Genomic DNA, 53,659 nt, shown 5'->3' with positions numbered 1-53,659 from the left:
GCAAGCAGACGCAGATGCGCGAGATCCTGGTCGAGGGACTGGTCTCGATCGCCGAAGGCGACAACCCGCGGCAGATCGAGGCGAAGCTGCAGGGCTACCTGTCGTGAAGCGCAAGCACCACGAGGACCACGTCAACCACGAGGCCTGGGCGATCCCCTACGCCGACCTGATGACGCTGCTGCTCGCCTTCTTCGTGGTGATGTACGCGGTGTCGGTGGTCAACGAGGGCAAGTACCGCGTGATGTCCGAGTCGATCATCGAGGCGTTCAACGGCTCCAGCCATGTGATCGCGCCGATGCCGGCGCAGAAAGCCAGGCCGCACAACGTCGACCCGGCGATCGCCGCGCCGCAGGGCCAGCCCGGGGCGGCCGTCGCGCCGGTGGCGGTGCCGCTCCCGCTGCGCCCGGCGCCGCGGCGGATGGTCGCCCGGCGCGCCCCGCACGAGACCCTGCGCGACGTGCAGGCCGCCGAGGAGGCGCAGCGCCAGGCCAACCTCACGCGCATCCAGGGCGAGGTGGAAAAGGCGCTGCAGCCGCTGATCGACAAGCAGCAGGTCGTCGTGCGCCGCACCCGCAACTGGCTGGAGATCGAGATCCGCACCGACATCCTGTTTCCCAGCGGCGTGGCGCAGCTCTCGCACCAGGCCGATGCGGTGCTGAGCAGCCTGGGCGGCATCCTGGCGCCCTTCGGCAACCCCCTGCGCATCGAGGGCTACACCGACGACAAGCCGATCAACACGGCCGTCTTTCCGTCCAACTGGGAGCTGTCCGCGGCCCGCGCCGCCAGCGTGGCGCGGCTGTTCACCGAACACGGGGTCAGTCCCACGCGGCTGGGCATCATCGGCTGGGGCCAGTTCCGCCCGGCCGCTGACAACGCCACGTCCGAGGGCCGCAACCGCAACCGCCGCGTGCTGGTGGTCGTGCTGAGCGACCACGCCACGCCCACGCGCTATTCGGATGACGCCGACCGCATCGGCCAGCTCGCCGGCCACGCACCGCCGTCGCCACCGGCCGGGTCCATGTCGCCCCTGGCGGGCCTGGCCGGCGACGCCGCGCCGGGCAACCCGGGCAGGGCCGCGGCGCCCCCGGTCGAATCGCTCCTGGTCGAGCCGCCCCTGGTCGTCAAGCCCGCGCACGGCAAATGAGCCGCGCCACCACCAAGAAGCCGAAGCCATGAACGCCTCGCCCGTCCTTGTAAACCCGAACACCCAGCACTGGCTCACCTTCCAGCTGGACGGCCAGGCCTATGCCGCGCCGCTGGCGCAGGTGAGCGAGGTGATCCGCGTGGGCGAGCTGACGCCGGTGCCCGGCGCCGCCGCCGACCTGCTCGGCATCCGCCACCTGCGCGGGCGCGTGGTGCCGGTGCTCGACGGGCGCCGCCGGCTCGGCCTGCCGCCGCGCGATGGCGATGCGGACAGCGTGCGCGTGGTGATGCTCAGCCACGCCAGCCACGCGGTCGGCCTGCGCGTGGACGCGGTGGGCGAGCTGCTGCTGCCGGGGGCCGACGCCATGGCGCCGCCGCCGCCCGGGCGGGCCGTGCGCGAGGACGATCCGGTCATCGGCGTGCTGCCCTGGAAAGGGGGCTTCGCCGCGCTGCTGGACGTGCGCCGGCTGTGCCGGCTGCCGGAGAACGAGGCGGCCTGAGCGCCTTGCCGGCAAGCTGCCGCGCTACTCCGGTTCCTTCGGCACCTCGCCGTATCCGGCCGCCTGCAGCTCCTCGCGGGCGGTCAGCGCCGACAAGGCCAGGGTCATGCCGGGGCGGATGTTGGCCGCCATGAAGTTCTGGTGTCCCAGCGCCTGCCCACAGACCACCATGTCCACATGTGCCCGGTGCAGCTGGCTGATCAGGTTGGCGTTGGGATTGGGATGGCCGAACTTCCTGCGATACGCGGCGTCGGACAGCGCCAGGTCCACGCCGCGTCCGTAGAACAGCACCACCAGGTGCACCTTGTCCTCGGGCACGCCGGCCAGCGCATACAGGTTGAGCAGCTTCGCCGCGGTGTGCAGGCGCCGGTTGACCCCGCCGTGCGTGGGTCGGTCGCTGTCCACGTCGATGTACAGGCGATGCTCGGCGGTGGTCGAGGGCATCAGCGCATTCGGGCCCACCGGCAGCACGCCGCCGGCGCCATGGATGCGCGGGTAGGCGAGCCGAGGGTCGGGGTGCGGGCGCGAGACGGTGAAGGCGAGGGTGGCCGCGCAGGCGACCAGCAGCAGGGCGAGTCCGCTCCAGGCCAGCATGCGGCGGATCGGCGAGGGGGCGAGGTCGTCGTCGGACATGGTGGTTGCTTTGCTGTAGGACATCCCTGGATGGTCTCCTCCGGCCGGGTCGCCCCGGCGCATCGAATGCGCCGGCCAGTGTTGGCAACGGCGCGTGAAATGGCGGGCAAAGAGCCGGGCCCGCCACCTTGGGTTGTGACGCCGCGCACAGTGCGCGGCCGGTGCTCAGTGCGCCGGTTGCGCGCCGAGCAGGTGCCCGTTCACACGCCGGCCGTACAGCGACATCGGCGTGTCGTGGAAGGCCTTGCGGGTGGCTGCCAGGTCGCCGTTGAAGCGCGGGTCCTGCGGACGCTCGTGAGCGTCCATGAACATCGCCACGTCCCAGGCTTCCTGGTCGCTCAGCAGGCCACCGCGGCCGAGCGGCATGTTCGCCTTGATGAAGGCCGCCGCCTTGTCCAGCTCGTGCATGCCGGCGCCCCAGTTGAACGAGTCCGATCCCCACAGCGGCGGGAACACGTAAGCGCCGGCGACCTTCTGCCCCTGGCCGTCCGCGCCGTGGCAGAGCGCGCAGTCGCGCTGGAACACCGCCTGCCCGCGGGCATAGTCGGCCGGCCGCGCCGGTGCGGGAACGTCCGGGTAGCCGGCCCCTTGGAGCTTTCTGCCCAGGGGCGCGCCTTGCGCCATCCAGAAGGAATAGGTTTCCAGGGCCACGATCACCTTGTCGTCCAGCGGCGGCGCCTTGCCGTTCATGCTGTACCTGAAGCAGCCCTGCAGGCGCTCGCCGTAGCTGTTCACGTGGCGGTTCTTCTTGCGGTACTGCGGGTACATCCCATACGCGCCCCACAGCGGCGCCGAGTCGGCCAGGCGCCCCGCATCGAGGTGGCAGTTGACGCAGGCGAGCCCGTTGCCGACGTAGCCCGGCGCGTTCGCGCGCGTGTGCAGGAAGATCTCGCGGCCCAGTCGCACCATGTCGCCGTAGGGACCTTGCGGAATGGCCGATTCGGGCGGCGGCGCGAAGGCGGGCGACGCGGACGTGGGCGCCGTGGTGTCGGCCGCGTGCGCGTCGAGCGGACCGTCGCCCGTGCAGGCGCCGAGCGCCAGCGTGGCCACCAGCAGGAGGGGCAGGCGCAGGGTCATCGTCCGCCGCTCCGGGCGGGCAGGGGTTGCGCCGCGAACCATTGCGCCACGGCGGCCATGTCGCCGTCGCTCAGGGCGCGGCTCACGTGCTGCATCAGCTGGAGCGGATCGTTGCGACGCGTGCCCCGTCGCCACGCCTTCAGTTGCGCTTGGATGTAGGCCGCCGGCTGCCCGGCCAGCGGCGGGAAGTGCGGGCCCACGCCGACGCCGCCGGGACCGTGGCACTGCTCGCAGGCAGGCAGCCGCCGCGACCAGCGGCCGCGCGTGGCGAGCGTTGCGCCCGGGCCGTTCGCCGCCGGTCGTGGCGCCTGCCGGATGGTCGGCATCGGCAGGCGGCCGTAGTAAGCCGCCACGGCCTGCCGCTCGTCCCCGGACAACGCCCGCGCGATGGGCTGCATCACGGCATCGGCGCGGGTCCCGCCGGCGTAGTCGGCCAGTTGCCGGGCGAGATAGGCCGCATCCAGCCCGGCCAGGCGCGGAAAGCCCGCCGCTGCCTGGCCGGCGCCGTCGGCGCCATGGCAGGACTGGCAGGGTGGCGCGCCCCGGCCGTTGCCCTGGCTCACCAGCGCCTGGGCCGACGTGGCATGCGCCAGCAACGGCCATGCTCCCGCGAACAGCGCGCCCCCCAGTACGCGCCCGATCAACCCCAAGCCCACACTCACACCCCCGATATCCGGTCCGTCCCCGCAGGCAGGCGGTATTCCCTGCGGCCCCCGAGCCGAAGAAATAGCGAACGGAGCGTGCAGGAAACGTCAGCGGCCCGGACGGTAAGCGCGGTTCGCCGGTTCGTCAAAGGCGCCTGGGCGCTGCGTTCGTCGAGCCGCTGACGCCGTTGCAGCGGCCGGCCGGGGCGGGCCCGAAGGATGTGAGCCGGATGCGAACGGCGTGCCGGGACCGTTGGCCTGGTGGCGTCATCCGGCGGCGTCGTCGCCGGCCTCGTACACGCTGGCCAGGACCGCGGCGGCAGCGGCGTAGAGCAGCACCGGCACGTCCTCGCGCAGGCGCAGGGCGGCCAGCACCGCGGCAATCTGCGGGTCGTGGTGCAGCGGCAGGCCCAGCGCGCGCGCGCGGGCCAGCAGCAGGTCCAGCGCCTCCGGCGGCACTGGCGCGGCCTTGGTCTCCGGACCGGCCAGGCGCAGCGTGACGCGACGCTGCGGGGGCGGCAGTGCGGCGCTCATGCGGTGGCCTTCAGGAGCAGCGCGCTGGCGTGGCCGTGGCCCTGCGGCAAGCCGGTCTGGCAAGTCAGCTGCTCCAGTTGCAGGCCGCTGGCGGCCAGGCGCTGGCGCAGCGGCGTGAACTGGCGTTCCAGCCGCTCGGTGGTGGCGCTGCGCTCGGCCCACAGGCGCACGTTCAGGCGCAGGTCGCGTAGTTGCAGCTCGCCTTGCAGTGGGCCCAGCGCGGGCAGGTCGAGGGCAAAGCCCAGGGTCCAGCTGCCGGCGCCGGTCTCGGCGTCCTGGCCGTGTTCGAGGTGGATCTGCAGCACGTCGCGCCCGTGGGGGCCCTGCAGCGGAATCTCGATCATCCAGGCCTGCGCCGCGGCGGCGTCCAGTTGCGCGATCTCCAGTCGCGCCAGGGCGGCATGCACGTCACCGCGCAGCCGGCCGAGCAACTGGTTGACGTCCTCGCCGGCCGGCGCTTCGGCGAACGGCAGGGCCGGGGGCATGCGCGGCTGCGGCTGCAGGCCGCGCTGGCGCAGGGGGGGCGGCGTGTCGGCGCCGCTGGCCGGGGCATGCGCGGGCAGGCGCGGTTGCCGGTCGAGCAGCGCGGCCAGGCGCAGCAGCACGCCCTTGAAATCCTCGTCCGCCAGCGGCAGCGGGTTGGCGCGCGGCTGCGCCAGCTGCGATTCCAGGAACAGGCCGCTGCGGGCGATCGCCTCGCGCAGGCCCTCCGGGCGGCTGATGTCCTGCGGCGTGCGCACGCCCTGGTCGAGCAGCGCCAGCGCGGCGCGCACTTCCGGTGGCAGCTGCCGCACGACCGGCCGCTGCGCCAGCGCGTCGAGCGTGGCCAGCAGCGGCGCGTAGCCGTTCTGCTGGGGCAGGCGCTCGCGCAGCGCCTGCTGCACGCGCGGATCGGTGGCGGTGCCGGCGAGGATCTCCAGCAGCGGCGGGTTGCCCATCGCCAGCACGCGCACCTGGAACTGCGAGGGGAGCGGGATGCCCAGCGGATCGGTCTCCACCGTGAGCGCGCCGATCTGCAGCACCATCCGGCCCTGCTCGCCCATGCCCAGCGGACGCGCGGGCAGCACCGCGCCCACGCGCCAGCTTTCCGACGCGGCACCGGAAGCGGCACCCGCCCAGGTCATCGCGGCGAGGCTGGTGGGTTGGATGATCAAGCGGCTCTCCTGCCTGCCGGCCGGGCGTCAGGGCCGGTTCCGTGCAAGTCGGTACAGGAATCGGCCGGCCGGACGATAACTTGAGTGTGTCGCCGGGTGGCCCCGGCGCACCTGAGCCGGCACGGCGTGCAACCCCACCGTTCGCCCTGAGCGTAGCGCAGCGGAGTCGAAGGGCCTCGCGTGCCGGGGGGTGTCCTTCGACGTCGGCCCTGCGGCCCCGCGCTCAGGACGAACGGTGTGGGGCGAAACCGCTAAAGCCCGACCCGCTCGCGCCGATAAGCCTCGGGCAGGGGCCCGGTACGACGCGGAGGTAAGCATGGGCAGCAAACGTGAGCTGAAACAGCCCAAGGCGGTGGAAATCGGCTTGCCGGCCGACTGCCGCATGGCGGCGCAGACGGCGTTGCTGGCCGATCTGCTGGGCGCGCTGGACGCGCCGGCGACGCAGATCGACGGCAGTGCGGTCGAGCGCGTGGACACGGCCGCGCTGCAGCTGCTGACGCTGTTCCGTCGCGAGGCCCTCTCTCGCGGCTGCGAGGTGAGCTGGCGGGGCGCGAGCAACATCTTGTGCGAGGCGGCGGACACGCTCGGCCTCGTCAAGGCACTGGATCTGCCGGCAGCGGTGTCGGCGTAAAACAAGAGGTTGATTGAAATGGCGAAGATTCTTGCGGTGGACGATTCGGCGTCGATGCGCGGCATGGTGGCCTACACCCTGCGCGGCGCGGGCCACGAGGTGACCGAGGCGGAGAACGGGCAGCTGGCGCTGGACGCGGCGGCCGCCGGTGGCTTCGACCTGGTGCTGGCCGACGTCAACATGCCGGTGATGGACGGCATCAGCATGGTGCGCGAGCTGCGCACGCGCCCGGCCTACAAGGGCGTGCCGATCCTGATGCTGACCACCGAGTCGCACACGGACAAGAAGATGGAAGGCAAGGCCGCCGGCGCCACCGGCTGGCTGGTCAAGCCGTTCGACCCGGACCAGCTGCTGGCCACGGTCAAGCGCGTGCTCGGCTGAGCACGGAGAACACCGATGAGCAACGCCGGCCTGGCCCAGTTTCAACAGGTGTTCATCGAGGAGAGCCTGGAAGGGCTCGACACGATGGAGTCTTCGCTGCTTGCGCTGGACGAGGGCGGCGACGGCGAACTGGTGCATACGATCTTCCGCGCGGCGCACTCGATCAAGGGCGGCGCGGCCACCTTCGGTTTTCCGGAGATGGCCTCCTTCACCCATGAGGCGGAGTCGCTGCTGGACGAGGTGCGCGGTGGCAAGCGGGCGATCGACAAGCCGATCATCGAGGTGCTGCTGCGCTCGGTCGACTGCCTGCGGGCGATGTTCGACCGCGCGCGGGCCGGCGCGCCCCTGAACGACGCCACCTCCGATGGCGTGCGCGGCGAGCTGGCGGCGATGATGGGGCGCGAGGCCCCGGCGCCGGCGGGCCCCGCCCGCCGCGCCGGCGACCAGGCCGGGGCCTGGATGATCCAGTTCAGGCCGCATGTGGGCATGCTCGCCGGCGGCAACGATCCGCTGCGCCTGATCCGCGAACTGGCCGGACTGGGCGAGCTGGCGGTCGAGGCCGATCTGTCGCGCCTGCCCGAGCTGGGCAAGCTGGACCCGTCCGAGTGTCACCTTGGCTGGACCATCGAGCTCAAGGCGCCGGTCAAGCGCGAGGACATCGCTGCGGTGTTCGACTGGGTCGAGGACGAGTGCGATCTGGTCATCGAGCCCAGGCCCAGTGCCGTGGTGGCGCCCGCCGCGGCCCCGGCCCCGGCGCCGGCGAACATCGCCGAGGCGGCCGCCGCGCGCGGCACGCGCGAAGCGAGCGCCGAGTCCAGCTCGGTCCGCGTGGCGATCGACAAGATCGACAGCATGATCAACCTGGTCGGCGAGCTGGTGATCACCCAGGCCATGCTCGACACCTTCCGCGAGGACTTCGACCCGTCGCGGCTGCCGTTGCTGCAGCAGGGGCTGACCCAGCTCGCCCGCCACGCGCGCGAGCTGCAGGAAAGCGTGATGGGCATCCGCATGCTGCCCATCGCCTCGGTGTTCAACCGCTTCCCCCGGTTGGTGCGCGACCTGGCGCCCAAGCTCGGCAAGCAGGTGAAGCTGGAGCTCCACGGCGAGCAGACCGAACTGGACAAGACGGTGCTGGAAAAGATCGGCGATCCGATGGTGCACCTGGTGCGCAACGCGATCGACCACGGCCTGGAAACGCCGGACAAGCGCCGCGCCGCCGGCAAGGGCGAGACCGGCACGCTCAAGCTCGACGCCTTCCACCGCGGCGGCAACATCGTCGTGCAGGTATCCGACGACGGCGCCGGCCTCAATCGCGATGCGATCGTGCGCAAGGCGGTCGAGCGCGGGCTGATCAAGAGCGGCGACGGGCTGAGCGACGAGGCCGTCGCCGACCTGATCTTCCAGCCGGGGTTCTCGACGGCCGCGGTCACCACCGACCTCTCCGGCCGCGGCGTCGGCATGGACGTGGTCCGCCGCAACGTCGAGGACCTGGGCGGCACGGTCACCATCCGCAGCAAGGCGGGGCAGGGCAGCACCTTCACCATCACCCTGCCGCTCACGCTCGCGATCATCGACGGCCTCACCGCCGCGGTGGGCGAGGAGCGCTACATCGTGCCGCTGGTATCGATCATCGAATCGGTGCAGCTCAAGCCCGAGGCGCTCAAGACCGTGGCCGGCGGCGGCGAACTGTTCCGATTCCGGGGCGAATACCTGCCCGTATTGCGTCTGCACGAACTGTTCGGCTGCCACGGCGCCACGCGTGCGATCGAGGACGGCCTGGTCATCGTGGTCGAGGGCGACGGCTCCCGCGTGGGCCTGTTCGTCGACGGCCTGGTGGGCCAGCAGCAGGCGGTGGTGAAGTCGCTCGAAGCCAACTACCGCCGCGTGCAGGGCGTCTCCGGCGCGACCATCCTGGCCGACGGCTCGGTGGCGCTGATCGCCGACATCGCCGGCCTGGTCCGGCTGCACGGCCGCCGCAAGGCCGCCTGATCTCATCCAACGCGCAACCGTGCGCGACCGCCACGGCTCGTCAGGGCCATGCGGTCTCGCACGGGTGCGCATCTGCAGGCATGCATGCAGACGCGCGCATCGGCGACACAGACTCAAGAACCGCCCCTGGCGGCCGATACGCCTCATGTCACGGCATCCCACCCGCGGAAACGAAATGAACCACCCAGCGAACCCCGTCGACTCCGCCGCGGACACGGCCACGGCGGCGCAGTACCTCACCGTGAACCTGGCGCACGAGGAGTACGCCATCGACATCCTGGCCGTGCGCGAGATCCGCGGCTGGACGCCGGTCACGCGCATTCCGCAGGCGCCGCACTACGTGCTCGGCGTACTCAACCTGCGCGGCGCCATCGTGCCGGTGCTCGACCTGCGGCTGCGCTTCGGGCTGGAACGGGAGGAGTACACGGCGACCACGGTCACCGTGATCGTGACCGTCGCCGGCCGGCTGTTCGGCGTGGTCGTCGATGCCGTGTCGGACGTGCTGGACGTGCAGCCGGACCAGCTGCGCCCGGTGCCGGACATGGGCACCACCGTCGATACCGAATACCTGAAGGGACTGACCGCCGTCGAGGAGCGCATGGTGCTGCTCCTGGACGTCGACAAGCTGCTGCAGCCGCAGGACGCCCAGATGCTGGAAGCCGCCTTGCCCGCGGCCAATGACGTTAAAGCCGTGGCCTGACAGGAACCACCGATGAAACTGCCGAAATTCAAGTTCAAGATTCCCGCCCTCACCGTGCGCGGCCGCCTGCGCATGGTCATGGGCATGCTGATGCTGATGCTCGTCTCCGGAGCCGTGATCGGCATCGGTGGCATGCAGCTGCAGAACGAGGGCATGCGCTCGATGTACGAGGAGGAACTCGTGCCGGCGCAGACCGCCGCCCGCATGCGCGCCGATTCGCTGATGCAGTACATCGTGCTGGGCGAGGCGGCCAAGCTGGTCAAGCAGGCGCCGCAGCTGAAGCAGAAGATCGAGGAGTACAAGACGCTCGAGAAGAGCTTCCTCGACCTGAAGAAGCAGTTCGACGCCGCGCCCAAGAGCGAGGCGGTGGCTGCCCAGTACAAGAAGTACATGGCCGACGAAGGCGACTACGTCAGCGGCCTGAAGGACATGACCGATGCGCTTGCCCAACAGGACGAGGCGGCCGGTGATGTGCTCGACATGGAAGTGCGGCCGCTGATGATGATCCGCCTGCAGGTGCTGGACAAGCTCGTGACCATGCAGCAGGAGGAAGCGCTCGCCGCGTACACGGCCCAGGTCACCCGCTTCAAGGTGATCCGCGCCGTCAGCATCGGCGCCCTTGCCGCCGGCCTGTTGCTGGCCATCTGGATGGCGCTCTCGCTCAGCCGCTCGATCATTGGGACGCTCGCCTACGCCGGCCGGATCGCCCGCGAGATCGCCCAGGGCAAGCTTGGCCATGCAGTGGAGGTCAAGCGACACGACGAGCTGGGCCAGCTGCTGGAGGCGTTCCGCAGCATGGACGAGCGCCTCTCGGCGATCGTCGGCGAGGTCCGCCATGGCTCCGGAGCGGTGAGTACCGCCGCGCAGCAGATCGCCCGCGGCAACGACGACCTTTCCCAGCGCACGCAGGAACAGGCTTCCAGCCTGGAGGAAACCGCCTCCTCGATGGAGGAGATGACCTCCACCGTCAAGCAGAACGCGGAGAACGCCAGCCACGCCAACCAGCTGGCCCGCGGCGCCCGCGAGCAGGCCGAGCGCGGCGGCGAAGTCGCCTCGCAGGCGGTGGTGGCGATGAAGGAAATCAACGCCTCCAGCCGCAAGATTTCCGACATCGTCAGCCTGATCGACGAGATCGCCTTCCAGACCAACCTGCTCTCGCTCAACGCGGCCGTGGAAGCGGCGCGGGCCGGCGAGCAGGGCCGCGGCTTCGCGGTGGTCGCCACCGAGGTGCGCAACCTGGCGCAGCGCTCGGCCGGCGCGGCCAAGGAGATCAAGGCGCTGATCAACGACAGCGCGGAGAAGGTCAAGGCCGGATCCGAGCTGGTCGACCAGTCCGGCAAGGCGCTTGCCGAGATCGTCGACAGCGTCAAGAAAGTCACCGACATCGTGGCCGAGATCGCCGCCGCGAGCCAGGAGCAGTCCGCCGGCATCGACCAGGTCAACCACGCGGTGCTGCAGATGGACGAGATGACCCAGCAGAACGCCGCCCTGGTCGAGGAGGCCGCCGCGGCCGCCCGCGCCATGCAGGAGCAGGCCAACGAGCTGGCCCGCCAGGTAGCGTTCTTCCGCCTGGATGGCGATGCCGCGCCGGCTCCCGCGCCGATGAAGCCGCAGGCGTCGTCCGCGGTGGTCGAGGCCGAGGCGGTGTTCGCCGCTGTCCGCAACACGCCGCCGGCGCGCGGTACGCGCACCACCGAGCGGGCTGCCGCGACCGCCGATGCGGGCGTGTGGAAGGAGTTCTGAGGCGATGAACGCGGTCGTCAGCCACGACAATGCGGTGGCCGGCGTCGCCGGCCCCGCGCTTGGCGACGGCGAGTTCCAGTTCCTGCGCGCCTTCGTCTACCGGCACTGCGGCATCGCGCTGAGCGAGCAGAAGCGCCAACTGGTGCAGGGACGCCTGGTGCGCCGCCTGCGCGCGTTGAGAATGAAAGGCTTCGACGCCTACTGCGAGCTGCTACGCACCGATCCGGACAGCGAGCTGGGTGAACTGGCGAGCGCGATCAGCACCAACGTGACGGCCTTCTTCCGCGAAGTGCACCACTTCGAGGCGCTGGCCAACGACATGCTGCTACGCTGGCTCGAGCACAAGCGACGCGAGGGCGACCGCCTGCGCATCTGGTCAGCCGGCTGCTCCACCGGCGAGGAGCCGTATTCGCTGGCGATGGTTCTGGCCGAGGCGCTGGAGCGCTGCGGCCGCCACGTCGACGCAAAGATCCTGGCCACCGACCTTTCCCCTGCCGCGCTGGCCGCGGCGCAGAAGGGCGTGTATCCGGTCGAACGGCTGGAAGGCGTCAGCGACGAGCGTCGCCGGCGCTGGTTCCTGCGCGGCGAAGGCGACTACGAAGGGCTGGCCTGCGTGCATCCGAGGCTGCGCGAGCTGGTCACCATCGCACCGCTCAACCTGCTGCACGAATGGCCGATGCAGGGACCGTTCGACGCGATCTTCTGCCGCAACGTGGTGATCTATTTCGACCAGCCGACCAAACAGAAGCTGTTCACCCGCTTCGCCCGGCTGCTGCCCGCCGGTGGCCCGCTGTTCCTCGGCCATTCCGAATCCATGCATGGTCTTTCCGACGAGTTCGAACTGATCGGCCGCACCCTCTACCGGAAGAAGACCGCATGACCCAGGTCGTCGCGAGGCTGCCGCCCGGCCAGCCCATCGCACCCGCCTTACCCGGCTTCGAGCACCTGCGGCGGTTCTGGGATCCGACCCATCAGTGCGTGACCGCCAAGGTCCTGCCGGGCGAGTTCTACGTGAGTACGCAGGCGGAGATGATCTCCACCGTGCTCGGTTCCTGCATCGCCGCCTGCATCCGCGACAAGCGCCGGGGCGTCGGCGGCATGAACCACTTCATGCTGCCCGAGCCGATCGGCGAGCGCGACGCATGGTCGGCGGCCATCGGGCGCGCCGCGCGCTACGGCTCCGATGCGATGGAACAGCTGATCAACGCCATCCTCAAGGCCGGCGGGCACCGCGAGGACCTGGAAGTGAAAGTGTTCGGCGGCGGCCGCGTGCTGGCGCAGATGACCGACGTGGGCCGGCGCAACATCGAGTTCATCCAGCGCTACCTCGCAACGGAAAAGTTCGAGGTGGCCGCCTCGGACCTGGGGGACGTGTACCCGCGCCAAGTGCAGTACTTCCCGGTCAGCGGCCGGGTGCGCGTGCGCCAGTTGCTGGGCACGCGCGACGCGCAGCTGGTCGACGGCGAGCGGCATTACCTCAAGCGTTTGGCAAACGATCCGATAAAGGGAGAGGTGGAGCTGTTCTAGGAGCGGGGATTGGGGATGGCAGCGGGCGCGTGACGACCGACGACCTTCCCGGACTTGCGAGCTTGCGCCCCCATGACCCGACCCTGTCCCGGCCACCCATCCAGAAGAATAGAGAAAGCAGGCAATGACTAGCGTGCGTGTCCTGGTAGTCGACGATTCCGCCCTGGTGCGCAAGCTCCTGTCGACCATGCTTGCCTCCGATCCACAGATCGAGGTGGTCGGCACCGCTGCCGATCCGCTGATCGCGCGCGACAAGATCAAGCAGCTGAATCCCGACGTGCTCACGCTCGACGTCGAGATGCCGCGCATGGACGGGCTGACCTTCCTGGAAAACCTGATGCGCCTGCGGCCGATGCCGGTGGTGATGGTGTCCTCGCTGACCGAGCAGGGCGCCGACGTCACCCTGCGTGCGCTGGAGCTGGGCGCGGTCGACTTCTTCACCAAACCATCCAGCGACCTGGCCAGCACCTTCGCCGACAGCGCGCAGCACATCTGCGCCAAGGTCAAGGCGGCCGCCCGCTCCAAGCCCCGCGCGCGCACCGCGGTGCGCAAGCTCGACGTCGCGCCGCGGCTGTCGGCGGACGCGGTGCTGCCGCTGTCGCAGTCGGCCGGCACGCGCGGCGGCAACCCGATCATCGCGATCGGCGCCTCGACCGGCGGCACCGAGGCGATCCGCGTGGTGCTGGAGGCGATGCCGCCCGACGCTCCGCCGATCGTCATCACCCAGCACATCCCGGCGGCCTTCAGCGGTCCGTTCGCCGCGCGCATGGACAACTGCTCGGCGATGCGCGTGTGCGAGGCCCGCGACGGCCAGCCGATCCAGCAGGGCCATGCCTACATCGCGCCCGGCGCACAACACCTGCTGGTGATGTGGGACGGCGCCCGCTACGTCTGCCGGCTGCACGACGGGCCGCCGGTGAACCGCCACAAGCCGAGCGTGGACGTACTGTTCCGCTCGATGGCGGCGAGCGTGGGCAAGGCGGCCGTCGCCGCGCTGCTCACCGGCATGGGCGACGACGGCGCGCGTGGCCTGCTGGAACTGTCCCAGGCCGGCGCCGCCACGCTGGTGCAGGACGAGGACAGCTCGGTGGTGTGGGGCATGCCCGGTGCCGCCTGGAAGCTTGGCGCCGCCCGCGAAGCGCTGCCCCTCGACCAGATTGCCGCGCGCCTGCTCAGGCTGGCGCGCCTTCCCCTCGACAGCGCCTCGCGCGTCGCTGCCCTCTGATCACGGAAGAAATTCCATGCATGCCATCCTCTCCTTCTTCCACACCCGCCACCTGGTCGGCTTCTCGGCCAGCGCGGTGGCACTCCTGGTCAGCCTGCTCTGGCATCCGGCCTGGCTGGCGCCGGTGCTGGTGATCGCGCTCGCCGCCGCCTGGATCGTCGAGGCCCGCCGCAGCGCGGCGGCCGCCGACGCGGTCGAGCCGGAAGCGGTCGACGCCACGCCGGTACGCGAGGCTCTCGAGGACGTACGCAGTGCGCTGGTCGACGAGCTCGGTCACGCCACCCGCGAGCTGCACCAGGCGCTGGACCTGCTGCGCGACGCGGTGCTGGAACTGGGCGGCGGCTTCGACGGCCTTTCGCACAAGACCGGCCTGCAGCAGTCGCTGCTCAAGCAGATCATCGACGCGCAGAACGGCGGCGTCTCGGTACAGGATTTCGCCGCGCGCACCGGCGACCTGCTCGAGCACTTCGTCGGCATGGTCGTGCAGATGTCGCGCGAGAGCCTGCGCATCGTCTACCGCATCGACGGCATGGCCAAGGAGATGGACGCGGTGTTCGGCCTGCTGAAGAACGTCAACACCATCGCCGAGGAGACCAACCTGCTGGCGCTCAACGCCTCGATCGAGGCGGCGCGCGCGGGCGAGTCCGGCCGCGGTTTCGCGGTGGTGGCCGGCGAGATCCGCAACCTGGCGAGCAACTCCAACCAGTTCAACGAGCAGATCGGCAGCCACGTCGAGCGCGCCCGCGCCGCGATGGAGCAGCTGCGCGGGCTGGTCGGCACGATGGCCTCGCAGGACCTCAACGTGGCGCTGTCGGCCAAGGGCGGCATCGACGCCATGATGGCGCACGTCACCGAGTCCGACGCGCGCACCAACGCGGTCGCCGACCAAGTGGTCGAAATCAACCGCGGCCTGGGCTCGGACGTGTCGACCACGATCCGCTCGCTGCAGTTCGAGGACATCCTGAGCCAGTTGCTGCAGCAGACCCGCTCGCGCCTGGTCGAGCTGCAGGAGATCACCGCCGACTGCACCCGCGACATCGAAGAGCTGGCCTGCAGCCGGATCGACGCCGAGGCACTGGAGGCCCGCGCCCAGCGCGTGCGCGCCCGGCTCGCCATCCAGCGCGAAAAGGCGCGCCTGCGCTCGCGCGGCCCCGCGCTGCAGAGCTCGATGGATGCCGGCGAGATCGAACTCTTCTAAGGAACCCGCGCGATGAGCATCAACGTCCACCACGACAGCGACACCGACTGCCTGACCCTGCACCTGGGCGAGCACTTCGACTTCAGCATGCACCGCGACTTCCACGACGCCTGCCTCGGTGCCGGGGTCAAGGCACGCAGCTACGTGATCGACCTGGGCGAGGTCACCAGCATGGACAGCTCCGCGCTGGGCATGCTGCTGCTGCTGCGCGAACACGCCGGCGCCGACCGCGCCGAGATCCGCATCGTCAACGCCCGCGACGAACTGCGCGGCACGCTGCGCGTGGCCGGCTTCGACAAGCTGTTCGTGCTGCACTGACCGCACCTGCTCCCTCTCCCCGCCGGGGAGAGGGAGCAAAGTGGGCTCAGGTCAGCTTCCGCGCGATCGCGTAGAACACCAGGTTGCCGAGCCCGGTCGCGACGGCCAGCACCGCCACCAGCCCGGGGGTCAGGTCCTGCCAGCCGAACGCCTGGATCAGCGCGAAGCCGATCCCCAGCGCCACCAGCACGACGCCCCAGTGCAGCGAGGAATGCCGCCGGCGCAACTCCTCGCTTTGCAGTACCGAGCGCACCAGCTCTTCCGATCCGCCCACCGTGACCATCTGCCGGCGCACCCGCGCGTCGACGACGACCTTGATGGCGTAGGTGATGCAGATGAACAGCGTGATGGGGATGAGATCGCCGAGATTCATGGGTCCTGCTCCTATGGTGAGGGTGTCGGGCCAAGAGAGACACCGGTCGCGCGGACGGTTGCAACCGCGGCACTTGCAACCGTTCGGCCACCGCGCGTATCCCAGCAGTGATGGATGAGCGCCCCACCAACCCGGACCGCGAGCTGGTCGAAGCCGTACTGCGCGGCGTGCCCGGCGCGTTCGAGCGCCTGGTGCGCACCTACCAGGGCCTGTGCTGGCACATCGTCTACCGCATGGTCCGCCACCCGGAGGACGCGCGGGAGCTGTGCCAGGAGACCTTCCTGCGCGTGCACCAGTGCCTGCACCAGTACCGCTACGAGAGCGCACTGAAGTCCTGGATCGGGCAGGTCGCCTACTCGATCGCGCTGCGTCATCTGCAGCGCAAGCGGATCCCGCTGGTCGAACCCGATGCCGGGGACGACGCCCCCTCGCCGCTGGAAAACCTGGGCGACGGGTTCGACCTCGAGCGGGCCTTCGGCGATGCGCAGGCTGCGCACCGCCTGCATGCCGCGGTGGATGCCCTGCCGCCGGTGCAGCGTACGGTGCTCACGCTCTACCATCTGGAGGAGGCCAGCATCCCGGAGATCGCGGCGATCACCGGCCTGGCTTCCGGCACCATCAAGAGCCATCTGTTCCGCGCACGCCTGCGCCTTCGCGCCGTACTCGAAGGCCGGCTGGGAGTTGCCGTATGAACCATGATCCCCGTTTTCCCCTGCCCGACGACGACGCCGGCGAATGGGCCGCCCAGGAACGCGCGCTTGCCGAGGAGCGTGCCGGGCTCGCCCCGGCGGATGATGCGCCCCTGCGAAGCTACCGGCTGATCGCCCACGTGCTGGCGCAGCCGCTCGACGCACAGTTGCCGCCTGACTTCGCTCGCGGCGTGGCGAGGCAGGTGCAGCCGGTGGCGCGCGGGTCCGACACCGGCCTGGAACGCGGCCTGCTCGCGTTGCTCGCCGCGGCGATGGCCGTGGCTGCGCTCGGCGCCCTCGTCGTCTACGGGGCAGGGTGGTTGCCGGCGCTCGACCAGGGCCCGGTGGGCGAGTTGCTGACGCAGCCCTGGGCCTGGACCCTGGCGGTCTGCCTGGGGCTCACCCGCGTGTCCCGGGGCTGGTGGCTGGAGCACGGCCAGCCAGCCTGAGCCGGAGCTGCGCCCTCTCGCCTCCAGGGAGGGGGCCGGGGTCGCGACGATCTCCGCGCCCGCCTCGTCGCTCTCCGGGCGCACCCGTTGCGGGCCGTTGCGGCCGAGGCTTCGGCCGTCCCGCCCGCGCCACCGAGGCGACTAGCCCACAGGTCATGCACGCCTCCTTGCCCCGTCGGGGCTATCGTGGGCGTCTGTTTCCGGTGGAGAGCAAGGCAAATGCAAGCGAAGCGATGGATGGTGGCGACCGCGCTGCTGTGCGGTTCGGCGGTGAGCGCGGGCGCGTTCGCGGCGGCGGCCCGGCCGGGCAAGGCGCCGGCGGGGATCCCGGTCGGGCACTCGGCCGGCGTGGACCTGGCGGGCATGGACCGCTCGGTGAAGCCGGGCGACGACTTCGACAACTACGCCAACGGCACTTGGCGCAAGAACGCGGTGATCCCGGCCGACCGTGCCAGCACCGGCATCTTCCTGCAGGTCTTCCAGAAGGCCGAGAAGCGCAACGCGCAGATCATCCGCGACGCCGGCGCCAGCCATCCGGCCGCGGGCAGCGACCAGCGCCGGATCGCCGACTACTACGCGGCCTTCATGGACGAGGCGGCGATCGAGAAGGCCGGCCTGTCGCCGATCAGGCCGGAGCTCGACAGGATCGACGCGATCCGCACGCGCACCGATCTCTCGCGCGTGCTGGGCGGCCAGCTGCGCGCCGACGTCGACCCGATCAATGCCACCAACTACCACACGGAACACCTGTTCGGCCTGTTCGTGGCGCAGGGCCTGGAAGATCCCTCGCACAACATCGCCTACCTGCTGCAGGGCGGCCTGGGCATGCCCAACCGCGACTATTACCTCAAGGACGACGCGGAGATGGCCGGCTTCCGCGACAAGTACAAGGCCTACGTCGCGGCCACGCTCGAGCGCGCCGGCGTGGCCGACGCCAAGGCCAAGGCCGACGCCATCTTCGGCCTGGAAATGAAGATCGCCAGGGCGCAGGCGAGCCTGGTCCAGACCGAGGACGTGCACAAGGCCAACAACCCCTGGCCGGTCAGCGCCTATGCGCAGAAGGCCCCGGGCATGGACTGGAACGCCTATTTCGGCGCAGCCGGGCTGGCCGGCCAGCCGGTGATCGATCCGTGGCAGCCGGAGGCGATCCGCGGGCTGTCCGCGCTGGTGGCGAGCGAACCGCTGCAGACCTGGAAGGACTACCTGACCTTCCACACCATCAACGAAAGCGCCAGCCTGCTGCCCAAGGCCTATGCCGACGCCAGCTTCGAGTTCTATGGCCACACCCTGACCGGTACGCCGCAGCAGCGCGACCGCTGGAAGCGGGCGATCAGCGCGGTGAACACCGACCTGGGCGACGCGGTCGGGCAGATTTATGTGAAGAAGTACTTCCCGCCGGCGTCCAAGCGCCAGGTGCAGGACATGGTCAGGAATATCCTGGCCGCGTTCGACGAGCGCGTGGACCAGCTGGACTGGATGACCGGCGCCACCAAGCAGAAGGCCAAGGCGAAGATCGAGTCGCTCAAGGTGGGCGTGGGCTATCCGGAGACCTGGCGCGACTACAGCGCGCTGGTGATCAAGCCGGACGATGCGCTGGGCAACCACCTGCGTGCGGTCGAGCAGGAGTACCGCCACCAGAAGGCCAAGCTGGGCAAGAGCGTGGACCGCGGCGAGTGGTGGATGACCCCGCAGACGGTCAACGCGGTCAACCTGCCGCTGCAGAACGCGCTGAACTTCCCGGCGGCGATCCTCGAGGCCCCGTTCTTCGATCCGAAGGCCGACGCGGCCGCGAACTACGGCTCGATCGGCGCGGTGATCGGCCACGAGATCAGCCACAGCTTCGACAACATGGGTGCCGAATTCGATGCCCAGGGCCGCCTGGCCAACTGGTGGACCCCTGAGGACCTGGCCCACTTCAAGGCCGCCGGCCAGAAGCTGGTCGCGCAGTACAACGCCTACGAGCCGCTGCCCGGGCTGCACATCGACGGCCAGCAGACGCTGGGCGAGAACATCGCCGACGTGTCCGGCCTGACCGCCGCGTGGATCGCCTACCAGAAGTCGCTGGGAGGCAAGCCGGCGCCGGTGTTGCATGGCATGACCGGCGCACAGCGTTTCTTCCTGGCCTATGCGCAGTCCTGGCGCAGCAAGACCCGCGAGGCGGCGCTGCGCCAGCAGATCGTCACCGACGGCCACGCCCCGGGCCGTTACCGCGCGCAGACCGTGCGCAACATCGATGCCTGGTACCAGGCGTTCGACCCGAAGCCGGGCCAGAAGCTCTACCTGGACCCGAAGGACCGCGTGCACATCTGGTAAGCGACGCCCCGCGCCCTCTCCCCGCCGGGAGAGGGCTGGGGTGAGGCCGAGGCCCGCCAGGATGCCTGGGCGGAAAGAAACAAAAAGGCCCCTGCCGGGGCCTTTTTGCTGGTGCATCCAGTCAGGTGCTTACCAGGTGCGGACGTTGGCCACGCCGGCGGTGAAGCTCTGCATTTCCGAGCTGTAGCGGAACAGGCGGCCCAGATCGAAATCGACCGCCTGGCCCGGCGCGATGTTGGCCGTGCCCGCCGGCCAGCCCTTCTTGCTGACCAGCACCCTGCCGCTGGAGTCCTTGGCCTGGATGGAAATCTGCGCGGCCGCAGCCTCGGCGCAGTGGTTGACCAGCTGGCCCTTCAGGCTCAGGCGGCCGGAGCTGGCGCTGATCTGGAAGTCCTGCACGGCGAAGTCGCTCGGTGAACAGGCGGCGTGCGCCGCCAGCGGCGCGAACAGGAACAGGGCGGAGGCAAGCAGGGTCTTCATAAGGCGGATTCCGTGGCGGTAGGGATGTCGATAGGAGGCGACACCGACGGAATCGGCCATGGCGGGGAAATCTTTAGCGAGGCTCCGCCGCCCGGCCTCCGTGTTCCAGGAACCACAGCCCGGCAAACAGCTTCGGGTCGACCGAATAGCCCTCGGCCGCGCGGGCGAACAGCCAGGCCCCAGCGTCGCGCCGCGGCACCTCGTGGACCACGATGTTCTCGCTCTCGTCGCCGCCGCCGGCACCGACCCTGACCAGCTCGCGGGCCCGCACGAAGGCGATCATTTCGGTGCTCATCCCGGAAGAGGAGGGGCCCTCGTGGAGAAAGTCCACCTGCCCGCAGCGGTAGCCGGTTTCCTCCTCCAGTTCGCGCGCGGCCGCCAGCAGCACGCTTTCGTCGGGCTGGTCGGCGAGATCCCCGACCAGTCCCGCCGGCATCTCGATGGTGTGCCGGAGGATCGACACGCGGTATTGCTCGACGAACAGCACGCAGTCGTCCGGGGTGACCGCCACGATGATCACCGCTCCGCCGGGATTGTTGCGCTCGGCGTATTCCCAGCGTCCGCGCTTGCGCAGGCTGAGCCAGCGGCCTTCGCAGAGGGTTTCGACGTGGGCGTGGGCGTCGGCGGGGATGCGGTCGTCGTTCATGGCGGGCGTCGGGGCGGAATACCGCATGGTGCCGCGCCGGGCATGGGCCAGGCAATCACGTCGGCGCGCGGCTCGCCCTGTACCGGCGCCGGTTCCCCCGGGGGCGATCGGCGGTTGCTTAAGTTGCGGCATTAAATGAGAACGATTATCATCCGCCGCGCCGACCGCAACGAACGTGCTGAAACCTCGCCATGCGTATCCCTGTCATCGTCTTCCTCGCCCTTTCCGCGCTTGCCTCCCGACCCTCCGTAGCCGGGGCGTCGGAGTATTCGCTGGTGCTGAAGGACCACGCCTACAGCCCCAGCGAGTTGAGGATCCCGGCCGACACCAAGGTCCGTATCTTGATCACCAACCGGGATGCCACGCCGGAAGAGTTCGAAAGTACCGAGTTGAACCGCGAATCGATCGTGCTGCCGGGCCAGACCGTCGAGGTCTTCGTCGGTCCGCTCAAGGCAGGCCATTACAGCTTCTTCGGCGACTTCCACCAGGACACGGCCCAGGGCCGGCTGATCGTGGAGTAACCGCATGCCCGCCGTCGCTCTGCTGGTGTTCCGGGAGGTGCTCGAAGCGGCACTGATCATCTCGATCGTGGGCGCAGCGACCCGCGGCGTTCCCCGCCGTGGCCGATTCATCGCCGGCGGTGTGGGGCTGGGCGTGCTGGGAGCGATGCTCGTCGCCGCCGGTGCCGGCCTGATCGCCGGGTTCGCGCGCGGCGCGGGCCTGAATCTTTTCAATGCGGCCGTCCTGCTGGCGGCAGTAGGCATGATCGGCTGGCACGTGCTGTGGATGTCGCGGCATGGCCGCCAGATGGCACGCGACATGAAAGCACTCGGCGGTGCGGTGCAAACGGGCGACAGTTCGTTGCGCGTGCTGCTGGTGTTGGTCGCGCTCGCGGTGCTCCGTGAAGGGAGCGAGGTCGTGCTGTTCCTTTACGGCATGGGCGCGGGGGGCATCGGCACCGCCTCGCTGCTGGCCGGTACCTGCCTTGGAGTGGCTGGTGGCGCGGCCATGGGCTGGGCCCTCTACGCGGGCTTGTTGCACATACCGATGCGGGCCTTCTTCCGCATCACCAATGCACTGCTGATGCTGCTGGCGGCGGGCCTGGCATCGACCGCAGCCGGCCTCCTGCTGCAGTCCGACCTGCTGCCGGCCTGGGGCACGCAGTTGTGGAATACGTCCGGATGGATCTCCAACGGATCGCTGCCCGGGAAAATGCTGGGGGTCCTGGTTGGCTACAACGCATCCCCGTCAGGCATCCAGATCGCTTTCTACCTTGGGACGCTGTTGCTGCTCGGGGTGGGCGCGCGACTGCTTCGCGAGCCTCCGCGGCCGGCCCACGCCGGGTAACTCGCTTTCCATTGTCACCTGTTCCGCTCGTCGAGACGGGCGTATGTCCCCTTTTGCCTTTCAGGAGCTCTCCATGTCGTCGCTTTCCACCACCCTGCGCGCGTTTGCGCTGGTTCTTGCCTCGGCTCTGCCGGCGGCCTTCCAGAGCGCGCGGGCCAACGACTTCGTCGTGTACACCCCCTACGTGTACCAGTCGCAGACCGAGCTGGAAGTGCGCGGGTACCGCTTCAGCGACAGCCGCCCGGACATCCACGGCGAGCAGGGCGCCGAGCTTTCCGTGGCACATGCCTTTACCTCCTGGTGGAAGCCGGAGCTGTACCTGGTGAACTACGAGCGTGAGCCCGGCGCCGGCGGCCAGACCACCGGCTACGAGTTCGAGAACACCTTCCAGATCACCACGCCCGGCGAACATTGGGCCGACGTGGGCTTTCTAGCCGCCTACGAGCACAGCACCCTGAGCGACGAGCATGACGAAGTGGAGTTCGGCCCGCTGATCACCAAAACCATCGGCCGCTTCACCCACACGTTCAACGCGATTTTCGAAAAGGAGGTCGGTACCGGTTTTGGCGGCAGGTACGAGCACCGTTACGCGTACTCGGGCACCTACGCCGTGTCCAAGGCCTTCCAGCCGGGCATCGAGGTCTTTGCCCGGCCTTCGGACGACGCCTATCACGCCGGGCCGGTGGTCAACGGCGAGTGGCATGTACCGGGAACGACCGGCAACCTCGAATACCGCTTTGGCGTGGCCTTCGGCCTCAACCGCAATGCCGCCGACCGCACCTGGATGGCGCAGCTCGAATACGAGTTCTTCTAGTCGATCCGCCCGCAAGGCGACGGTACGGCGCCCCTGGCGCCAAGCCTCGCGCCTGCGGTTTTCAGGCGACTGTCGACCCCAGCAACGATCGCAATCGCGAGCGGGTAAGCGGGCCGAAGCGCAGTTGCTCGCACAGGGCCTCGAGTTGCCCGTTGCCCGCCTGGCGACGCAATGCGTCGGCGGTGGGTGCGACCGGTGCGTCCAGCGCGATGCGGGTCAGGCGCCGGCACAGCAGCGCCAGTTCGGCGTGCTCGCGCAGGCGCGCGGCGCAGGCGGCGGCGCCGCGGATGCGCAGGAAGGCCACTTCGTCCACCCGCTCCAGCAGCACGTCGAGGCTGCCAAAATGGGCCAGCAGGGCGGCGGCGGTCTTGGCCCCGATGCCCGGCACGCCGGGAATGTTGTCCACCGCGTCGCCGCACAGCGCCAGGTAGTCGGCCACCTGGTGCGGGTGCACGCCCAGCTTTTCGTGCACGCCCGCCGGCCCCCAGCGCAGGTTGCGGGCGAAGTCCCACTGCTCGTCGCGCTCGCCCAGCAGTTGGCCGAAATCCTTGTCGGCCGAGACGATCACGCTGTCCAGCCCGTGCCCGCGCAGGCTCCACAAGGCGCTGCCGATCAGGTCGTCGGCCTCGTAGCTGTGGTCGATCAGCACGCTGACGCCGAGCGCCTCGGTGATCGCCCGGCAAAGCACGAACTGGCGTTCCAGTTCCGGCGGCGGCAGCTCGCGGTTGGCCTTGTAGGCGGGGTAGATGGCGTTGCGGAAGGAGCTGGTCAGCGAGGCGTCGAAGGCCACCGCGACATGCTCGGCGCGGCTCTTTTCCAGCAGCTCGCAAAGGAAGCGGGTGAAGCCATGCACGGCGTTGACCGGATGGCCGTCGGCGTCGTGGAACTGGTCGGGCATCGAATGCCAGGCGCGGAACACGTACAGGCTGCCGTCGACCAGGTGGACGGCGCGGGCGGGCGCGGTCACGGCGTCCATGTCGAGAAGACCTCCTCGAGCGCGGGGCGCTCGCGGTCGGGTACTTCGATCTGCGGCGTGCCGATGTGCACGAAGCCGATCACCCGCTCGTTGCCCGCCAGCCGCAGGAGCGCGGCCACGTCCTCGTCGTACGCGGCCCAGCCGGTCAGCCACTGCGCGCCATAGCCCAGCGCGTGCGCACCCAGCAGCAGGTTGTAGGCCACGCAGCCGGCGGCGATCTCCTGCTCGATCGGCGGCACCTTGCTGCCGGCGGTCACCCGCGCGACCACCACCAGCACCAGGGGTGCGAAGTCGTAGCGGGTGCGCTCCTTCTCGCGCTTGGCTTCGGAAATCGCGGGGTTGCGCCCGGCGATGTCGGCCAGCTGTTCGCCGAAGGCCCGCTTGGCTGCGCCGCGCAGCGCGATCAGCCGGAACGGCACCAGCTTGCCGTGGTCGGGCACGCGCACCGCGGCGGTGACCAGCGCGCGCAGCTCGTCGCCGTCCGGCGCCGGTTCGGCGAGCTGACGCGAAGGGACGGACACGCGTCCGGTCAGGAAGGAAAGCGGGTGGGACATGGGGGGCAACCGCAAAAACCGCATCGTACCAAGCCAGGCAGCCCACGGCCCGTTGCCACCCGTTCGGACTTACCAGGCGCGTGACCAGCTCAGCACCCATGCCTGGCGATCCCGTTCATCGCCCTCCCGGTAGCCGAACGGATATGGCCCCTCACTGCCGCGCGCCACCGTCCAGGCCAGCTGCAGCTGCGCATGGTGCCAGTCCAGGCCGAGCCCGATGCGACCATCGAAGCGGTAGTGCGTGCTGTCATGCCGCAGCTCCCCGTTATACCGCAGCACGCCCAGGTGACCGAGCAGGTGTAGCTGCCCGGACAGCGGCCAGCGGTGGTCCAGCGCGAGGTACAGCGCCGGCGAGGGCTGGCCGAAATAGCGTCGGGCGTAGGCCAGGCGCACGCTGCCGCGCTCGGCATTCAGGCCCAGGTAGGCTTCCGGGTAGCGGTAGCGGGCATCGCCGGCCACCGTCGTGTATTGGACACCGACGTCCCAGTCCACGCCGGGACGCAGCGGCCTGGCGACGCCGGCATACCCCAGCAGCTGCAGGCGGAGCCCGCCGTCCGGGCGCACCGTGGCCAGCATCGCGCCCGCATACCAGCCTGCGGCCGCATCGTAGGCAACGCCGAGTTCTGCCGCGGGTCGTTCGTCGCTCAGCGAGAGTCCGCGGTAGCGGTCGTCGGACGCCAGCGTGACGCTGCCCGAAACCTGCGCACGGGCGCCGGCGATGAGCAGCAAGCTGACGAGGGCAGTCGCATGGCGTCGCACGGCCGGGTCTCCGCCTGGGCGGCCTGCGGATAGTGCGCAGCCGCGCGCACAGTTTTCGTGAGGTTGGACGGCAGACACGCGGGCGAAGGGCTACCGGCGGCGCTGCCGCGCATCTGGCGGTCGAGCGCCGCGCGCAGTCGGGCGGGGGGGAGGCCCGGGGACATCTGCCGCAGCAGAGCGACCAGGCCGCTGACCTGCGCCGCCGCGAACGAGGTGCCGCTGACGAAACCCCAGCGTGCGCCGGTCTGGGTAGTGGGAATGTCCCGCCACGGTGCGCGCAGGGCATCCGGCACGCGGGTCCCGTCGCGCTCGCCGGCGACCGCCAGCACGCCGGCATGGTCGGCCGGGAAGCCGCCCCGCGGCAGCCGCCCGTCGACCGCGGCGACCACCGCGATCCCCTGCGCGCGCGCCACGTCGAGCAGCTGCCCGAGCAGCGGATCGTCCGGCCCGGCGAGGCTCAGGTTGAGCACCTGGGCGCGTGCCTGCAGCGCGTACTGCACGGCCTTAGCCAGGGTGAAGCTGCTGCAGGCGGCGCCGTCCTGCGAGGTCTGCCAGCAGGCGCGCAGCGCGAGCAGGCGAGCGTCCGGCGCGACACCCGCGATGCCCAGGCCGTTGTTGGCGCGCGCCACGATGATGCCGCCCACTTCGGTGCCGTGGGCCTCGGCCCGGTAGCCGCCGTCGCCGACGAAGTCGCGTGTGGCGGCGACCTGCCCGCGAAGGTCCGGGTGCGTCACATCCACGCCGCTGTCCACCTCGGCCACGGTGACGCGGCGGCCGGTCGCACGGGCGTGCAGCCGGTCCAGCTGCCAGTCGCCGACGACCGGCTGCAGGGCGTAAAGCGGGTCCTTGCCGCCCAGCGAGCGGTACAGGTGCAGGGGTTGCACCGAAGCGACCCGGGCATCGGCGGCCAGCCGCCGCAGCAGCGCCGGGGTGACCGCGTCCCCGCTCGACTGCATCAGGAAACAGTCGAGCCGCAGGGCGGGTATCGGCCAGGCGTCCAGCAGGACCAGGTGATAGCGCGCCGCGACGCGACGGGCGATGGCGCGCCGTGCCGCGGCACCGGGCCCGGCCGCGTAGTCGCCGGCGTAGTCGCCGTCGGCGCGGAAATGCGCCGGTGGCAGGCGCAACGTGACGAGCAACTGCCGTTGGGCGAGGGCGACGGTCGGCGGCGCCGCGGGCGGCTGCACGGGGTGCAGGGCGCAGGCCGCCAGCAGCAGGCAGGCAAGGGCGGGCAGCAGGCGCGACATGCTCAGCGCCCGGCGTCGAGGCTGGCCACCAGCGTGACGCCCTGAGCTGCCCGCAGGGCTTCGCGGATCGGCGTCGCGCGGGCGGCCGGGACACTCAGTACCCAGGCGCCGGCGGCAGTCGGGCCGTCGACCACGCGGGCGTCGCAGGCGCGCAGCAACTGGCGCATCCGCGCCTCGCTCAGGGAGGGCGCGAAGACCACGACCAGCCGCGCGCGGGATGCGTCCGGCGCGCTCAGGGTGTGGTAGGCAGCGGGCGGCGCACGCTCCGGACGCAGCAGCGCCACCCCCAGCACCAGCACGAGCACGGCCTGTACCGCGATCACCCAGTGCTGCCAGGCGCGGCGGCGGAGAGCATGATGGATCGCCGGTCGCCCGCGCCGGTGCACCGCGCGCCGCGACGGCGCTGTCGCCGCATCCTCGGTCCGGCAGGCCTCCTGCAGCGACCGCAGCCAGGCCTCTTCGCGTTGGCAGGCGGCACACCCGGCCAGGTGTGCGCGTACGCGTTCCAGCTCCTCGCCCTGGAGCGTGCCGTTGACCAGCCACGGCAGCAGCCGGTCGACATCGGCGTGGGCGGAACCTCCGAAGCGGAGTACGCGGCCGCTCACAGCGCTTCCTCCTGCTTCAGCTCGAGCAGCGTCCTGAGTTTGCGCCGCGCGTAGAACATCCGCGTCTTCACCGTGTCGACCGGGCAATCCATGATCCGGGCGATCTCCCGGCAGCCGTAGCCCAGGTAGTAGGTCAGCTCGATCACCGCGCGCTGCTCGGCCGACAGCCCGGCGAGCGCACGACCCAGGTGCCGGTGCAGTTCCTGCTGCTGGCGCTCGACATCGGGCTCGGGCGAGGAGGCGGCGTCGCGTTCTTCGGCCAGCTCGATCTCGTCGCCGTGCCGGCGCAACGCCTTCAGCGTCTGCCGATAGGCGATGGCGAAAATCCAGGTGGAGACCTTGGCCTCGCCGTTGTAGGTCGGGGCCTTGTGCCAGACCACCATCATCGTGTCGTCCAGCACCTCTTCGACCAGCCCGGGCTGGCGCGTCATGCCGCCGATGAACCGCTTCAGCCGCGGCTGGTAGGCGCGATAGAGCGCGTCGAACGCCTGCGCGTCCCCGGCGCAGATGCGCTCGAGCAGGACAAGCTCGTCCTGGCCCGCCGCACGGCCTGCTTCGCTGGTGGCTTGGAGAAAGCGCATGGATCTTCCCGCGGATGCACCGTCCGCGTGGATGCCCGTTTCGGGCGATCCGGTTCAATGCCGGCGACGCATGCCATGGCGATGAACCGCGATCCGCCCGACGGGTACTGACCGGCCCACGCGGAAAGGCCACCCGACGATACGCCGGCGCTGCCGGACCGGTGTGGAGGAAGCGTTTCCTTTCGCGTGGAGTCCCGTCCCCACTTCCGCAGGAGCATCGCCATGAGACCCACCTCCCTTTCCCCCTTGCGCCTGTGCGCCGCGCTGGCGCTCGTCCTGGCCGCCGCCCCCGCCGTGGCCGCCGACAGTGCCGGCTACACGCGGCACAACCTGGTCAGCGACGGCCACGTGATGGCCGACCACGTCGACCCGAACCTGGTCAACGCCTGGGGCATCGCGTTCAACCCCACCGGACCGGTGTGGGTGGCCAACAACGGCACCGGCACGTCGACCATCTACGACGGCAGCGGCACGGCCGTCCCGCTCGTCGTGCAGATTCCTACGCCGACCGCGGCCATGGGCGGCAACCCCACCGGCATGGTCTACAACGGTTCGGCGGACTTCGTGGTCAGCCGCGGCGCGCTGTCCGGGCCGGCGCGTTTCATTTTTGCGACCGAGGATGGCGTCATCGCCGGCTGGGCGCCGGGGGTGGACGCCACCCACGCGCTCAGGATGGCGTTTGCGCCGGGGGCGATCTACAAGGGCCTGGCGATCGGTGCCTGCGGGCAGGGCGGGCGCATCTACGCGACCGACTTCCACCACGCGCGGGTGGACGTCTATGACACCCAATTCAAGCGCGTGGCGACGGCCCCGGGCGACTTCGTCGACACCGGGATACCCGCCGGCTTCGCGCCGTTCGGCATCCAGAACATCAACGGCGACATCTACGTCAGTTATGCCAGGCAGGATGCCGCCCGCGAGGACGACGTGCACGGTCCGGGCCTGGGCTATGTGGACGTCTATACGCCCACCGGCCACCTGCTGCACAGGGTCGCCTCGAAGGGCGCGCTCGACGCTCCATGGGGCATGGCCATGGCGCCGGCTGGCTTCGGCCGGGCCGGGGGCGGCCTGCTGGTCGGCAACTTCGGTGACGGCCTGATCCATGTCTACGACCCGGTCTCGGACCAGCTGCTGGGCAGCCTGCGCAACGACGCAGGCCGGCCCATCCACGTCGACGGGCTGTGGGGCCTGGCCTTTGGCAACGGTTATGCCGGGCAGTCGGTCGATACGCTGTACTTCACCGCTGGCCCGGGCGACGAGGCGCACGGCCTGTACGGACGGATCGAGCCCAGCCAGGGCTACGGTCATTGATCCACCGCGGGGCCATGGACGGCCCCATTGTGCGTTGGCGCCGCGTTGGTCCGCGCGCGCCCGGCGTCAGCGCGAGGGAAGGACGAACGCGCCCGGGAGCAATGCGCCGACGGTGGTCTGTTCCATTGCGCCGGCAAGGTTGCCCAGCAGTACCGGCATGGCCTCGCCACACAGCTCCGCCATCACCTGCCGGCAGGCGCCGCAGGGGCTCACCGGTCCGGGGGTATCGGCCACCACGGCCAGCTGCACGAAGTCGCCCGGCCGGCATCCGGCCGCCACCGCGCTGAACAGCGCCGTGCGTTCGGCGCAGTTGCACAAGCCGTAGGCGGCGTTTTCCACATTGCAGCCGGTGAAGGTGCGCCCGTCGCGGGTAAGCACGGCCGCGCCCACCTGGAAGCTGGAGTAAGGCGCATAGGCCTGCCCGCGTGCTTCGCGGGCCGCGAGCATCAGCGGGTCGACGGCGGGGAGGGGCATCGGTGTGGACATCGGGATCTCCCTTGCAAAGACCCCGTGCGCGCCCTGTGGCGCTGCCGGTGGGCCAGTCTACTGCGATGGGCGCGGCGCAGGTCAAGCCGGACCGGTGCTTGCGGCCCCGGCCGTTGGGCTAGGATGTGGCGTCACGTCCGGGGGAACCGTATGGCGATCACGGTGGGAGCGTTGCGCGAAGTGGCGGCCGGCGAGCGGCGGGTGGCGGTCACGCCGGAGGTGGCGCGCAAGCTGCAGGGCAGGGGGATGCAGGTACTGCTGGAGCGTGGTGCCGGTGCCGCGGCGGGTTTTCCCGACGCTGCCTACGCCGGCGTGGAGTTCGCCGAGGCCTCCGCGGTGCTTGCGCGGGCCGACCTGCTCGCCTGCGTGCTGCCACCGGCGGACGCGGCCCTGGAACAGATGCGCGAAGGGGCGATCGTGGTCGGGCAGTTGCGTCCGCACGACGCGGCCACGCGCACCCTGGCCCTGGGCAGGCGACGGCTCAGCGCCTTCGCGCTGGAGCTGTTGCCGCGCACCACCCGTGCGCAGGCGATGGACGTGCTGAGCTCCCAGGCGGCGGTGGCCGGCTACCGCGCCATGCTGATCGCCGCCGAGGCCTGCCCGAAATTCTTCCCCATGCTGACCACCGCGGCCGGCACCATCCGGCCTTCACGCGTGCTGGTCATCGGCGCGGGCGTCGCCGGCCTGCAGGCGATCGCCACCGCGCGCCGCCTCGGCGCGCAGACCGAAGGCTACGACGTGCGGCCGGAGACACGCGAGCAGGTGGAGTCGTTGGGCGCGAAGTTCCTCGACCTGGGTGTCAGCGCGGCCGGCAGCGGCGGCTACGCGCGCGAGCTGTCCGAGGACGAGCGGCGCGCGCAGCAGCAGGCGCTGGCGGACCATCTCAAAGCGCTGGACGTGGTCGTCAGCACCGCGGCGGTGCCCGGTCGCCCGGCGCCGAAGATCCTCGGCAAGGCGATGGTCGAGGGCATGAAGCCCGGCGCGCTGATCGTGGACCTGGCCGCCGAGAGCGGTGGCAACTGCGAGCTGACCCGGCCGGGCGAGCGGGTGGAGCATGCGGGCGTCACCATCCTGGGGCCGCTGAACCTGCCTGCCGGAGCACCGCTGCATGCCTCGGAGATGTACGCGCGCAACGTGTTCAACTTCGTCGAGCTGTTGCTGCGCGACGGCGCACTGGCGCCCGATTTCGGGGACGAGCTGGTTGCCCGGACCTGCCTGACGCAGGACGGCAGGCCCTGCGCCCAGGGCGACGGCAATCACGCCCACCGGCCCTGACGGACGCCGCGAGGCGGGTTTCAGCTCGGCTCGCCTGGCTTGCCGGCAGCGGGCAGTCAGTGGCCCGGCGGGTGCGGGGGCCGCGGAGGTGCCGGCGGCGGAGGCAGTGGCGGCCCCGGCGGGTGGTCGAGCCCCCGCAGGCGCTGCTCGATCGTCTGCGAACGCCATTGCCGCAGCAGCCGCTCGCGCTGGTCCGGCGGCATGTGCTGGAAGCGCTCGTAGGCCTCGTGCAGGCGCTCGCGCTGTTCCGGCGGCAGGCGGTGGAACTTGTGCATGTTCGCCCTGGCGCGCTCGCGTTCCTCGGGGGTCATGGTCTGCCAGCGCGCGATACGCTGGCGGATCTCCTCGCGCCGGTCCGGCGGCAGGGTGACCCAGTGTTCGGCGCGCCTGAGCATGTGGGCCTGCTTGCGCGGCGGCATGGCGTCCCAGTGCCCGCGCAACGGGGCAAGCACTTCCTGCTGGGCCGGGTCCAGGCTTTGCCAGGGGCGCGGCGCCGGCGCTGCGGAGGCGGCACCGGGCGGTGGCGCGTCCTGGGCATGCAGCGGCGCCAGGCCGGCCAGGGCGAACAGCAGCGGGAGCAATGCGAGGCGGGTCATGGGTCAGCGGCGTACCTTCACGCGGTCGTTGGCGGCCAGCCAACCGTAGAAATCCAGGTTCTGGTAGAGCTGCGGATCGGCGCTGTCGGCGTCCGGCGGCAGGTCGGTATCGGCGTCGGCCGCGGTGGCCGCCGGCAGTGCGCGTGCAGGCGCGTGGTCCGCGTTGCGCTGCGGCTGCCAGATCATCAGCGTGGCCAGCGCGAGCACGGCGAACGCGCCGGCCGGCAACAGCAGGCGCGGAGCCAGCCGGGCGGGCATCGGTCGCGTGGCGTCCAGCGCCTGGCGGCGCGCGGCACGCAGGCGCCCGGCGGTGGCCGGATCGAGCTGCCGGCTGGCGTCCAGGTACAGCGCGCGGGCGCGCCGGGCCAGCTTGCCGGGATCGTGCCTGTCAGGACGGCACTTATCGGGATCGGGCGTCATTGCCAGTCCTCCAGTTGGTCGCGCAGGTGATGCATGGCGCGCGACAGATGGGTTTTCACGCTGCCTTCGGAGCAGCCCATGGCCTGGGCGGTCTGCGCCACGTCCAGGCCTTCGAGCATGCGCAGCAGGAATGCTTCGCGCTGGCGCCGCGGCAGGCGCTGCACCGCGGCGGACAGGTCGGCCCAGGACTGGCTGTCATGCAGCCGCTGCAGCGGGCCGGGCCCGTTGTCGGGTGGCTCCCAGGCGGGCAGGTCCTCGCCGTCTTCATCCCTGCCGCCGAGCCAGCCGACCACGATCGAGCGCACCTTGCGGCGGCGCTGCAGGTCGACGATGCGGCGGCGCAGGATGCCCCAGAACAGTGGCGTCCATTCCTGCGCGGGCTTGTCGCGGTAGTGCTTGACCAGCCGCAGCATGGCGTCCTGCACGGCGTCGAGCGCGTCCTCGCGATGCCCCAGTTGCAGTTCGGCCAGCCGGAAGGCGCGGCGTTCCACGTTGGCCAGGAAGGCGTCGAGCGTTGCCGGCACGGCGCGCGCGTCCGCCGCCAGCAGGTCGCTGTCGAGGGTGCCTGCAAAGCTGTTCATGGCATCGAGATCGGCGTCATCGGCGCGCTCGCCCGGTTGCGGTTCGGTCGGATGCTTCAACGCGGAAGACTCGCACGGGTTGACGCGCGACCGTATGATGCGGCAGCAACCGCTCGAAGGGGCGCGCGGACAGGGGAAGGGGTCATGCTCGACGGTTTCCTGGCGCTGTATGTCTTCATGCTTGCGGCGTTCACCGGCTACGAGATCATCGCGCGGGTGCCGGTGATCCTGCATACGCCGCTGATGTCCGGTTCGAACTTCATTCACGGGATCGTGCTGGTCGGCGCCATGATTGCGCTGGGCCACGCGCAGACGCCACTGGAAATGGGCATCGGTTTCGTCGGCGTGCTGTTGGGCGCCGGCAACGCGGCCGGCGGCTACGTGGTGACCGAGCGGATGCTGGAGATGTTCAAGTCCAGCCGCCCGGGCGGCCGGGAGACGCACTGATGGCCTGGCTGCCCGGGGTCATCAAGGCCTGTTACTTCCTCGCCGCGCTGTTGTTCATCCTGGGACTCAAGCGCATGAGTTCGCCGCGCACCGCGCGCGGCGGCATCGTGTGGGCCGGTGTCGGCATGGCCCTGGCCGTGGCTGCGACGTTCGCGCTGCCCGGACTGGCCAACCGCGGCCTGATCCTGGCGGCGTTGCTGCTGGGCACCGTGGCGGCGTGGTGGTCGGGTCGGCGCGTCGCGATGACCGCCATGCCGCAGATGGTCGCGCTGTACAACGGCATGGGCGGCGGCGCCGCGGCGGCGATCGGCGCGGTGGAACTGGTGGCCTTCTCGGGCGCGGCGGTCACCCTGCTCGATGGTGGCCGGTTCACCGCCGACGGCCGGGCGCCGGGCAGCGCGCAGCTGGCGCTGGCGGCGCTGGGCGCGCTGATCGGCGCGGTGAGCTTTTCCGGCTCGCTGGTCGCCTTCGCCAAATTGCAGGGCTGGCTGGACCGGCGCTTCGTGTTTCCCGGACAGCGCGCGCTGAATCTGCTGGTGCTGGTGCTCGGTCTCGGGCTCGGGGCCATGCTGGTCGCCGGCATGCTGGCGCCGCCGTTGGTCGCGGGCTTCTTCGCGCTCGCGTTGCTGTTCGGGTTGATGATGACCCTGCCGATCGGTGGCGCGGACATGCCGGTGGTGATCTCGCTGTACAACGCATTCACCGGCCTGGCGGTGGCCTTGGAGGGCTTCGTGCTGGGCAACGAGGCGATGATCATCGCCGGCACCGTGGTCGGCGCCGCCGGCACGCTGCTGACCCAGCTGATGGCCAGGGCGATGAACCGCTCGCTGGGCAACGTGTTGTTCGGCAATTTCGGCGCCGCCACCGGCGCCGCGCAGGCGATCGGCGGCGCGCAGAAGCCGATCGAGGCGAGCGACGCGGCCGTGATGATGGCCTATGCCGAGCGCGTGGTGATCGTGCCCGGCTACGGCATGGCGGTGGCGCAGGCGCAGCACAAGGTGTGGGAGTTCGCGCGGCAGCTGATCGCGCGCGGGGTCAAGGTGAAATTCGCCATCCACCCGGTGGCCGGGCGCATGCCAGGGCACATGAACGTGCTGCTGGCCGAGGCGGGCGTGCCCTATGACCTCATCGCCGACATGGAAGAGATCAACGCCGAATTTCCCAGCACCGACGTGGCGCTGGTGATCGGCGCCAACGACGTGGTCAATCCGCTCGCCAAAACCGACCCGGCGTCGCCGATCTACGGCATGCCGATCCTGGACGTGGCCGCCGCGAAGAACGTCATTGTGGTCAAGCGCGGCCGGGGTACCGGTTTTGCGGGGATCGAGAACGCGCTGTTCTACGCCGACAACGCGCGCATGCTCTACGGCGACGGCCAGGCGGTGGCGGCCGAACTGGTGTCCGCCCTCAAGGCGCTGGACAGCTAGCCTGCGGCGAAGCGTCCGTACGGGCAGGCGGTTCAGGCTCCCGGCGTTCGCCGGCGGTTGGCGACCCAGGCGGCCAGCAACGCCCCGGCCAGCGTGAAGACGACATCGGTGGGGCGCACGGCCAGCTGCGCCAGCGCAAGCAGCATGGCCAGGCCCGCCGCGCGCAGCGCGTCGAGCAGGCCGATACCCATGGAACCGGCGATGCGCGCGGCAGCGGTGAGCAGCTCCACGTAGACCGCGGCCAGCACGGTCGCGCCGGCGGCGAGGGCGGCGGCCACCCGCCCGGCCGGACGCACCCAGCTGCGCACGGCCAGCGCCAGCAGGGCACCGACCACCAGTGCCAGCGCAGGCAACGGGCGTTGCAGCGCCATGGTCGGAAGCATCCACACCGCACCGGCGGCAAGGCCGAGCATGGCCGCGCTGAAGGCGGCGAACAACAGCGGGATCAGGCGCACTGGCGTTGCCCGGGCGGCGAGGTGTCGAAAGGCATGCAATTCCCGTGGGATCGCGGAGCAAACGCCCATGATAACCCGCGCTGAGGCCCACACTGCGAAGTGCGCCCGTCGGTCTTACTTGAGAAACGGCGCGCGGGCCTGATCTTGGTCAGCGGGACTGGCCGCCGGCGCGGCATAATAGGGCGCTTCCCCGCCGCGTCCCGGCGGCTTTCGACGAGTGATCGGCAGGATAGGCATGAGTGGCTTCAGTCTGAGCAGCGAACCCTTCACCCTGGAGCGTGACTGCATCGCGGTGATGGTGCCCCAGGGGGAGAGCGTGACGCTTCCTGCCGGACAGATCGGCTACATCACGCAGGCCCTCGGGGGCAGCTTCACCGTCTACGTGGAAGGCAACCTGTTCCGCATCGCCGGGAACGACGCCGACGCGCTCGGCAAGGAGCCTCCCCCGCCGATCGAGCTGGCTGCCGACGCCAGCGACAATGACGTCGAGCAACTGGTCTGGCAGCAGCTGCGCACCGTGTTCGATCCGGAGATTCCGATCAACGTGGTGGAGCTGGGCCTGGTCTACGACGTCTCGATCGAAGCGGGCGAGAACGGCACGCGCAAGGTCTACGTGAAGATGACGCTGACCGCCCCCGGTTGCGGCATGGGCGACATCCTGGTCGACGACGTGCGCACCAAGCTCGAACTGATTCCCACGGTCGGCGAAGCCGACGTCGACCTCGTCTTCGACCCGCCGTGGAACCACTCGATGATGTCCGACGCCGCCAAACTCGAGACCGGCATGCTCTGACGCGAGCGAAACCTTCACGATCATGAAAAGCCCGGCTGGCCCGGGCTTTTCGCGTTTTCGGGCGCCGTGCGGGAACCGGCCGCGATGCGCGCCGTGACGCGGTTTTCGCGCGCTCCTAACACCGATCGTCACAGTTCGATGGCCTAGGAAAAATTCACTCTTGACCCCCTTGCAAGCGGGCTCTTAATGTCGACGAATCCGTTGGCGGGGAGGTTGACGGATGGTCCTGCAGTGGCGCCAGGGGGTTAGCGGCGCCGCCTCGCATGATGAGCCCGCGTACTGCCCTCTCATGGAAGAAAGGGGGAGAAGCAGCGCGCATCGGGATGCAGCCAGGACCGTTGGCAAACAGTGGCGCCGTGCCCGGCACGGCCAATTCGCATGGGGTCCGAAGCGACCGCATCAGGGTCGCTCGTCCCGAATTTCTCTCTTATGGAGTACCTCACATGCCAAGCAATATCCGTCTGAAACTCCTGGTCGCCGCCATCGGCATGGCCTGCGCCTCGACCGCGATGGCGGCGAACGGCGAACACGTGAACGTGCAGAACCTCGGTGCGGTGCCGGCCGGCAGCCTCGCGGCCCGCCTGAACCTCGGCGCGAACATGTCGCTGTCCGCGCGCAGCACCGCGCACCTGCCCAACGGCAGGCAGGTCGTGCGCCAGCAGCAGATGTACCGCGGCGTGCCGGTGTACGGCCGCAGCGTCGCGGTGGTGCAGGACGCGCACGGCAACGTGCTGCGCGCCTCCGGCGACGTGCTCAAGCTTCCGGCCAATCTTGCGGCGCCGCTCTCGGTGACGCCCAAGCTCAGTGCCGACCAGGCGATCGCAAAGTTGCAGGCGCACGCGCACACCACGCTGCAGGGCGGCACCGCGATCAGCAACAGGAAGGCCGACCTGTTCGTCTATCCGCAGGAGAACGGCTCGCCGCGCCTGGTCTACCGCACCTCCTACTTCGTCAGCGGCAACCACCCGAGCCGCCCGACCGCCATCGTCGACGCCCATACCGGCGAAGTGATCAAGAGCTGGGAGGGCCTGACCGACGCCACCGCCAACGGCCCCGGCGGCAACCAGAAGACCGGCGAGTATTACTACGGCACCGACTACGCCGCGCTGCAGGTCACCCAGTCGGGCAGCACCTGCTACCTGCAGAACACGAACGTGGTGACCTACAACCTCAACCACGCGACGAGCGGCGGCACGCTGGTGAGCTTCACCTGCCCGACCAGCAACACCGACCCGATCAACGGCGCCTACTCGCCGGTCAACGACGCGCACCATTTCGGCGGTGTCGTGCACGACATGTACGTCGCCTACACCGGCGCGCCGCCGCTGAACATGCAGCTGCGCATGAACGTGCACTACAGCAGCAACTACGAGAACGCGTTCTGGAACGGCTCGTCGATGAACTTCGGCGACGGCGCCAGCACGTTCTATCCGCTGGTGTCGCTGGACGTGACCAGCCACGAGATCAGCCACGGCTACACCGAGCAGAACTCGGGCCTGGAATACAGCGGCCAGTCCGGCGGCATGAACGAGTCCTACTCGGACATCGCCGGCGAAGCGGCCGAGTTCTATGACCGCGGCGCCGCGGACTTCCTGGTCGGTGCGGACATCATGAAGAGCGGCACCGCGCTGCGCTTCATGTGCAACCCGCCCCAGGACGGCGGGTCCATCGACAATGCGGCCGACTACTACAACGGCCTGGACGTGCACTACTCCTCGGGCGTCTACAACAAGGCGTTCTGCCTGCTGGCCAAGACCAGCGGCTGGGACGTGAAGAAGGCCTTCCAGGTGTTCCAGCTGGCGAACAAGTCGTACTGGACCGCCACCACCGATTATAACAACGGTGCCTGTGGCGTGGAGTCGGCGGCCACCGACTTGGGCTACACCAAGAATGACGTCATCACCGCCTTCAACGGCGTGGGCGTGACCTGCCCGGGTGGTGGCGGCGGCGGTGGTGGTGGCACCACCGCGCTGAGCAACGGCGTGCCGGTCAGCGGCGTGTCCGGGGCCTCGGGTGCCGACAACAACTTCAGCATCCAGGTGCCGGCCGGCGCTAGCAACCTGGTGATGTCGATCTCCGGCGGCAGCGGCGACGCCGACCTGTACACCAAGTTCGGCTCGATGCCGACCACCAGCAGCTACGATTGCCGTCCGTACCTGACCGGCAACAACGAGAGCTGCACGGTCTCGGCGCCGCAGGCGGGCACCTACTACATCAAGGTGCACGGCTATTCGTCCTACTCGAGCGTCACCGTGAAGGCGTCCTACTCCACGGGCGGCGGTGGCGGCGGTGGCACCACTTCGGTGAATCTTCCGACCGTGAGCACCGGCAACTGGTCGGCCACCTACACCGAGACGGTGCAGGCCGGTCACACGGCGAAGTTCGCGATCTCCGGTGGCACCGGTGACGCCGACCTGTATGTGCGGGCCGGCTCTGCGCCGACCACCAGTGCCTACAGCTGCCGTCCGTACCTGACCGGAAACAACGAGAGCTGCACCTTCACACCCTCGACGACCACCACCTATTACATCAAGGTGCGTGCGTACCAGACGTTCTCCGGCGTCACGCTGACCGAAACGCTGAACTGACGTGACGGTCGGCCCCTGGACCGTGCCCGTCAGTGGCGCGGTCTGGCGGAAACAAGAACCCCGGCTTTGGCCGGGGTTCTTGTTTTCCTGAAGGCGGTCCGTTTCGGCGTCCTCGGTTTCAGTTTTCCTCGAACCGGTTCTCGGCGCGGTTCTTGCGAACCTTGGCCGGATCCCACACGCGGCCGTTCATGGTGATGTAGACGCCCTCGGGCAGGGTCTGCACCGCCGCCACCGCGCAGCCGATGTTGAACACCGCGTCGGAGCCCTGGAAGCGGGCCGGGTTGAGCGCGCCGGTGAGCACGATGACCTTGCCGGGGATGGAGGCGAGCTCGCGCGCGGTCTCGACCATCGTGTCGGTGCCGTGCGTGACCAGCACGTGCCGGTGCGGCTGTGCCTCGATGGTCGAGCGGATCAGCGCGCGGTCCTCGTCGCTCATGTGCAGGCTGTCCTTGCGCAGGATCGGGATCACGTCGAACGCGAACGCCACGCCGAGCTGGCCCAGGATTTCGCCGATCTGCGGCGCGCCGATCTTGTAGTCCGACTTGTCGTCGAAATAGATCTTGTCGATGGTGCCGCCGGTGGTGACGATGGTCAGGTGCTGCATGGCTTCGATGCCGGCTGGGGGAGAAGCGCAAGTTTAATGGGTCATAGCGCAGCTTGTGTGGGCTGCCGCCCGCACGGCCGGCCGAACCGGTCGCTCGGGTCAGAGCAACAACCGGGTGTCGGCCGGGTCCGCCGCCGCCAGTCGATCCAGCCCATGCGCCACGAAGCGCCGCAGTGCGGCGCCGGGGCGCATGTCGCCGCGCTCGCGGGCAAAGGTGGACTGGCGCGCCAGCAGTGCCGCCGCGGCGCAGCGCGCCAGCGTGATGGCCAGGCCACGGGCCGAGGCCTCCAGTTGCTCGCGCTGGTTGCCCGGTGCCTGGGCCTGGCGCTGCACCGTGTCGAACGCCGCCTGGATCGGGGCCACCATCTCCGGTTCGTGGCTGCCGGCCACCCACTCGCCGATCGCCGTGCGCAGCGCATCCAGGCCCTCGCCCAGCGCTCGCAGGCTGTCCAGCGCCAGCACGTTGGTCGTGCCTTCCCATATCGCATAGACCTGGGCGTCGCGCAGCAGCTGCGGCAGGCCGGTGTCCTCGATGTAGCCGGCGCCGCCGAAGCATTCGAGCGCCTCGGAGCACAGTGCCACCGCCGCCTTGCCGGTCCACAGCTTGGCCAGCGGCGTGAGCAGGCGCAGCAGCGCCGCTTCGTGTGGCGCGGCCCGGCCCTGTTCGACGCATCCCAGCAACTGCACCACTTCGAAGGCCAGCGCGAAGGCGCCCTCGAACTCCGCGCGCATGTCGGCCAGGGTCTGCGCGTGCAGTGGCTGCTCGATCAGCGTGCGACCGAAGCACTCGCGCCGCGCCGCGTAGTCGCAGGCCAGCGCCAGTGCACGCGCCATGCTCGCCACGGCGCATACCGCGTTCCAGGTGCGGGTGACGTTGAGCATCGGCGCGACCTGGCGCACACCATGGGCCAGCCCGCCCAGCGGCCAGGCGGGCAGGCCTTCGAGATGGATCTCGGCGGTGGGCAGCTCGCGGGTGCCGAGCTTGTCCTTCAGGCGGTCGATGGACAGTTCCGGCCTGCGCATTCCGCCGGCCATGGTCTCGACATAGAACAGGGCCAACGCCGCGGCACCGTCGCCGCCCCCCTCCGGGCGCGCCAGCGCAAGCGCGGCCTCGCCGACCACGGCCGAGCTGAACCACTTGCGCCCGTGCAGGCGCCACTGGCCGTCCTGGCCCTGGCGGGCCACCGTGCCGGTGCGCCCGACATCGGAACCGCCCGCCGTCTCGGTCATCCACTGGCCGCTCAACCAGAAGGTGGCCGGATCGCGGCTGAGGAAATGCGGCAGCGCACGGTCGATCAGCACCTGGTTGCCGGATGCCTTCAGCGCGGCGATGGCGCCGTCGGTCATGGCCAGCGGGCAGGTATAGAACTCGCTGGCGAGGTGGTAGAGGTACACGCGGGCGAACTGCTCCAGCCGCGCGTGCTCGTGCGGCGCGTGGCCGGCGGCGAGGATGGCGTGGCGGGTGGTCAGGTCCGGCCCCTCCTGCCAGGCCGCCGTGAGCTCGATGCGGTCCACCCGCCGGCCCCAGGCGTCCCAGCGCGTCAGCACCGGCGTCCGGGGCGTGCTGCGGCGGGCCCGCTCCCAGGCGAACCGGGCGTAGTCGCCCAGCGCATCCAGGTCGGCATCGAGGGCGGGACGGCGCTCGGCCGGAATCACCCGGTCGAGCAAGGCCAGCAGCGTGCGGTCGTTGCGGTAGGGGTGGACCAGCTGCGGCGCGGTCTGCAGGAAATCCATGGCACGGTCCCGTTGCAGGATACGCGCGAGTATAGGTGCCGGGTCGTGGATGGAGTGCGGGGCTCCTGCTTGGGCGCTACGCCAGGTGCGGCTAAGCGCAGCAGCGGCCTCTCGACTGCGCCGGTGTCGACCCGCAAGCGGAGTCAGCGCCCGGTTCCACTCCTCCTGAGTCCCTGCCGGAAAGGAGCGGGCTCAGGGTTTGCGCCGCTTCACGCCGGCCCCGAGTGCCACGATCAGCAGCAGCGTCAGCCCGAGCTCGGCCAGCGCCAGCCACTTCTCGGTCGGCGCGCTCCACGCTTCGGCCACGCCATGGCAGAAATAGAACAGGCTGAGGATGCCCACCCACAGCAGCGCCCGGCGCAGGTCCGGCAGGGCGGTGAAGGGCAGCAGCAACGGCACCACGGTGACCGCCAGCACCAGCCAGACGGGCAGGTGTTCCGGGCGGGCGAGCCAGCCGTGCCAGAGCACCTGCAGCGCGATCAAGGCGAACCAGGCGGCGCGGCCGACCCGATAGGGCAGGGTGACCGGCGCGCTCATGCCTGTGCGGCCAGCTTGCGTGCGGCCTCGGCCAGGCGCCGGCCCAGGGCACGGGCAAGCTCCCGCTCGTGCTCGCTGATCGCGTTGTCGCCACTGGCCCCGGCAACGTGGCTGGCGCCATAGGGCGTGCCGCCGCTGCCGGTGGCGGTCAGCGCCGGCTCGGTGTACGGAATGCCCACGAGCAGCATGCCGTGATGCAACAGCGGCAAGGCCATCGTCAGCAATGTGGACTCCTGTCCACCATGCATCGTGCTGGTGGAGGTGAACACCGCCGCCGGCTTGCCGGCCAGCGTGCCGCTCGCCCACTCGGCACCGGTGCTGTCGAGGAAATGCTTCAGCGGTGCGGCCATGTTGCCGAAGCGGGTGGGGCTGCCCAGCGCCAGGCCGGCGCATTCGGCCAGGTCCTGGCGGCTGGCGTAGGGTGCGCCCTCGTCGGGAACCGGCGGCTGCGCCGTCTCGGTGACCGGCGCCACCGGCGGCACCTGGCGCAGGCGCGCCTGGAGGCCGGCTTCCTCCACGCCGCGCGCGATCAGTCGCGCCAGCTGGGCGGTGTGGCCGCTGCGGCTGTAGTACAGGACCAGGATGGTGTGGTTCATGGGCGTTCGTCTGGTTGGGCGTTCGCGGGCGATCGGGTAGTGTAGCGGCCGCCTTCCGCTTGATGGTGCCGCTCATGGCCTGGCGTTTCGACCGCGACCGCGCGCTCAGCTTCAGCCGCTTCATCTGGCAGCGGTTCATCGACGACAAGTGCTTCGAGACCGCCGGCGCGCTCTCCTACACCACGCTGGTCTCGCTGGTGCCGCTGATGGTGGCGGTGCTGGCCATGCTGTCGGTGTTCCCGGTGTTCCAGAGCGCGCGCGACGTGCTGCTCGACTTCGTGTTCCAGAACTTCCTGCCCTCGACCGTGGCGAAGGTGCAGAACACGCTGCAGACCTTCGCCGCCAACGCCAGCCAGCTGACCGGCCTGAGCATCCTGGTGATGCTGTTCAGTGCACTGTCGATGATGATCAGCATCGAGGACCGGCTCAACCGCATCTTCCGCGTGCACCAGCCCCGCAGCTGGGGGTCGCGCCTGCTGCTGTACTGGGCCGCGCTGACGCTGGGACCGATCCTGGCCGTCGGCGGTATCGCGGTGACTTCGTACGTGACGGCGATGCCCTTGCTGGCCGGCGCCTATGCGCAGTTGGGGCTGGGTCAGCGCCTGCTTGGCGTGCTGCCCTTCGTGGTCACCTTCGTCACCCTGTGGCTGATGTACGCGGGCGTGCCCAACTGCAAGGTGCGCCGCAGCGATGCGGCGATCGGGGCACTGATCGGCGCGGTGCTGTTCGAGGTGGCGCGCTGGGGCTTCACGCTGTTCGTCAGCAATGCGCAGACCTACCAGCAGATCTACGGCGTGCTGGCGACCATCCCGATCTTTTTGCTGTGGATCTACCTCTCGTGGGTGATCGCGATCCTGGGCGCCTCGGTAGCCGCCTCGCTGTCGGCCTACGAGTACCACGCGCCGGCCGAGACGCTGCCCGAGGGCGCCGAATTCCTCGGCCTGATGGTGGTGCTGCGCCACTTCGTCGAGGCGCAGCGGCAGGGCTGCAGCGTGGATCCGGCGACCGTGCGGCTGCAGGAACCCTACCTGCGCAGCGCCAGCATCGCCGCCTATTTCGAGGACCTGCAGCGCGCCGACCTCATCCAGCGCGGCGAGGCGGGTGGCTGGCTGCTCAGCCGCAGCCTCGACAGTACCGACCTGCTGCGGGTGTATCGTCATACCAGTTACCGCCTGCCGCTGCGTCCGACCGAGGAGTCGCGGGCCCTCGGCATCAACCTGCCGCGCGCACTGATCGAACTGCTGGCCGAAGTAGCGCGCATGCTCGATGAGACCCTGGGCACGCGGCTGGATCGCACCTTCCCTGCCTCGCCCCCGCCCGAACCGGAGAACCCCATCCCATGAAGCTCGCCCTGTTCACCCTCGCCGCCTGTCTGTTCGCCGCCACGGTTCCCGTGCAGGCGGCCATGCCCGCGCAGCCGGCGCTCAAGGTGACCACGCTGGAGGGCCAGCCATACGACCTCGCCGCGCAGCGCGGACACTGGGTGATCGTCAACTTCTGGGCCACCTGGTGCGGGCCGTGCGTCAAGGAGATGCCGGACATCTCGCGGTTCGTGCGGACACACGCCAATGTGCGCGCGATCGGCCTGGCGTACGAGGACAGCGACAAGGCCGACATCGAGGCCTTCCTGGCCAAGCATCCGGTCAGCTACCCGATCGCCCAGGTCACGCTGGACGACCTGCCGAAGGATTTCGACGAGCCGCGCGGCCTGCCGATCACTTACCTGATCGCGCCCGACGGCCACGTGGCCAAGCGGTTCGTCGGCCCGGTGACGGGCCAGGCGCTCGGCGCGGCCATCGGCCAGTGACATGGCCGCCGCGCGTTATCTGGTCAGCGGTCGGGTGCAGGGCGTGTTCTACCGCGCGAGCACTCGCGGGCAGGCGCAGCAACTGGGCCTGACCGGCCATGCGCGCAACCTGCCGGACGGCCGCGTCGAAGTGGTCGCGCACGGTGAGGCCGATGCGCTCGATGCGCTGGAACGCTGGTTGTGGGAAGGCCCGCCGGCCGCGGCAGTGGAAGGCGTCGAGCGCACGCTGCTGGACGACGCGCCACCGCGGACCTTCACCACGGGCTGACCCGCGGGCGTCAGAAATCCAGGTCGATCGGCGGCCGCCCGATGCGGTGCCGGGTACCGATCGTCTGCACTACCCGGCGGAAGTCGGCGGCGAAACCGGCCACGTCGAACAGGGGCGACTGCGTGCGCAGGTCGGCCAGGTGCCGGCGGATCGCGGTGAGGGCAGCCGGGTCGCTGCCGAGCTGCACGGCCATGGCCACGAAGGCGTCCGGATCCTCGGCGACCAGCTCGGGCAGGTGTGCGTGGTGAAGCAGGCTGCTCCCGATGCGCCCCGCGAAGGTGTCGCCGGCGCAGGTCAGCACCGGGCAGCCGGCCCACAGTGCGTCGGCCGCCTCGGTGCGGGCGCCGCAGGGCAGGGTGTCCAGGCAAAGGTCTGCCACGGCGTGGCGGGCAAGGACATCCGCATGGGACAGGGCCGGCAGGAACACCAGCCTTTCCGGCGCCACGTCCAGTTCGGCCGCGGCGGCGCGCAGCCGCTCGTCGGCTCCGGCCGGCCCGGTCCGCAGCCACAGGACGCTGCCGGGAACCTCGCGCAGGACGAGCATGAAGCGGGCGAAGCTTTCCGGGTTGATCGCGGCCGTTTCGTTGAAGCAGGCGAACACCGTGCCGGTGGCGGGCAGGCCGCATTCGGCGCGCGTGGGCGGCGGGGCCGTGGTGGTGGAGGCTACGGGCAGGAAGCAGCGCGGCAGACGGAGCACCTTCTCGCTGTAGTCCGCGCGGTGCGCCGGCGGCAGTACGACGGTGTCCGCGAGGATGTAGTCGATCCAGGGCGCGCCGGCGGTGCCCGGGTAGGCCAGCCAGTTCACCTGCACCGGCGCGGGCCGCAGGGCCAGGATGTCGACGGTGGTATGGGTGCCGTGCCCGGCCAGGTCGAGCAGCACCTCGATGCCATGTGCGTGGATGTGCTCGGCCACCTGGGGGAGCGGCAGTGCGTCGAGGGCGTGCAAGTGCGCCGCGGCGGCCAGCCGCTTGCGGATCGGGCCACCGTCGTCGGGCGTGGTGGCAAACAGGTGCAGATCCAGTCCGCCGAGCGTCGCCAGCGCCTCGACCAGCCCCACCAAGGCATGGCCGACCGGGTGCTCGCCGAGGCCGTCCGAAAGCAGGCCGACCCGGATGGCCGCATCCGGTGCAGGGCGGGGCGGGGCGAACGCGAGTTTCTGCCGCAGCGCCGCCAGGTGCTGGTCGATCGGGCCGGTGAAATGCTCCATCGCCCGGCGCTGCAGGGCGCGGTCGAAAGGCTCGAGCGGCAGCACGAATGGCGCGATGCCGTGCATGCCGGCGTTGATCCCGTCGCGAAGGCGTGCAGTCAGGGCGGCCTGCTCGCGCCAGTCGGCCAGCCACCGCCGCACGTAGGCGAGGCGGCTCAGGGCTGCGCCGGAGTTGGGCGCCAGCTGCAGCGCGCGGGCGTAGGCACCGGCCGCGTCGGCGAGCTGGCCGGCGTCCTCCAGCATGCGCCCGGCCTGGAATGCGTGGCGCGGCTGGCGTGGCGCCAGCCGCTCGGCTTCCAGCCAGGCCCGGGCGGCCTCCGCGCTGCGGCCCTGGAACTGCAGTACCTGACCCAGCAGGGCGTGCGCGGCATCCATGCGTGGGGCAAGGGCCAGCGCCTCGCGCACGTGCGCCAGCGCCTGCGCGGCGTCCCCCAGCTCAAGTTCCGTCTCGGCCAGATTGAGCCGCAGTCCGGGGTGCTGCGGGGCTGCACCGATTGCGCGGGCGAACGTTTCACGGGCTTCCTCGTGGCGACCGGCGGCCATCAGTGCCACGCCCAGCAACTGTCCCATGACCGGGTGACCGGGGTGGCGCGCCAACGCCGCGTGCAGCCGCTCGATCGCGGCCTCCGGGCGGCCGTCCTCCAGCGCCACGTTGGCCAGGTCGCATTGCACCTCGATGCTGTCCGGAGCCAGCTCCGCGGCGCGGTGCAGGGCGGTCAGGCCATCCTGCCGGTGCCCCAGTTGCAGCAGTGCGATACCGTGCAGCCGTACCAGCTCGCCCGACAGGGGAAAGGCCTGGCGCGCGCTGGAGGCGACAGCGGCGGCATCGCGGCTGGCACCCTGGCGCAGCAGGTGCGCCAGTCGCTGTAGCGTGGCTTCGAGCTCGGCGCGCGCATTCGATGGCCCGCTCATCGCCGGATGGTGCCCCGCGTCGTCATCGGATAACCGCCAGCTGCTGGTACCTGGCGCTGGTGCGAGTCGTGCATCGCGGGTTCCTCTCCGGTTGGCGCGGACTGCGCCAGGCAGGGCGTCATGAGGCCAGGCTCTTGAGCTCGTCGGCCTGGTGTTCGCGCGTGAGCGTGTCGACCAGTTCGTCCAGGTCCCCCGCGAGCACCTCGGGCAGACGGTACAGGGTGAGGTTGACGCGGTGGTCGGTGATCCGGCCCTGCGGGAAGTTGTAGGTGCGAATGCGCTGGCTGCGATCGCCCGAACCCACCTGCAGGCGGCGCTCCTGCGCCTGGGCGGCGGCCTGCTTGCTCTGCGCTTCGTCCAGCAGCCGCGCCTTCAGCAGGGAAAGGGCGCGCGCGCGGTTCTTGTGCTGGCTGCGCTCGTCCTGGCATTCGACCACGATGCCGGTCGGCAGGTGGGTGATGCGGATGGCCGAATCGGTCTTGTTGACGTGCTGGCCGCCGGCGCCCGACGCACGGAAGGTATCGGTCTTCAGGTCGGCCGGGTTGATCTCGATGTCCTCGATCTCGTCCACCTCCGGCAGGATCGCCACGGTCGCGGCCGACGTGTGGATGCGGCCCTGCGATTCGGTCTCCGGCACCCGCTGCACGCGATGCGTGCCCGACTCGAACTTGAGGCGCGAATAGGCGCCCTTGCCCTCGATGCGCGCGACGATCTCCTTGTAGCCGCCATGTTCGCCGGTGCTCTCGCTCAGGACCTCGACGTGCCAGCGGCGCCGCTCGGCGTAGCGTGCATACATGCGGAAGAGGTCGCCGGCGAACAGGGCCGCCTCGTCGCCCCCCGTACCGGCGCGCACCTCGAGGAACAGGTTGGCTTCGTCGCGCGGGTCCTTCGGCAGCAGCAGGATCTGCAATTCGCCGTCGAGCTCGGCCAGGCGCGCCTCGAGCCGCGCGACGTCGTCGGCGGCCATCTCACGCAGTTCCGGGTCGGCCAGCATGGCGCGCGTCTGGGCGAGCTCCCGCTCGGCACCGTCGTGCTCGCGCAGGGCGGCGGCCACCGGCTCGATCTGCGCGTACTCGCGCGACAGTTCGCGGAAGCGGCCGGCGTCGGCGAGCACGTCCGGCTGGGCCAGCAGAAGGCCGATTTCCTCGTGGCGCTCGGCCAGCGACTCGAGTTTGCGGCGGATCGATGGGGTCATGGGCGACTAGGGTGGCACGAGTGGGCAGGGACCGGCATGCGCCGGCTCACGGGGGCGGGATGCGGCAGCCAGCCGCCCTCGCTACTCGTCCCGGGACTCGGCGTCGGACTCGCCGTACAGCCGCCCGGCCGCGTGCAGCAGGTCCAGGTCGCCATTGAGCGCCGCCTCGCGCAGGCGCGCGCTGGGGTGGTGCAGCAGCTTGTTGGTCAGCGTGTTGGCGAGGAAGGCCAGCGCCTCGTCGGGCGACTTGCCGCGGGCAAGCATCGCCTGCGCCTTGAGGAGCACTTCGTCGCGGTAACGTTCGGCGTGCTGGCGCAGGTCGATCGCCGGGTTGCGCAGCGTCAGCGCACGACGCCAGGCCATGTAGCGGTCGACCTGCAGGTCGATGATCGTCTCGGCCTCGCGCGCCGCGGCTTCGCGGGAGCGGCGGTTCTCGTCGATCACCTGCTGCAGGTCGTCGATCGCATAGAGATAGACATCCTCCAGCGAAGCGATCTGGGGATCGATGTCGCGGGGCACCGCGATGTCGACCATGAACATCGGCTTGCGCTTGCGCGCCGCCACCGCCCGTTCGACCATCGGCCGCGTCACCACCGGCTGCCGTGCGGCGGTGGAGGAAATCACGATGTCGGCCTCGGCCAGGTGCTGGGGCAGGTCGGCCAGGGCGATGGCGTACCCGCCGTAGCGGCCGGCAAGCTCCTGTGCGTTTTCCAGCGTGCGGTTGGCCACGATCAGGCGGCTGACCTGCTTGTCCACCAGGTGGCGTGCCGCCAGCTCGATGGTGTCGCCGGCGCCGATCAGCAGCACGCAGGCCTGCTTGAGGTCGGTGAACACCTGTTCGGCCAGTCGCACCGCCGTGAACGCCACCGATACCGTGTGCGCGCCGATCCGCGTATCGGTGCGCACGCGCTTGGCCACGGCGAAGGTGTGCTGCAGCAGGCGGTCCAGTGGCGCGCCCAGTGCCCGCGCCTCGCGCGCGAGCTGGTAGGCGTCCTTGACCTGGCCCAGGATCTGCGGTTCGCCCAGCACCATCGAGTCCAGTCCGGTGGCGACGCGGAACATGTGGCGCACGGCCGCGTCCTCGTCATGCCGGTAGAGGAACTCGTCCAGCTTGCCCGGGGTCAAGCGGTGGTGGCGGTTGAGCCATGCCTGCGGCGCCTGCTCGGCACCCGCGGCCACGCCGACGTACAGCTCGGTGCGGTTGCAGGTGGAAAGGATCAGCGCCTCCTCGACGCCCGGTTCGGCCCGCAGCTCGCGCAGCGCTTCACCCGCGGCGTCCGCGTCGAACGCCACCTGTTCGCGCAGGCTGACCGGCGCGGTGAGGTGATTGAGCCCGAGGGCGATCAGCGGCATGGCGTGGAGTGCGAATTGACGACGGGGTATCCGCGGCGGCGTAGGCTAAGCTTTCGGTACCGGGCGCGATCAGGTACGGGCCGGACGGACGATGGGATGAGGACTAGTGTGCTGAGCGTGAAGGGCAAGTTCAAGCAACTGCGGCATTTTGCAAGCGCGGCCGGTTGTGCGCTGGGCCTGGCCGCGTGCGCCAGCCTGCCCGGTGGCAAGACCCCGGCGCCGGCTCCCCGTCAGCCACTGGACCGGCTGACGGTCGTCACCCCGGATGCCGAACACGACGTGCTGGCGCAACTCCTGGCCGGCGAGATGGCGCTGACCCATAACGACCTCGAGGGCGCTTCGGCCCACTACACCCGGGCGATGGCGCTCTCCCGCGACCCCAAGGTCGCCCAGCGGGCGGTGGAGCTCGCGCTGGCGGTGCACGACAGCGCCGGCGCGCAGCGGGCCATCGACCGCTGGCAGGCGCTCGGCGCCGGCGTGGCGGACCTGGCCCAGGCCCGCGCCGAGCTGGCGCTGTCCACCGGCGACACCGCCAACGCGCGCGCGCAGCTGGAGCGCCTGCTCGGAAGCGGCGACCCGCATGCCTGGCGCCGTTTCGGTCGCGCCCTGCTCGGCGCGCGCGACCCGGCGCAGGCGGGGCAACTGCTCGAGGCCCTGGCCACGCCCGAACGGCTGCCGGCCGACCCGCAGGCCTGGCTGGCGATGAGCGAGCTGGGCGAAAAGCTGGGCCGTTCCCGGTACGCCATGCAGGTGGCCGATGCCGCGGTGGCGCGTTTCCACAGCACCGAGACCTATGCCTGGGCGGCCCAGATGAAGTTCAAGGCCGGCGACAGGCAGGGCGCCAGCGGATTGCTCAGGCAGGCGCTGGGTCGTGCCCCGGGCAACGTGCACCTGCGGCTGACCTATGCCAGCCTGCTCAGCCAGGGTGGCGACTACCAGGCGGCCGCCAGGTTGCTGGACAAGGGCCCGCAGAGTGCCGAGACCTACGCACTGCGCGCCGGATTGGCCGCACAGGCCCACGACGAGAAGGCCATAGCCAGGCTCTACGGTGAACTCAGGCGGGCTCCGGCCGGCGTGCGCGCCGGCAGCGCGTTCCTGCTCGGCCAGCTGGCCGAGATGCAGGACCGCGACGGCGAGGCACTGGGCTGGTACGACCAGGTGGGTGATGACGACCCGCACGCCTTCGATGCCGACCTGCGCAGTGCGGTGATCCTGCACACGCAGGGCAAGGTGGACGACGCCCATGCATTGCTGGAACAGCTGGAAACGGCTTATCTCGACCAGCCCGAGGAATTGCGCCGCGCCTGGCAGGCCGACGCCGAGCTCTACATGCGCGAGGGGCACTTCCTCCAGGCGGCCAAGGCCTATGACCACGCCCTGCAGGTGCTGCCCGACGAGCCTGGCCTGTTGTACGGCCGTGGCCTGGCCTACGCCGAGGCGGGCAGGACCGACCAGGCGGTGGCCGACTTCCACCACCTGCTGAAGATCAAGCCGAACGACGTCGATGCCAGCAATGCGCTGGGCTACACGCTGGCCGACGCCGGCCGCGACCTGCCCGAGGCGAAGCGGCTGATCGAGGTCGCCCGTGCCGCCAAGCCGCACGATCCGGCGATCGCCGACTCCTGGGGCTGGCTGCAGTACCGCCTGGGCCACCTGGACGAGGCCGCGCGCACGTTGCGCCAGGCATGGAGCGAGGCGAAGGACGCCGACGTCGGCGTGCATCTGGGCGAGGTGCTGTGGAAGCTCGGCCAGCGCCAGGATGCCCGGCACGTGTTCGACCAGGTGCGCAAGATCGACCCGCGCAACGCCAGCCTGCGCGACACGCTGCGGCGACTCGAGCCATGAGGCGGCTCCTTTTTCTGGCCGCGGCGGCCGGCCTGCTGCTGGCCGCCTGCGCGCCGGTCCCGGTGCGCAGGCCGGCCGACGAAGCGGCACTTGCCGCGCAGTCGGCCCGCGAACGCCAGTTGGCGGACGTGCGGCAGTGGACGCTGGAAGGCCATCTGGCCGTGTCCGACGGGCACGACGGGGGCAGCGGCAGCCTGCGCTGGATGCAGGATGGCGAGCGTTACGACTTCGAACTGCGCGCGCCGATCACCGGCAAGAGCTTCCGCCTGAGCGGCGGCCCGCAGGGTGCGCTGCTGGAGGGGGTCGAGGGCGGCCCGCTGCGGGGTCCCGACGCCGAGGCCCTGATGCGCAAGGCGCTGGGCTGGGAGGTGCCGCTGGACGACCTGCGCGCCTGGGTGCTGGGCCTGCGTGCAGCCGGTACAAGCGCCGGGCTGCGCTTCGGCGAACACGACCTGCCCTCGCTGCTGAACCAGGACGGCTGGACGGTGGATTACCGCGCCTGGGACCTGGCCCACCAGCCGCCGCTGCCGCAGAAGGTCTTCGCCAGCCGGCCGCCGTACAAGGTCAAGCTGTCGATCGACACCTTCCAGCTCGGCCCGGCGCCCTGCGCCGACTGCGGACGCTGACCCCGTGGCGGTGACCATCGCGCGCGCCTCGGTGGCGCAGGCGTCCGCGTTGTGCGCTATCGAGCGTGCGGCGGTGGAGCTGTTCCGCGGCCATCGCGCGTGGGGTACCTACGCCGCGATGCCGGTCCCGCCCGAGCTGCTCGAGGTCGCGATCGCGCGCGGCCTGGTGTGGGTGGCCCTGGAGGAGGGCGTGCCGGTCGGTTTCGTGTGGCTGCAGGACGGCGCGGGCGAGGGTGCGGTGGAGATCGCCGAGATCGACGTGCTGCCCTCGCGCGGTCGCCGCGGGATCGGTGCCGCCTTGCTCGAGCATGCCTGCACCTGGGCGAGCGAGGCCGGCTACCGGCGCGTGGACCTGGGCACGCTGGGCGACGTGCCATGGAACGCGCCGTTCTATGCCAGGCATGGGTTCACGGTGGTCGACAAGGCCGACCCGGCGCTTGCCCGTGCCCGCGAGCGCGATCGCGAGAACGGGTTTCCCGACGACCTGCGCGTGTTCATGTCGCGGGGCCTTCCCGCGCCTTCGGTCACGGCCTGGAGCGCCTGGCCCGCGCCCGCCAAGCTCAACCTGTTCCTGCGCATCGTCGGCCGTCGTGACGATGGCTACCATGATCTGCAGACCGTGTTCCGGCTGCTCGACTGGGGCGACGAACTGCGCCTGCGGGTGCGCCAGGACGGCGCCATCGTGCGCGTGAACGAGGTGCCTGGCGTGCCGGCCGAAGCTGACCTGGTGGTGCGCGCCGCGCGCCTGCTGCAGGCACACGCCGGCGGGGCGCCGGGCGCGGACATCGCGGTGGACAAGCGCATCCCGATGGGCGGCGGGCTGGGTGGCGGCAGTTCGGATGCCGCGACGGCGCTGGTCGCGCTCAACCACCTGTGGGGTTGTGGCCTCGACGAAGATGCGCTGGCCAGCCTGGCGCACCGCCTCGGCGCCGACGTCCCGGTGTTCGTGCGGGGGCGTTCGGCCTGGGCGGAGGGCGTGGGCGAGCGGCTCACGCCCATCGCGCTGCCCAGGCGCTGGTACGTGGTACTCGACCCGGGCGAACACGTGCCCACCGGGGCCCTGTTTCAAGCGCCTGAATTGACACGAAATGCACCGCCGGCCACAATTTCGTCCTTTGCTTCCGGCGAAACGGCGGAAAACGCGTTCGAGCCGGTCGTGCGCGCGCGACACCCCAGGGTGGCCGCGGCGCTGGACTGGCTCTCGCGGTTCGGCCGCGCCCGGCTTTCCGGCAGCGGAGGGTGCGTGTTCCTGGAGGCCGCCTCGCTCGCTCAGGCGCGGAAGGTGGTGCGGCAGTGTCCTCCGGCGTTCGCGGCGCAGCTGGCCGCGGGGGTGGAGGTCTCGCCCCTGCAGCGAACCCTGGCGCGCCATCGCGACAGGGCCGCGCTGCCAGGGCAGCCGTTGCGGGCATAGCAAACGACAGGTGGTCAGGACGACGGCCTGCAAACGAAACACTGGGGCGTCGCCAAGCTGGTTAAGGCACGGGATTTTGATTCCCGCATGCGCAGGTTCGAATCCTGCCGCCCCAGCCATTCCAAAAATGGCTTACTGAGGAATCCACGTGGATACGTCCACCCCGATGCTCTTCACCGGCAATGCCCACCGCGCCCTGGCCGAGGACGTCGCGCAGCGACTCGGCGTGCCGCTGGGCAAGGCGCTGGTCGGCAAGTTCAGCGACGGCGAGGTGCAGATCGAGATCGAGGAGAACGTCCGCCGCCAGGAAGTGTTCGTACTGCAGCCGACCGGCGCGCCGAGCGCGGAGAACCTGATCGAGATGCTCGCCCTGGTCGACGCCCTCAAGCGCGCCTCGGCCGCCACCGTCACCGCGGTGATGCCGTATTTCGGCTACGCCCGGCAGGATCGCCGCCCGCGCTCGGCGCGCGTGCCGATCACCGCCAAGATGGTGGCCAAGCTGATCGGCACCGCGGGCGTCGATCGCGTGCTCACGGTGGACCTGCACGCCGACCAGATCCAGGGCTTCTTCGATATCCCGGTGGACAACGTCTATGCCTCGCCGCTGCTGCTGGCGGACATCTGGCGAAACCACTCGATGGACGACATCATCGTGGTCAGCCCGGACGTCGGCGGCGTGGTGCGCGCCCGCGCGATCGCCAAGCGGCTGGACGACGCGGACCTGGCGATCATCGACAAGCGTCGCCCGAAGGCCAACGTCGCCACGGTGATGAACATCATCGGCGAGGTCGACGGCAAGACCTGCGTGCTGGTCGACGACATCGTGGACACCGCCGGCACCCTGTGCGCCGCGGCCGCGGCCCTGAAGGAGCGTGGCGCGCGCAAGGTGGTCGCCTACTGCGTGCACCCGGTGCTCTCCGGCGCGGCGATCGGCAACATCGAGAACTCGCAGCTCGACCAGCTGGTGGTCACCAACACCCTGCCGCTGCGCCCCGAGGCGCAGGGCTGCAGCAAGATCCGCCAGCTCTCGGTCGGCGAGCTGCTGGCCGAAACCATTCGCCGCATCGCCTTCGGCGAGTCGGTGAGTTCGCTTTACGTGGACTGAGTTAAGAGTCCGCCCAGGATGGGCGGTTTTTGATCTTCGCTTTTCGCGGCATGGATGCCGCGTGGAGGTAACGGGCTTCCCTGGTCGCGGGGAAGTCACCTGTCCGTCGCGAGGCGGGCAAACACAACCAAGGTAGTAACAGCAATGGCCCAGACTCATGAAATCAAGGCCCAGAGCCGCAACGACGAGGGGAAAGGTGCGAGCCGCCGCCTGCGTCGTGCCGCCATGGTGCCTGCCGTCGTGTACGGCGCGAACCAGCCGCCGCAGAGCATCCAGATCGAGCACAACACCATCCTGCTCGCCGCCAAGAACGAGTGGTTCTTCTCCTCGATCCTCGACCTGAACGTCGACGGCAAGGTGCAGAAGGTGCTGGTGCGCGACTGGCAGAAGCACCCGTTCAAGCAGCAGATGCTGCACATGGACTTCCTGCGCGTGAACGAGAACGAAGCGATCCGCGTGAACGTGCCGCTGCACTTCCTCAACCAGGAGAAGTCCCCGGCCGGCAAGACCTCCGGCGTGGTGATCTCGCACAACCTGACCGAACTGGAAGTGTCCTGCCTGCCGGGCAACCTGCCGGAGTTCATCGAGCTCGACCTGGGCGACCTCAAGCCCGGCGACATCATCCACCTGTCGCAGGTCAAGCTGCCCAAGGGCGTGAGCCTGCCGGCGCTGAACCTGGGCGCGGACCACGACATCGCCGTGGTCACCGCCAATGCGGTGAAGGAAGAAGCCGAGCCGGCCGCCGAAGCCGCCGCGCCGGAAGGCGAAGCCAAGCCCGCCGAGAAGAAGTAAGCCTTTCCGGGCCTCCCGCACGTGCGGGAGGCCCGGCCATCGGCTCAAGGCATGGCTG

The 53,659-nt window shown here is 70.3% G+C and carries 59 protein-coding genes and 1 tRNA gene (1 of these 60 cut by a window edge); 34 read left to right on the top strand and 26 right to left on the bottom strand.

Annotation, left to right across the window (positions count from 1 at the left end):
- The 3 genes in view from VFH59_RS01350 to VFH59_RS01340 are tightly spaced (at most 28 nt apart) and all read left to right on the top strand, a layout consistent with a single transcriptional unit that may run on beyond the window.
- Positions 1 to 107, top strand: partial view of a flagellar motor protein gene (locus VFH59_RS01350; protein WP_325163089.1) — the 3' portion only. It extends 634 nt beyond the left edge of the window; 107 of the gene's 741 nt are visible here — the last part of the coding sequence; its start codon lies beyond the left edge, outside the window; it ends in the stop codon at positions 105 to 107.
- On the top strand, positions 104 to 1,144 hold the full coding sequence (gene motD, locus VFH59_RS01345; protein ID WP_325163087.1) for a flagellar motor protein MotD: 1,041 nt from the start codon (positions 104 to 106) through the stop codon (positions 1,142 to 1,144). Before VFH59_RS01350 ends, motD begins: the two co-directional genes overlap by 4 nt.
- 28 nt (positions 1,145 to 1,172) lie before the next feature.
- Positions 1,173 to 1,643, top strand: a complete 471-nt coding sequence (locus VFH59_RS01340; RefSeq protein ID WP_325163086.1) for a chemotaxis protein CheW — start codon at positions 1,173 to 1,175, stop codon at positions 1,641 to 1,643.
- A gap of 24 nt (positions 1,644 to 1,667) precedes the next feature.
- Here VFH59_RS01340 and VFH59_RS01335 read toward each other — a convergent pair whose 3' ends face one another.
- From VFH59_RS01335 to VFH59_RS01315, 5 genes are all read right to left on the bottom strand, one after another.
- Positions 1,668 to 2,276, bottom strand: coding sequence for a DsrE family protein (locus VFH59_RS01335; RefSeq protein WP_325163085.1), 609 nt, complete (start codon positions 2,274 to 2,276; stop codon positions 1,668 to 1,670).
- A gap of 165 nt (positions 2,277 to 2,441) precedes the next feature.
- The gene (locus VFH59_RS01330; RefSeq protein ID WP_325163084.1) at positions 2,442 to 3,353 is read right to left on the bottom strand and encodes a c-type cytochrome; all 912 of its coding nucleotides are present in this window, start codon (positions 3,351 to 3,353) and stop codon (positions 2,442 to 2,444) included.
- The gene (locus tag VFH59_RS01325; RefSeq protein WP_325163083.1) at positions 3,350 to 4,015 is read right to left on the bottom strand and encodes a c-type cytochrome; all 666 of its coding nucleotides are present in this window, start codon (positions 4,013 to 4,015) and stop codon (positions 3,350 to 3,352) included. The genes VFH59_RS01330 and VFH59_RS01325 overlap by 4 nt, the downstream gene beginning before the upstream one ends.
- 249 nt (positions 4,016 to 4,264) lie before the next feature.
- On the bottom strand, positions 4,265 to 4,531 hold the full coding sequence (locus VFH59_RS01320; protein WP_325163082.1) for a flagellar biosynthesis protein: 267 nt from the start codon (positions 4,529 to 4,531) through the stop codon (positions 4,265 to 4,267).
- Positions 4,528 to 5,685: a flagellar hook-length control protein FliK gene (locus tag VFH59_RS01315; RefSeq protein ID WP_325163081.1), complete on the bottom strand. Its 1,158-nt coding sequence runs from the start codon at positions 5,683 to 5,685 to the stop codon at positions 4,528 to 4,530. The genes VFH59_RS01320 and VFH59_RS01315 overlap by 4 nt, the downstream gene beginning before the upstream one ends.
- Positions 5,686 to 6,001: 316 nt before the next feature.
- Here VFH59_RS01315 and VFH59_RS01310 point away from each other — a divergent pair, with 316 nt between their 5' ends.
- From VFH59_RS01310 to VFH59_RS01265, 10 genes are all read left to right on the top strand, one after another.
- Entirely contained in the window at positions 6,002 to 6,316 is a 315-nt protein-coding gene (locus VFH59_RS01310; protein ID WP_325163080.1) for an STAS domain-containing protein, read from the top strand.
- A gap of 18 nt (positions 6,317 to 6,334) precedes the next feature.
- Entirely contained in the window at positions 6,335 to 6,697 is a 363-nt protein-coding gene (locus VFH59_RS01305) for a response regulator (RefSeq protein WP_209616977.1), read from the top strand.
- A 15-nt stretch (positions 6,698 to 6,712) separates the two neighbouring features.
- Positions 6,713 to 8,686: a chemotaxis protein CheA gene (locus VFH59_RS01300; RefSeq protein WP_325163079.1), complete on the top strand. Its 1,974-nt coding sequence runs from the start codon at positions 6,713 to 6,715 to the stop codon at positions 8,684 to 8,686.
- A 175-nt stretch (positions 8,687 to 8,861) separates the two neighbouring features.
- On the top strand, positions 8,862 to 9,386 hold the full coding sequence (locus VFH59_RS01295; protein WP_325163078.1) for a chemotaxis protein CheW: 525 nt from the start codon (positions 8,862 to 8,864) through the stop codon (positions 9,384 to 9,386).
- Between the two features lie 12 nt (positions 9,387 to 9,398).
- The gene (locus tag VFH59_RS01290; protein ID WP_325163077.1) at positions 9,399 to 11,129 is read left to right on the top strand and encodes a methyl-accepting chemotaxis protein; all 1,731 of its coding nucleotides are present in this window, start codon (positions 9,399 to 9,401) and stop codon (positions 11,127 to 11,129) included.
- Positions 11,130 to 11,133: 4 nt separating this feature from the next.
- Entirely contained in the window at positions 11,134 to 12,009 is an 876-nt protein-coding gene (locus tag VFH59_RS01285) for a protein-glutamate O-methyltransferase (protein ID WP_325163076.1), read from the top strand.
- Positions 12,006 to 12,656: a chemoreceptor glutamine deamidase CheD gene (gene cheD / locus VFH59_RS01280; protein WP_325163075.1), complete on the top strand. Its 651-nt coding sequence runs from the start codon at positions 12,006 to 12,008 to the stop codon at positions 12,654 to 12,656. Before VFH59_RS01285 ends, cheD begins: the two co-directional genes overlap by 4 nt.
- A gap of 124 nt (positions 12,657 to 12,780) precedes the next feature.
- Positions 12,781 to 13,881, top strand: a complete 1,101-nt coding sequence (locus tag VFH59_RS01275; protein ID WP_325163074.1) for a chemotaxis response regulator protein-glutamate methylesterase — start codon at positions 12,781 to 12,783, stop codon at positions 13,879 to 13,881.
- A 16-nt stretch (positions 13,882 to 13,897) separates the two neighbouring features.
- Positions 13,898 to 15,079, top strand: coding sequence for a methyl-accepting chemotaxis protein (locus VFH59_RS01270; protein ID WP_325163073.1), 1,182 nt, complete (start codon positions 13,898 to 13,900; stop codon positions 15,077 to 15,079).
- Between the two features lie 18 nt (positions 15,080 to 15,097).
- Positions 15,098 to 15,397 carry an STAS domain-containing protein gene (locus VFH59_RS01265; RefSeq protein ID WP_325163092.1) on the top strand — a complete coding sequence of 100 codons (300 nt, stop codon included), beginning with the start codon at positions 15,098 to 15,100 and terminating at the stop codon, positions 15,395 to 15,397.
- A gap of 46 nt (positions 15,398 to 15,443) precedes the next feature.
- Here the strand turns inward: VFH59_RS01265 and VFH59_RS01260 are convergent, their stop codons facing one another.
- Positions 15,444 to 15,770: a DUF6249 domain-containing protein gene (locus tag VFH59_RS01260; RefSeq protein ID WP_325163072.1), complete on the bottom strand. Its 327-nt coding sequence runs from the start codon at positions 15,768 to 15,770 to the stop codon at positions 15,444 to 15,446.
- A 110-nt stretch (positions 15,771 to 15,880) separates the two neighbouring features.
- On the opposite strand from VFH59_RS01260, the gene VFH59_RS01255 reads away from it, so the two are divergent.
- The 3 genes from VFH59_RS01255 (at position 15,881) to VFH59_RS01245 (ending at position 19,221) form a co-directional block, all read left to right on the top strand.
- The gene (locus tag VFH59_RS01255; protein ID WP_325163071.1) at positions 15,881 to 16,462 is read left to right on the top strand and encodes a sigma-70 family RNA polymerase sigma factor; all 582 of its coding nucleotides are present in this window, start codon (positions 15,881 to 15,883) and stop codon (positions 16,460 to 16,462) included.
- Complete coding sequence (locus VFH59_RS01250) at positions 16,459 to 16,908, top strand: hypothetical protein (protein WP_325163070.1); 450 nt, start codon at positions 16,459 to 16,461, stop codon at positions 16,906 to 16,908. The genes VFH59_RS01255 and VFH59_RS01250 overlap by 4 nt, the downstream gene beginning before the upstream one ends.
- Positions 16,909 to 17,127: 219 nt before the next feature.
- Entirely contained in the window at positions 17,128 to 19,221 is a 2,094-nt protein-coding gene (locus tag VFH59_RS01245; protein WP_325163069.1) for a M13 family metallopeptidase, read from the top strand.
- A gap of 129 nt (positions 19,222 to 19,350) precedes the next feature.
- Here VFH59_RS01245 and VFH59_RS01240 read toward each other — a convergent pair whose 3' ends face one another.
- Together VFH59_RS01240 and VFH59_RS01235 are read right to left on the bottom strand one after the other, a co-directional pair.
- Complete coding sequence (locus tag VFH59_RS01240) at positions 19,351 to 19,701, bottom strand: hypothetical protein (protein WP_325163068.1); 351 nt, start codon at positions 19,699 to 19,701, stop codon at positions 19,351 to 19,353.
- A 73-nt stretch (positions 19,702 to 19,774) separates the two neighbouring features.
- Complete coding sequence (locus VFH59_RS01235) at positions 19,775 to 20,347, bottom strand: NUDIX hydrolase (RefSeq protein ID WP_325163066.1); 573 nt, start codon at positions 20,345 to 20,347, stop codon at positions 19,775 to 19,777.
- A 191-nt stretch (positions 20,348 to 20,538) separates the two neighbouring features.
- On the opposite strand from VFH59_RS01235, the gene VFH59_RS01230 reads away from it, so the two are divergent.
- From VFH59_RS01230 to VFH59_RS01220, 3 genes are all read left to right on the top strand, one after another.
- Entirely contained in the window at positions 20,539 to 20,868 is a 330-nt protein-coding gene (locus VFH59_RS01230) for a cupredoxin domain-containing protein (RefSeq protein ID WP_325163065.1), read from the top strand.
- Between the two features lie 4 nt (positions 20,869 to 20,872).
- Entirely contained in the window at positions 20,873 to 21,694 is an 822-nt protein-coding gene (locus VFH59_RS01225) for an FTR1 family iron permease (protein WP_325163064.1), read from the top strand.
- A gap of 73 nt (positions 21,695 to 21,767) precedes the next feature.
- Entirely contained in the window at positions 21,768 to 22,508 is a 741-nt protein-coding gene (locus VFH59_RS01220; protein ID WP_325163063.1) for a hypothetical protein, read from the top strand.
- A gap of 61 nt (positions 22,509 to 22,569) precedes the next feature.
- Here VFH59_RS01220 and VFH59_RS01215 read toward each other — a convergent pair whose 3' ends face one another.
- The 6 genes from VFH59_RS01215 to VFH59_RS01190 form a co-directional block, all read right to left on the bottom strand.
- A complete protein-coding gene (locus tag VFH59_RS01215) occupies positions 22,570 to 23,484 on the bottom strand; it encodes a 5'-3' exonuclease (RefSeq protein ID WP_325163062.1) in 915 nt (304 codons plus the stop codon).
- Complete coding sequence (locus VFH59_RS01210) at positions 23,472 to 24,038, bottom strand: nitroreductase (protein ID WP_325163061.1); 567 nt, start codon at positions 24,036 to 24,038, stop codon at positions 23,472 to 23,474. Before VFH59_RS01210 ends, VFH59_RS01215 begins: the two co-directional genes overlap by 13 nt.
- A gap of 69 nt (positions 24,039 to 24,107) precedes the next feature.
- The gene (locus tag VFH59_RS01205) at positions 24,108 to 24,767 is read right to left on the bottom strand and encodes a TorF family putative porin (protein ID WP_325163060.1); all 660 of its coding nucleotides are present in this window, start codon (positions 24,765 to 24,767) and stop codon (positions 24,108 to 24,110) included.
- Positions 24,683 to 26,044, bottom strand: coding sequence for a S8 family peptidase (locus VFH59_RS01200; RefSeq protein WP_325163059.1), 1,362 nt, complete (start codon positions 26,042 to 26,044; stop codon positions 24,683 to 24,685). Before VFH59_RS01200 ends, VFH59_RS01205 begins: the two co-directional genes overlap by 85 nt.
- Before the next feature lie 2 nt (positions 26,045 to 26,046).
- A complete protein-coding gene (locus tag VFH59_RS01195; protein ID WP_325163058.1) occupies positions 26,047 to 26,649 on the bottom strand; it encodes a zf-HC2 domain-containing protein in 603 nt (200 codons plus the stop codon).
- Positions 26,646 to 27,230 (bottom strand): RNA polymerase sigma factor, encoded by a 585-nt coding sequence (locus VFH59_RS01190; RefSeq protein WP_325163057.1) that lies wholly within the window; start codon positions 27,228 to 27,230, stop codon positions 26,646 to 26,648. Before VFH59_RS01190 ends, VFH59_RS01195 begins: the two co-directional genes overlap by 4 nt.
- 222 nt (positions 27,231 to 27,452) lie before the next feature.
- Between VFH59_RS01190 and VFH59_RS01185 the strand changes: the two genes are divergently transcribed.
- A complete protein-coding gene (locus tag VFH59_RS01185) occupies positions 27,453 to 28,541 on the top strand; it encodes a TIGR03118 family protein (protein ID WP_325163056.1) in 1,089 nt (362 codons plus the stop codon).
- A 66-nt stretch (positions 28,542 to 28,607) separates the two neighbouring features.
- On the opposite strand, the gene cdd is transcribed toward VFH59_RS01185, so the two are convergent.
- Entirely contained in the window at positions 28,608 to 29,027 is a 420-nt protein-coding gene (gene cdd / locus VFH59_RS01180) for a cytidine deaminase (protein ID WP_325163055.1), read from the bottom strand.
- A 150-nt stretch (positions 29,028 to 29,177) separates the two neighbouring features.
- Between cdd and VFH59_RS01175 the strand changes: the two genes are divergently transcribed.
- Positions 29,178 to 30,302, top strand: coding sequence for an NAD(P) transhydrogenase subunit alpha (locus tag VFH59_RS01175; protein WP_325163054.1), 1,125 nt, complete (start codon positions 29,178 to 29,180; stop codon positions 30,300 to 30,302).
- 56 nt (positions 30,303 to 30,358) lie between these two features.
- Here the strand turns inward: VFH59_RS01175 and VFH59_RS01170 are convergent, their stop codons facing one another.
- Genes VFH59_RS01170 through VFH59_RS01160 form a run of 3 tightly spaced genes read right to left on the bottom strand, consistent with a single transcriptional unit; the run spans position 30,359 to position 31,899 of the window.
- Positions 30,359 to 30,898: a DUF3106 domain-containing protein gene (locus tag VFH59_RS01170; RefSeq protein WP_325163053.1), complete on the bottom strand. Its 540-nt coding sequence runs from the start codon at positions 30,896 to 30,898 to the stop codon at positions 30,359 to 30,361.
- A gap of 3 nt (positions 30,899 to 30,901) precedes the next feature.
- Entirely contained in the window at positions 30,902 to 31,318 is a 417-nt protein-coding gene (locus VFH59_RS01165) for a hypothetical protein (protein WP_325163052.1), read from the bottom strand.
- Positions 31,315 to 31,899 (bottom strand): RNA polymerase sigma factor, encoded by a 585-nt coding sequence (locus tag VFH59_RS01160; RefSeq protein ID WP_325163091.1) that lies wholly within the window; start codon positions 31,897 to 31,899, stop codon positions 31,315 to 31,317. The genes VFH59_RS01165 and VFH59_RS01160 overlap by 4 nt, the downstream gene beginning before the upstream one ends.
- Before the next feature lie 144 nt (positions 31,900 to 32,043).
- Between VFH59_RS01160 and VFH59_RS01155 the strand changes: the two genes are divergently transcribed.
- Both VFH59_RS01155 and VFH59_RS01150 read left to right on the top strand, forming a co-directional pair.
- Positions 32,044 to 32,346: an NAD(P) transhydrogenase subunit alpha gene (locus tag VFH59_RS01155; RefSeq protein WP_325163051.1), complete on the top strand. Its 303-nt coding sequence runs from the start codon at positions 32,044 to 32,046 to the stop codon at positions 32,344 to 32,346.
- Entirely contained in the window at positions 32,346 to 33,773 is a 1,428-nt protein-coding gene (locus VFH59_RS01150; RefSeq protein ID WP_325163050.1) for an NAD(P)(+) transhydrogenase (Re/Si-specific) subunit beta, read from the top strand. The genes VFH59_RS01155 and VFH59_RS01150 overlap by 1 nt, the downstream gene beginning before the upstream one ends.
- A 32-nt stretch (positions 33,774 to 33,805) precedes the next feature.
- Here the strand turns inward: VFH59_RS01150 and VFH59_RS01145 are convergent, their stop codons facing one another.
- Entirely contained in the window at positions 33,806 to 34,228 is a 423-nt protein-coding gene (locus tag VFH59_RS01145; protein WP_325163049.1) for a hypothetical protein, read from the bottom strand.
- Between the two features lie 235 nt (positions 34,229 to 34,463).
- Between VFH59_RS01145 and sufT the strand changes: the two genes are divergently transcribed.
- The gene (gene sufT / locus VFH59_RS01140) at positions 34,464 to 35,021 is read left to right on the top strand and encodes a putative Fe-S cluster assembly protein SufT (RefSeq protein WP_325163048.1); all 558 of its coding nucleotides are present in this window, start codon (positions 34,464 to 34,466) and stop codon (positions 35,019 to 35,021) included.
- Positions 35,022 to 35,464: 443 nt separating this feature from the next.
- Complete coding sequence (locus VFH59_RS01135) at positions 35,465 to 37,609, top strand: M4 family metallopeptidase (RefSeq protein WP_325163047.1); 2,145 nt, start codon at positions 35,465 to 35,467, stop codon at positions 37,607 to 37,609.
- 118 nt (positions 37,610 to 37,727) lie between these two features.
- Here the strand turns inward: VFH59_RS01135 and VFH59_RS01130 are convergent, their stop codons facing one another.
- The 4 genes from VFH59_RS01130 to wrbA form a co-directional block, all read right to left on the bottom strand.
- Positions 37,728 to 38,213 carry an asparaginase domain-containing protein gene (locus VFH59_RS01130; RefSeq protein ID WP_325163046.1) on the bottom strand — a complete coding sequence of 162 codons (486 nt, stop codon included), beginning with the start codon at positions 38,211 to 38,213 and terminating at the stop codon, positions 37,728 to 37,730.
- Between the two features lie 99 nt (positions 38,214 to 38,312).
- Positions 38,313 to 39,947, bottom strand: a complete 1,635-nt coding sequence (locus VFH59_RS01125; RefSeq protein WP_325163045.1) for an acyl-CoA dehydrogenase family protein — start codon at positions 39,945 to 39,947, stop codon at positions 38,313 to 38,315.
- A 192-nt stretch (positions 39,948 to 40,139) separates the two neighbouring features.
- Entirely contained in the window at positions 40,140 to 40,484 is a 345-nt protein-coding gene (locus tag VFH59_RS01120) for a DUF2069 domain-containing protein (protein ID WP_325163044.1), read from the bottom strand.
- Positions 40,481 to 41,080, bottom strand: coding sequence for an NAD(P)H:quinone oxidoreductase (gene wrbA / locus VFH59_RS01115; protein ID WP_325163043.1), 600 nt, complete (start codon positions 41,078 to 41,080; stop codon positions 40,481 to 40,483). The genes VFH59_RS01120 and wrbA overlap by 4 nt, the downstream gene beginning before the upstream one ends.
- A 74-nt stretch (positions 41,081 to 41,154) precedes the next feature.
- Here wrbA and VFH59_RS01110 point away from each other — a divergent pair, with 74 nt between their 5' ends.
- From VFH59_RS01110 to VFH59_RS01100, 3 genes are read left to right on the top strand one after another with little or no spacing between them, the layout of a single operon-like run.
- A complete protein-coding gene (locus VFH59_RS01110) occupies positions 41,155 to 42,423 on the top strand; it encodes a YihY family inner membrane protein (protein ID WP_325163042.1) in 1,269 nt (422 codons plus the stop codon).
- Entirely contained in the window at positions 42,420 to 42,887 is a 468-nt protein-coding gene (locus tag VFH59_RS01105) for a TlpA disulfide reductase family protein (RefSeq protein WP_325163041.1), read from the top strand. The genes VFH59_RS01110 and VFH59_RS01105 overlap by 4 nt, the downstream gene beginning before the upstream one ends.
- A 1-nt stretch (position 42,888) precedes the next feature.
- Entirely contained in the window at positions 42,889 to 43,155 is a 267-nt protein-coding gene (locus VFH59_RS01100; protein WP_325163040.1) for an acylphosphatase, read from the top strand.
- Positions 43,156 to 43,165: 10 nt separating this feature from the next.
- On the opposite strand, the gene VFH59_RS01095 is transcribed toward VFH59_RS01100, so the two are convergent.
- The 3 genes from VFH59_RS01095 to hemA all read right to left on the bottom strand — a co-directional run bounded on the left by VFH59_RS01095 (position 43,166) and on the right by hemA (position 47,822).
- The gene (locus VFH59_RS01095; protein WP_325163039.1) at positions 43,166 to 45,274 is read right to left on the bottom strand and encodes a tetratricopeptide repeat protein; all 2,109 of its coding nucleotides are present in this window, start codon (positions 45,272 to 45,274) and stop codon (positions 43,166 to 43,168) included.
- Between the two features lie 118 nt (positions 45,275 to 45,392).
- A complete protein-coding gene (gene prfA, locus VFH59_RS01090) occupies positions 45,393 to 46,469 on the bottom strand; it encodes a peptide chain release factor 1 (RefSeq protein WP_325163038.1) in 1,077 nt (358 codons plus the stop codon).
- Between the two features lie 81 nt (positions 46,470 to 46,550).
- The gene (gene hemA, locus VFH59_RS01085; RefSeq protein ID WP_325163037.1) at positions 46,551 to 47,822 is read right to left on the bottom strand and encodes a glutamyl-tRNA reductase; all 1,272 of its coding nucleotides are present in this window, start codon (positions 47,820 to 47,822) and stop codon (positions 46,551 to 46,553) included.
- Between the two features lie 96 nt (positions 47,823 to 47,918).
- Here hemA and VFH59_RS01080 point away from each other — a divergent pair, with 96 nt between their 5' ends.
- The 6 genes from VFH59_RS01080 (at position 47,919) to VFH59_RS01055 (ending at position 53,601) form a co-directional block, all read left to right on the top strand.
- The gene (locus tag VFH59_RS01080; RefSeq protein WP_325163036.1) at positions 47,919 to 49,667 is read left to right on the top strand and encodes a tetratricopeptide repeat protein; all 1,749 of its coding nucleotides are present in this window, start codon (positions 47,919 to 47,921) and stop codon (positions 49,665 to 49,667) included.
- The gene (gene lolB / locus VFH59_RS01075; RefSeq protein ID WP_325163035.1) at positions 49,664 to 50,293 is read left to right on the top strand and encodes a lipoprotein insertase outer membrane protein LolB; all 630 of its coding nucleotides are present in this window, start codon (positions 49,664 to 49,666) and stop codon (positions 50,291 to 50,293) included. Before VFH59_RS01080 ends, lolB begins: the two co-directional genes overlap by 4 nt.
- Positions 50,294 to 50,297: 4 nt before the next feature.
- Positions 50,298 to 51,704, top strand: a complete 1,407-nt coding sequence (gene ispE, locus VFH59_RS01070) for a 4-(cytidine 5'-diphospho)-2-C-methyl-D-erythritol kinase (protein WP_325163034.1) — start codon at positions 50,298 to 50,300, stop codon at positions 51,702 to 51,704.
- Positions 51,705 to 51,746: 42 nt separating this feature from the next.
- Positions 51,747 to 51,823 (top strand) — tRNA-Gln (locus tag VFH59_RS01065).
- A gap of 47 nt (positions 51,824 to 51,870) precedes the next feature.
- A complete protein-coding gene (locus tag VFH59_RS01060; protein WP_325163090.1) occupies positions 51,871 to 52,809 on the top strand; it encodes a ribose-phosphate diphosphokinase in 939 nt (312 codons plus the stop codon).
- A 144-nt stretch (positions 52,810 to 52,953) separates the two neighbouring features.
- Positions 52,954 to 53,601, top strand: a complete 648-nt coding sequence (locus VFH59_RS01055) for a 50S ribosomal protein L25/general stress protein Ctc (protein ID WP_325163033.1) — start codon at positions 52,954 to 52,956, stop codon at positions 53,599 to 53,601.
- Positions 53,602 to 53,659 lie beyond the last annotated feature (58 nt).

Source organism: Frateuria sp. (genome assembly GCF_035695185.1).
GTDB lineage: Bacteria > Pseudomonadota > Gammaproteobacteria > Xanthomonadales > Rhodanobacteraceae > Frateuria_A.
This window is presented reverse-complemented; position numbering and strand designations above follow the sequence as displayed.

Excerpts from the sequence above, each read along its gene's own strand:
- VFH59_RS01110 (WP_325163042.1), top strand. The coding sequence starts at position 41,155 with ATGGCCTGGCGTTTCGACCGCGACCGCGCGCTCAGCTTCAGCCGCTTC.
- VFH59_RS01245 (WP_325163069.1), top strand. The coding sequence starts at position 17,128 with ATGCAAGCGAAGCGATGGATGGTGGCGACCGCGCTGCTGTGCGGTTCG.
- VFH59_RS01175 (WP_325163054.1), top strand. The coding sequence starts at position 29,178 with ATGGCGATCACGGTGGGAGCGTTGCGCGAAGTGGCGGCCGGCGAGCGG.
- VFH59_RS01155 (WP_325163051.1), top strand. The coding sequence starts at position 32,044 with ATGCTCGACGGTTTCCTGGCGCTGTATGTCTTCATGCTTGCGGCGTTC.
- VFH59_RS01340 (WP_325163086.1), top strand. The coding sequence starts at position 1,173 with ATGAACGCCTCGCCCGTCCTTGTAAACCCGAACACCCAGCACTGGCTC.
- VFH59_RS01095 (WP_325163039.1), bottom strand. The coding sequence starts at position 45,274 with ATGAGCGGGCCATCGAATGCGCGCGCCGAGCTCGAAGCCACGCTACAG.
- VFH59_RS01135 (WP_325163047.1), top strand. The coding sequence starts at position 35,465 with ATGCCAAGCAATATCCGTCTGAAACTCCTGGTCGCCGCCATCGGCATG.
- VFH59_RS01055 (WP_325163033.1), top strand. The coding sequence starts at position 52,954 with ATGGCCCAGACTCATGAAATCAAGGCCCAGAGCCGCAACGACGAGGGG.
- VFH59_RS01170 (WP_325163053.1), bottom strand. The coding sequence starts at position 30,898 with ATGACCCGCCTCGCATTGCTCCCGCTGCTGTTCGCCCTGGCCGGCCTG.
- VFH59_RS01320 (WP_325163082.1), bottom strand. The coding sequence starts at position 4,531 with ATGAGCGCCGCACTGCCGCCCCCGCAGCGTCGCGTCACGCTGCGCCTG.
- VFH59_RS01285 (WP_325163076.1), top strand. The coding sequence starts at position 11,134 with ATGAACGCGGTCGTCAGCCACGACAATGCGGTGGCCGGCGTCGCCGGC.
- VFH59_RS01100 (WP_325163040.1), top strand. The coding sequence starts at position 42,889 with ATGGCCGCCGCGCGTTATCTGGTCAGCGGTCGGGTGCAGGGCGTGTTC.
- VFH59_RS01120 (WP_325163044.1), bottom strand. The coding sequence starts at position 40,484 with ATGAGCGCGCCGGTCACCCTGCCCTATCGGGTCGGCCGCGCCGCCTGG.
- VFH59_RS01305 (WP_209616977.1), top strand. The coding sequence starts at position 6,335 with ATGGCGAAGATTCTTGCGGTGGACGATTCGGCGTCGATGCGCGGCATG.
- VFH59_RS01150 (WP_325163050.1), top strand. The coding sequence starts at position 32,346 with ATGGCCTGGCTGCCCGGGGTCATCAAGGCCTGTTACTTCCTCGCCGCG.
- cheD (WP_325163075.1), top strand. The coding sequence starts at position 12,006 with ATGACCCAGGTCGTCGCGAGGCTGCCGCCCGGCCAGCCCATCGCACCC.
- VFH59_RS01230 (WP_325163065.1), top strand. The coding sequence starts at position 20,539 with ATGCGTATCCCTGTCATCGTCTTCCTCGCCCTTTCCGCGCTTGCCTCC.
- VFH59_RS01240 (WP_325163068.1), bottom strand. The coding sequence starts at position 19,701 with ATGAAGACCCTGCTTGCCTCCGCCCTGTTCCTGTTCGCGCCGCTGGCG.
- VFH59_RS01295 (WP_325163078.1), top strand. The coding sequence starts at position 8,862 with ATGAACCACCCAGCGAACCCCGTCGACTCCGCCGCGGACACGGCCACG.
- VFH59_RS01270 (WP_325163073.1), top strand. The coding sequence starts at position 13,898 with ATGCATGCCATCCTCTCCTTCTTCCACACCCGCCACCTGGTCGGCTTC.
- VFH59_RS01275 (WP_325163074.1), top strand. The coding sequence starts at position 12,781 with ATGACTAGCGTGCGTGTCCTGGTAGTCGACGATTCCGCCCTGGTGCGC.
- VFH59_RS01130 (WP_325163046.1), bottom strand. The coding sequence starts at position 38,213 with ATGCAGCACCTGACCATCGTCACCACCGGCGGCACCATCGACAAGATC.
- prfA (WP_325163038.1), bottom strand. The coding sequence starts at position 46,469 with ATGACCCCATCGATCCGCCGCAAACTCGAGTCGCTGGCCGAGCGCCAC.
- VFH59_RS01335 (WP_325163085.1), bottom strand. The coding sequence starts at position 2,276 with ATGTCCGACGACGACCTCGCCCCCTCGCCGATCCGCCGCATGCTGGCC.
- VFH59_RS01105 (WP_325163041.1), top strand. The coding sequence starts at position 42,420 with ATGAAGCTCGCCCTGTTCACCCTCGCCGCCTGTCTGTTCGCCGCCACG.
- sufT (WP_325163048.1), top strand. The coding sequence starts at position 34,464 with ATGAGTGGCTTCAGTCTGAGCAGCGAACCCTTCACCCTGGAGCGTGAC.
- VFH59_RS01330 (WP_325163084.1), bottom strand. The coding sequence starts at position 3,353 with ATGACCCTGCGCCTGCCCCTCCTGCTGGTGGCCACGCTGGCGCTCGGC.
- VFH59_RS01235 (WP_325163066.1), bottom strand. The coding sequence starts at position 20,347 with ATGAACGACGACCGCATCCCCGCCGACGCCCACGCCCACGTCGAAACC.
- VFH59_RS01210 (WP_325163061.1), bottom strand. The coding sequence starts at position 24,038 with ATGTCCCACCCGCTTTCCTTCCTGACCGGACGCGTGTCCGTCCCTTCG.
- cdd (WP_325163055.1), bottom strand. The coding sequence starts at position 29,027 with ATGTCCACACCGATGCCCCTCCCCGCCGTCGACCCGCTGATGCTCGCG.
- VFH59_RS01165 (WP_325163052.1), bottom strand. The coding sequence starts at position 31,318 with ATGACGCCCGATCCCGATAAGTGCCGTCCTGACAGGCACGATCCCGGC.
- VFH59_RS01255 (WP_325163071.1), top strand. The coding sequence starts at position 15,881 with ATGGATGAGCGCCCCACCAACCCGGACCGCGAGCTGGTCGAAGCCGTA.
- VFH59_RS01125 (WP_325163045.1), bottom strand. The coding sequence starts at position 39,947 with ATGGATTTCCTGCAGACCGCGCCGCAGCTGGTCCACCCCTACCGCAAC.
- VFH59_RS01060 (WP_325163090.1), top strand. The coding sequence starts at position 51,871 with ATGCTCTTCACCGGCAATGCCCACCGCGCCCTGGCCGAGGACGTCGCG.
- VFH59_RS01190 (WP_325163057.1), bottom strand. The coding sequence starts at position 27,230 with ATGCGCTTTCTCCAAGCCACCAGCGAAGCAGGCCGTGCGGCGGGCCAG.
- VFH59_RS01290 (WP_325163077.1), top strand. The coding sequence starts at position 9,399 with ATGAAACTGCCGAAATTCAAGTTCAAGATTCCCGCCCTCACCGTGCGC.
- wrbA (WP_325163043.1), bottom strand. The coding sequence starts at position 41,080 with ATGAACCACACCATCCTGGTCCTGTACTACAGCCGCAGCGGCCACACC.
- VFH59_RS01250 (WP_325163070.1), top strand. The coding sequence starts at position 16,459 with ATGAACCATGATCCCCGTTTTCCCCTGCCCGACGACGACGCCGGCGAA.
- VFH59_RS01215 (WP_325163062.1), bottom strand. The coding sequence starts at position 23,484 with ATGGACGCCGTGACCGCGCCCGCCCGCGCCGTCCACCTGGTCGACGGC.
- lolB (WP_325163035.1), top strand. The coding sequence starts at position 49,664 with ATGAGGCGGCTCCTTTTTCTGGCCGCGGCGGCCGGCCTGCTGCTGGCC.
- VFH59_RS01200 (WP_325163059.1), bottom strand. The coding sequence starts at position 26,044 with ATGTCGCGCCTGCTGCCCGCCCTTGCCTGCCTGCTGCTGGCGGCCTGC.
- VFH59_RS01185 (WP_325163056.1), top strand. The coding sequence starts at position 27,453 with ATGAGACCCACCTCCCTTTCCCCCTTGCGCCTGTGCGCCGCGCTGGCG.
- VFH59_RS01310 (WP_325163080.1), top strand. The coding sequence starts at position 6,002 with ATGGGCAGCAAACGTGAGCTGAAACAGCCCAAGGCGGTGGAAATCGGC.
- VFH59_RS01160 (WP_325163091.1), bottom strand. The coding sequence starts at position 31,899 with ATGAACAGCTTTGCAGGCACCCTCGACAGCGACCTGCTGGCGGCGGAC.
- VFH59_RS01300 (WP_325163079.1), top strand. The coding sequence starts at position 6,713 with ATGAGCAACGCCGGCCTGGCCCAGTTTCAACAGGTGTTCATCGAGGAG.
- hemA (WP_325163037.1), bottom strand. The coding sequence starts at position 47,822 with ATGCCGCTGATCGCCCTCGGGCTCAATCACCTCACCGCGCCGGTCAGC.
- VFH59_RS01225 (WP_325163064.1), top strand. The coding sequence starts at position 20,873 with ATGCCCGCCGTCGCTCTGCTGGTGTTCCGGGAGGTGCTCGAAGCGGCA.
- VFH59_RS01220 (WP_325163063.1), top strand. The coding sequence starts at position 21,768 with ATGTCGTCGCTTTCCACCACCCTGCGCGCGTTTGCGCTGGTTCTTGCC.
- VFH59_RS01080 (WP_325163036.1), top strand. The coding sequence starts at position 47,919 with ATGAGGACTAGTGTGCTGAGCGTGAAGGGCAAGTTCAAGCAACTGCGG.
- VFH59_RS01260 (WP_325163072.1), bottom strand. The coding sequence starts at position 15,770 with ATGAATCTCGGCGATCTCATCCCCATCACGCTGTTCATCTGCATCACC.